Origin of the sequence: Bradyrhizobium sp. 179 (assembly GCF_023073535.1) — a bacterium.
Taxonomy (GTDB): Bacteria; Pseudomonadota; Alphaproteobacteria; order Rhizobiales; family Xanthobacteraceae; genus Bradyrhizobium.
Window position 1 is genome coordinate 56549 of sequence record NZ_JADPJR010000072.1, and the last position, 56551, is coordinate 113099.

The window sequence follows — 56551 nt, forward strand, 5'->3', positions numbered from 1 at the left end:
AGGCGCCGAACAGGCCGAGCAGGCCGTCGTCATTGGCGGAGAACGCGGCGACGAGATCGCGCACCAGCGACATCACGCTGGCGCGCCGGGTGCGTTGGTCCTCCTCGACCGGGGCGTCGCCACGGATGATGTGGCCGGCAAGGCGCGTCGCCGTCTTCTCCGAGATCACCACGCAGGGCTCGCGCAGGACCTCAGTGAGGAAAGCGATCAGCACCTGCCCGCGCACGTTCAGCGCTTCCAGCTTGAAATTGACGCCTGTGGTCTCGAGCTTGAGCGGCGGGTCGGAGAAGCCGAGATCGAAGCTCTCGTAGCGGCCGGGCACGGTCGTGCCCGAGGACAGCACCACGCCGCGACGGCGGTCGAGCAGGTTGATGAGATCATCGAGCCGGTTGGCTCCGCCGGTAAATTGCTCCGCCACGCGCGTGATCGCAAGACCTGCACGGGTCACGTAGTCACTTCTGGCCGGGAGGGCAAAGACTGTCCTGTTCATGTGGTCCTCTTACGAAACTTGCCGAGGGAACGCCACACAGGACAAACGATCAGGCCGCCGCACTGCGTGGGCGACCTCAGACGATTTGGGAAAGGAAAATCGCACCGGCCACCTCGTTAGGAGGTGCGCCACCAGAGACGGGCTGCGCGGACGGCGATGCTCATGGGCGGATACTCACCATGGCGCGGGGGCGGCGTCAAGGGCGGTCACGTGGTGGCCGCCTGATGGTCAGCGCTGTGGGATACGGGGCGCTCCGACTTCGACCTCCGCCGTCATCCTGCCGAAGGGCCGGGATCGATAGCCACATGAATTGGTTTGACGAAGACTAGTGGTTACAAGCTCGCGCCATAACTCCTCCTGGGGTTATGCGTCCCGGCCTTCGCCGCGACATCGAAAATGTGGCGCGACTGATGGCGCTCCACCTATCCCAGATGCTTTCGGAAAAACTCCGTCGCCCTGCCCCAGGCGAGCTCGGCGGCTTCGCGGTCGTGCACGGCCTGGCGCTGCTCGTTGACGAAGGCGTGCTCGGCGTCATAGCGGAACAGCTCCAGCGACTTGCCGGCGGCCTTCATGGCCTTCTCGAATCCATTGACCAGCTCCGGCGTGCACCAATCGTCCTTCTTGGCGAAGTGGGCCTGGAGCGGGATCTTGACATCGGCGGGCTTGGCCGCCTGCTCCGGCGGGATGCCGTAGAACACGACGCCGGCCGCGAGCTCCGGGATCTTGGTCGCGCCGATGATGGTGACGGCGCCGCCGAGGCAGAAGCCTGTTAGCCCGACCTTGGCGCCGTTGCGCGACAGATATTGCGCGGCGCCGCGCACCGTCTGCGTGGTGGCATCCATGAAGTCGAGCGAGTTCATCTCGTTGTTGGCGCTCTCGGTGTCGTGATAGGGCACCACCTTGCCCTTGTAGAGATCAGGTGCCAGCGCATCGAAGCCGGCGAGCGCGAAGCGGTCGCACAGGCCCTTGATCTGGTCCGACAGGCCCCACCATTCCTGGATCACGACCACGCCCGGCGCGTTGCCGCGCGCGGCATTGGCGAGATAGCCCGAGGCGTCCTTGCCGTCCGGGCGCTTGAAGGTGATGGTGGTTCCCATGGTGTCCTCCGACGCGTTTTCTGAGGGAGCAATTGGCGGTATTTTGGCTGCTGAGAGCGCGCGGCGCAATCCACACTCACGTCATTCCGGGGCGCGCGTAGCGCGAGCCCTTGACCATCCAAAAAAAGCCCCCTCGCGGGGGGCTTCTTCACTCGTCTCGTCTCGTCTCGCGCCGCTCAGTGCGAGTCGGCCCAGACCTTCTTCTTGGTGAAGTACATCAGGATCGCGAAGATGATCAGGAACACGAACACCTGGAAACCGAGGCGCTTGCGCGCTTCCATGTGCGGCTCGGCGGTCCACATCAGGAACGTGGTGACGTCCTTGGCATATTGCGCGACCGTGGTCGGCGAGCCGTCATCAAAGGTCACCTGGCCGTCGCTGAGCGGCTTCGGCATCTTGATGGCGTGGCCCGGGAAGTACTTGTTGTAGTACGAGCCCTCCGGGATGGTGACGCCCTCGGGGGCCTTGTCCTCGAAGCCCTGGAGCACGGCCGCGACGTAGTCCGGACCCTGCTCCTGGTACTGGGTGAAGAAGTCGACGATGAACCAGGGGAAGCCGCGCTTGTAAGAACGCGCCTTGGTGATCAGGGACAGGTCCGGGGGCGCCGCACCGCCATTCGCGGCACGCGCCGCCTGCTCGTTCGGGAATGGCGAGGGGAAATAGTCCGCCGGCCGGCCCGCACGCTCGAACATGTCACCAGCATCGTTCGGGCCGTCCTTGACCTTGTACTCGGAGGCAAACGCCGAGGCCTGCGCCACCGAATAGCCGGGCCCGCCGGGCTCGGCGAGGTTGCGGAAGGCGACGTAGGACAGGCCGTGGCAGCTGGCGCAGACCTCCTTATAGACCTTCAGGCCGCGCTGGAGCGCGCCGCGGTCAAACTTACCGAAGGGGCCCGAGAACGACCATTTGATTGACGGCGGCTGGTCGCCACCCTCGGACGCCTTCGCGCTGTCGATCGAGCCCGCGAACAATGAACCGGCGAGCGCCAGCATTATCGCGGTCGACACCATCGGGGTCGACCTGCTCCCGGTTTTGGCCAACACCGCATCCGAGATCGAATTCGGTACCGGTCGCGGCTTTTCGATGCGCGCGAGCAGCGGCAGCACGATCAGGAAGTAGGCGAAGTAGCAGACCGTCAGGACCCGGCCGGCAACGACGTAAATGCCCTCCGGCGGCTGCGCGCCGAGATAGCCGAGCAGGATACAGACCGCGACGAAGATCCAGAAGAACTGCTTGGCCAGCGGACGGTACTTCGATGACTTCGTCCTGGCGCTATCGAGCCAGGGCAGGAAGCACAGGATGATGATCGCCCCGAACATCGCGATGACCCCCGCGAGCTTGTTCGGTATCGAGCGCAGGATCGCGTAGAACGGCAGGTAATACCATTCCGGCACGATGTGCGGCGGCGTCACGCCCGGGTTCGCCGGGATGTAGTTGTCGGCGTCGCCGAGATAGTTCGGCATGTAGAAGATGAACCAGGCGTAGAGCAGCATGAAGCAGGTGACGCCGAACATGTCCTTGATGGTCGCGTGCGGCGTGAACGGCACCGTGTCCTTTTCCGTCTTCGGCTCGACGCCGTCGGGGTTGTTCTGTCCGGCGACGTGCAGCGCCCAGACGTGGAGCACGACGACGCCCGCGATCAGGAACGGCAGCAGATAGTGCAGCGAGAAGAAGCGGTTCAGCGTCGGGTTGCCGACCGAATAGCCGCCCCATAACAGCGTCACGATGCTCTCGCCGACATAGGGAATGGCGGAGAACAGATTGGTAATGACGGTGGCGCCCCAGAAGCTCATCTGGCCCCAAGGCAGCACGTAGCCCATGAAGCCCGTGGCCATCATCAGCAGGTAGATGATGACGCCGAGGATCCACAGCACCTCGCGCGGCTCCTTGTACGACCCGTAGTAAAGGCCGCGGAACATGTGGACGTAGACGGCGACAAAGAACATCGAGGCGCCGACCGCGTGCATGTTGCGCAACAGCCAGCCGTAATTGACGTCACGGACGATCAGCTCGACCGACTTGAAGGCGAGATCGGCATGCGGCGTGTAGTGCATCGCCAGGATCACACCGGTGAGGATTTGCATCCCCAGCATGAAGGAGAGGATGGCGCCGAAGGTCCACCAATAGTTCAGGTTGCGCGGGGTGGGATAGGCGACGAAGGAGGAATGGATGAGACCAAAGATCGGCAGACGCCGCTCGATCCATTGCAGGGCCGGATTGCTCGGCTGGTAGTCGGATGGTCCGCTCATGATGCGATCCTGAGGAAATAGTACGACGAGACGGCACGAAGCTTCGGACGTCGGTCCGAGGCTCAGCCGATCTGGATTTTGGTGTCGGAAACGAACTGGTACGGCGGCACCGGCAGGTTCGCGGGCGCGGGCCCCTGGCGGATGCGGCCGGACGAATCGTACTGCGACCCATGGCAGGGGCAGAAGAAGCCGTCGTAGTTGCCTTCATGAGCGATCGGGATACAGCCGAGATGGGTGCAGATGCCGATAACGACCAGCCACTGCTCATGGCCGGACTTAACCCGGGCCTCGTCGCTCTGCGGATCGGGCAGGCTCGCCACGTTGACGGCGCGCGCTTCGTCGATCTGCTTTTTGGTACGGTGGCTGATGTAGATCGGTTTGCCGCGCCAGAACACCTTGATGTCCTGGCCTTCGGCGATCGGGCTGAGATCGACCTCGATCGGCGCACCGGCGGCGATGGTCGAGGCATCCGGATTCATTTGCGAGATGAAGGGCCAGAGCGCGGCCGCGCCCCCTACTGCTGCGGCGGCCCCCGTTGCAACGAATAAGAAATCACGGCGTGTCGGATGGTCCGCCGAAGACGCTGTCGTCACGATTCCAACCCTTTCTTCTTATGCGGCCGGTCGAACCGCTCCGGGGGGCGCCCATGAGGTCCCCGGAAAGGCTGCCGGCGCCCGCGGCCCCCCGCGGCGGCAGAACTTTGCTCGCACCTAAACAGGTGAAACAGCAGTCCAGAATCGTTCTATTGGCACCCTTGCCGGGCGAGCGCAAGCCCGCTATCGGCGCGGGAGCGTGCAATGCACGAATTCCCGGGCGAGCGATGTTTTATTGAGACATTTCCGGCCGCAACCAGCCCCGCACAGCCCATGCAGATAGCTCTTTTCCAGCCCGACATTCCCCAGAACACCGGCACGATCCTCAGGCTCTGCGCCTGTCTGGACGTGGCCGCCCATATCATCGAGCCGGCTGGGTTCCCCGTTTCGGATCGCACGTTCCGCCGGGCGGGAATGGACTACCTCGACCATGTCAGGATCGTCAGGCACGATTCCTGGGCGAGGTTCGAGGAATGGCGGGCGGCACAAGGCTGCCGCCTGCTGCTGTTCACCACCAAAGGTGCCACCGACTACCGCGATTTTCGTTACCAGACGTCGGACATCCTGCTATTCGGGCGCGAGAGCGCCGGCGTCACCGACGCGGTGCTCGAGGCCGCGGATGCGCGGCTGGTGATTCCGATCAAGGCCGGCCTGCGGTCGCTCAATGTGGCCATGAGTGCGGCGATGGCCGCCGGCGAGGCGCTGCGCCAGCTCCGGACCCCTGAAGGCCGAAACGATTGAGGAGAGAGACTTGAATTACGCGGTCAAGGAAATCTTCCTGACCCTGCAAGGCGAAGGCGCCCATGCCGGGCGCGCCTCCGTGTTCTGCCGCTTTGCCGGCTGCAACCTCTGGAGCGGCCGCGAGGCGGACCGCAACGAGGCGACCTGCAAATTTTGCGACACGGATTTCGTCGGCACCGACGGCACGCTCGGCGGCCGCTATGGCTCGGCCGCGGAACTCGCCGACACCATCGCCGCGCAATGGATCGCATCGGCCGACAACCGCTACGTGGTGCTGACCGGCGGCGAGCCGCTGCTCCAGGTGGATGCCGCGCTGGTCGACGCGCTGCACGCCCGCGGCTTCGAGATCGGCGTCGAGACCAACGGCACGATTGCAGCCCCCGAGGGGCTCGACTGGATCTGCGTCAGCCCCAAGGGCGGCAGCGAGCTCGTTTTGCGGCGCGGTCATGAGCTGAAGCTGGTCTATCCGCAGGTGCTCGCCCCGCCCGAGACCTTCGAGGGCCTCGCCTTCGAGCGCTTCTCGCTCCAGCCGATGGACGGACCCGAGGTCGCCGAGAACACCGCGCGCGCGATCGACTATTGCCTGCGCCATCCGCAATGGCGGCTCAGCGTGCAGACGCATAAGTCGCTCGGCATCAGATAGGTTTGGTAGACGGACAGATGCAAAGCTCACCCGCGTCAGCGACCACCGCGACAATTGCAACGAGAGCTGCAGCTGTTGGGGTCCGAAAAGGGCTGACGAAATGACCGCGATAATGGATCTGGCCCTGATCGAAGACCGCAAGGCCCGCGCTCGCGCCTGGTTCGAAGCCTTGCGCGACGACATCTGCGCGAAGTTCGAACAGCTGGAAGACGAGGTCCCGCCAAGCCTCTATCCCGGCGAAGCCGGCCGCTTCAAGCGCACCCCCTGGCAGCGCACCGATCATTCCGGCGCGGCCGGAGGTGGCGGCGTGATGTCGATGATGCATGGCCGTCTGTTCGAGAAGGTCGGCGTGCATTGCTCGACGGTGCATGGCGAATTCGCCCCTGAATTTCGTGCTCAAATTCCCGGCGCCGCGGAGGATCCAAAATTCTGGGCCTCCGGCATCTCGCTGATCGCGCATCTGCGCAATCCGCACGTGCCCGCCGTGCACATGAACACGCGCTTCGTCGTCACCACCAAAGCCTGGTTTGGCGGCGGTGCGGATCTGACGCCGGTGCTGGAGCGCCGGCGCACGCAGGACGATGCCGACAGCATCGCCTTTCACGCCGCGATGAGACAGGCCTGCAACCAGCACAGCAGCGTCGCCGATTACGACAAGTACAAGAAGTGGTGCGACGAATATTTCTACCTGCCCCACCGGAAGGAGGCTCGCGGCATCGGCGGCATCTTCTACGACTGGCACGACAGCGGCGACTGGGACGCCGACCTCGCCTTCACCCAGGAAGTCGGCCGCGCCTTCCTGAAGATATATCCCGAACTGATCCGGCGCAATTTCGCGACAGCCTGGACCGCTGCGGATCGCGAGGAGCAATTGATCCGGCGCGGTCGCTATGTCGAGTTCAACCTGCTCTACGACCGCGGCACCATTTTCGGGCTCAAGACCGGCGGCAACGTGGATTCGATCCTGTCGTCGCTGCCGCCGGAAGTGAAGTGGCCATGAACCTTGCAATGCCGCCGCTCCCTCGCGCCATGCTGATCGACATGGACGACACCATCCTGTCGGCCTATGGCCGGCCTGAGATCGCCTGGAATACGATCACGGCCGAGTTCGCCGAAGAACTCGCGCCGCTGCCGCCGCCGCTGGTGGCGACCGCGGTGCTGGCGTTCGCGCGAAACTTCTGGGCCAACGCGGAAGCCGCATGGCGGCTGAAGCTTGCCGAGGCCCGCCACCTCACTGTCAAGGGCGGCTTTGCCGCGCTCGCGGCCGCCGGCCATCGCGCCCTGCCCGACGACCTCGCCATTCGCCTCGCCGACCGTTTCACCGCCTATCGCGAGGAGGAGATGTTCGTCTTTCCCGGTGCGCATGAGGCGATCGACCGGTTGAAGGCGCTCGGCATCAAGCTCGCGCTGGTGACCAACGGCGCTGCCGACACCCAGCGCGCAAAGGTCGAGCGCTTCGAACTCGCGCACCGCTTCCACCACATCCAGATCGAGGGCGAGCACGGCTTCGGCAAGCCCGAGGAGCGCGCCTATCTGCATGCGATGGAGGCGCTCGGCGTCACCGCAAAGGACACCTGGATGATCGGCGACAATCTGGAATGGGAAGTCGTGACGCCGCAGCGCCTCGGCATCTATTCGATCTGGATCGACGTGCATGGCGACGGCCTGCCCGAAGGCTCGATCGTCAAGCCCGACCGCATCATCCGTTCGCTGACCGAGCTCCTGCCGGAGTAAACCAAAGGCGGCGAAAACAAAAATATCGAAAAACAACCCCATGCACAGTAGAGCGCTGCTGCGAATTCAAGGACTTACGGCAAACGCAAATTCTGTTTTCGATTTTTACGAAATCGCGTTGACGCGCCGGGCAAAACAGGGGCATGATGGCATCGTCGCGGTCTTTGCGATGAAAGGCCCCCTTGCCAGCGCCCCCGGCTGTCCCTGCACGGGCACGCGCGGTCTCATCCGCCGTTTTCCGGATGTCATGACAAATTGCTAGCCTCGCGTCCGGGTCGATAAACTCGAAAGGACAATCCATGGAATTGAAAGCCGGCGATGTCGTGATGCTGAAATCCGGCGGCCAGCCACTAACGGTTGCGGAGGTGAAGGAGAACGACGTGCTCTGCCTCTGGATGGGCATGGAAGGCGATCTGTTCCGCGAGACGCTGCCGCTGGCCACGCTCGTGCAGGTGGAAGAGGAAGAGAACGACGAAGACGACGAGGATGAAGACGAGGATGAAGACGAGGACGACGAGGAATAAGCACACCGAAGAGCGCACGCTGGTCAGATGCGAGTGCTTGCGCGTGCTCGATGTTTAGATTTTCTATCGCTCGACCCATCGAAAGTCGGCGACGCCGAGTCTCACCTTAGGAAATCCATTGAAGTGGCGCGTGGTCAAAGCGCCAAATCCTTGGAGTTGCGCGCCGCCACAAGCCTTGCAGAACTCTGGCGGAGGCAAGGAAGGATTGATGAGGCGCGCACGCTGCTAGAACCGATCTGCGATTGGTTTGACGAAGGAACCGACACGGCCGACCTCAAGCGTGCGCGCGATTGTCGGTGTGCACTGCATTGATCCCACAGCTCGCAGCGCGTTGCCTTGGTCGAGTGCATCGGCTCTATGCTCGCCGGATCGCGATTGCGCCTCCGCCTGGCCCAGCAAATGCATCGCCCTGGATTCGCAACAAGGATGCCCGTGCCGCTCGCGTCAAATCTCCGACATCTGTAGGGATCAAACGGAAAGCGACAGCCAACAGGACCTTTTTCCGCCTACCCACTATGAGCGGACATGATCGCTGGTCCGCCAGGTTGGCTCGGACCAAGGGCCGCCCTCGCCAAATCCAATTTGTCCATTCCCGGATTCGGGAGCATGCCCGAGACGTATCAGCATCGATGTTCTGGTGTTAGATTTCCTGCCCTACCGAATAGGAGGACGACATGCCCGATAGCGTCTACAAGGTCATTGAACTCGTGGGTACCAGCACCGACTCCTGGGAGAAGGCGGCCGCCAATGCGGTCGAGCAAGCTGCAAAATCTCTCCGAGATCTTCGCATTGCAGAAGTCGTCAAGCTCGATATGCAACTGGATGACAAAGGAAAAGTCGAGGCCTATCGCGCCAAGCTCAACGTATCATTCAAGTTCGAGGGCTCCTGAGCCTCAGCACCTCGCCCCCCACTCGCGGGGCGAGGATGGCTCATTGAAAAAGGCGCGTCTCCCAGTCCGCCCAGCCGGAGCCTGTGGAAAGTCACCACCGGCGAGGTCTTGGTGAACATCGAGTCTAATGGGCCTTCAGGCATAAAGTAGCGGCAAACATGACCAGTTCCGTGGCAGGTGCCGCCCCTGCTCTCGCCATCGACCTGGTGTCACCCTTGGGCAACGATCGCGCCCTAAACATGCGCGTGCCGCCCGTCAGCAATATTCGACTGCGCGTGCTTTTCGAGGAGCAGCAACGACATGAAGCAACACACCTCCGAAGCATTTTCCACGATAGCGATCGGCTGGACACCGCTGATGCTTATGGGCATCGCGATGCCGCCCCGGGATCCCGACGATGAGGATGAGGAGGACGAAGACGACGATGAGGAAGATGACGCTGACGAACCGGCAGTCGTGCGCGAGCCGGACGATGACTAGACTAGCCTGCATCTGGCAGTCGGCGCTATAGTATCTCCCATGGGCTGGGATGCGAAAGACATAGCGCTGCTCAAAAGGCTCTGGTCCGCAGGACAGAGCGCGGCGCAGATTGCGCGCCGTCTCGGGTGCAGCCGTAACGCGGTCTGCGGCATGCTGACCCGTCTCAGCCTGAAGCGCGGCCGCAAGCCGCCCACGGCACGGCCCAAGATAAGGCCGCCCCCGAAGCTGAGGCCGGCATCGTCGGCAGCCTGCGCCCGTCCAGTCGCACAGAAGGTGTCGTCGAGTACAGCAAAGAGGCCGCAGCCCAAGGAACTCAGCAAGCAGCAGCTTTACGCCATTCTGGCTGAGGCGGTCAGAAACACCGGCTAAGAACTCACATGAAGGTCGTTGCGCTCCCGTCAGTGCCTGGCGCAGTTCGACGGGTTCGGCTGTCGTGTACCTTCCCAAGGCTCATGTGCTTCGGGTCAGAAATCTCGGTTTGAGATCACAACAGTAAGGTCGTATCTGGCTCCGGTAGTAGGCCTGCGCTGAGCTATCGACCTATTCAGCTGTGGACGCAGAAGCGGTCACGGCACAGCGGGGTATTCGGACAAGCCCGCTTTCCGAAGCCCCTCTCGCCAACGCACAGTCTACCGGCACGATTGTTTCAGGCCTGGTACGAACCAGGATCGTGCTTGGCGTTTCTCGGCTCACGGCGGAGAAGGGCCGGAAAACGGCATACGCATCGCACGCGCCGCCTGCCTCCTCGGAGCGGCCACGGCTAGGTTTTTACAGTCGATGTGAGCCATGGTTCGGTTGGTGATTGAGCTGCGACACGATGTTCTAAGGTAGGAACGCCCCCGTGGCGGCCGAGTTAAGACGGCAAAAGCACCTATCAAGGAGGCAAAGTCATGGCCCGCGCAACAGCTCATCCGGATCATCACTGCATCTCAAGCGAGGACATTGAAGGAACCAAGGTCTATGGAGCAGATGGGACGAATATCGGTGAGATTGATCACCTCATCATCGACAAGGTGTCAGGCCGAGTGGCTTATGCTGTCATGAGCTTCGGCGGATTTGTTGGCTTGGGTCACAGCCACTACCCCATTCCCTGGGGTGCTCTGACCTATGACACGTCGCTTGACGGTTTTCGAACCAACATCACCGAGCAACAGCTGAGGGACGCGCCTGAGTTCAGCGATGATTCCTGGCAGGATCGAGACTGGGAAACACGAACCCACCAGTATTATGGGACACCCACCTACTGGGAAGGACGAGCTGGCCTGTAACGCCAGGCGGCGCATCAGAAACATTCCAATCGTGAGTGCCGGCTGAATTGATCGGCGGGCCCTCACGGATGACGGCGGATTTGATCCCGCCGACGCAAGCTGGTGCGAGGCGGTGCTGTCCGCAAAGGAACTCAATCGAGGCCCCTCTTGCGGTGAGGCTTATCGATGAGGTTACGAGAGATCATCCAACAAAGTTCAGGCCGCTTCCAGTGTTCATTGGCGGCCCTGCGCCCAAAGAAGGACAGCCGCAGCATCGGCGAGCGGGCGTAATCGTCGAGGATGCTGCTCACTGGCTCAGTCGAGGCGAAACCACCGATAGCCATAGCCATCAAGCTCGATAAGAGTGGCGTCGGCGGTAAGGTTGGAATCGTAAATTCGGTTACCGAATATATCGGTCAGCTTCCGTCCCTTCGGAATATCCCTGATCTCCGTGCTGCAGCTCGTCTGTGATAAATTGTGCAGCACCAGCACGAATTTGCCTTGCCAAACGAAATGCTGGATCAAGACAGCGGGACAGTTGCTTTCGGGTACGGTGCATTCACCCCAGCCGATCTCCGGGCACGACTGGCGCATTTCGACCAGACGCCGCAACCAATTGAACAGCGAGTCCGGGTCGCGTTGCTGGGCAATCGCATTCACGTTGGCTGGTGCGTATTGGCCCCCGCGGATCACATGATGAAGCAAACGATCTCCCGGCCGCGTCGAGAATCCGGCGTTTTCGTCGTCTGTCCATTGCATGCACGTACGGACAGGCCATCGCTCAGGAAGCGTCAGATCGTCGCCCATTCCCAGTTCGTCGCCGTAGTAAATGACCGGTGTACCAGGAAGACTGAACAGCAGGCTGAATGCCAGCTCGATGCGGCGGCGATCGTTTCCGAACATGCAGGCGAGCCGCCGCCGAATTCCCCGTCCGTAAAGCTGCATTTTGCGGGTTGGAGCGAATGCAGCATAAACTTCGTCGCGCTCTTCAGAAGTTAAACGGCCGAGGTCCAGCTCATCATGATTGCGTAGAAATTGAGCCCAGTGTGCGAATTGCGGCAATCGGGGCAGCTGGCTCATGCAGCGCCGCAGCGGTTCGGCACTTTCCCGTGCAAGTGCAAGGAACAAGTGCTGGTTCAACAGGAACGCAAATAGCATGTGGATCCGCGATCCATCGCCAAAATAATGCTGAAGCTCCGTGGGAGCTACATTTGCTTCCGCCAGCAACACCGCATCACCTTTGCGCCAGGACAGGAAATTGCGGAGCTCGGCGAAAAACTCATACCGACGCTTCGCCGGACGATCTGGACGTATTTCCTCCACGACGAACGGTGCAGCGTCTATTCGGAATCCCGAAACACCGAGTTCAAGCCAGAAGCCGAAGATCCTGAAGATTTCTTCGCGGACGGCAGCGCAGGCTATGTTGAGGTCAGGTTGATGTTGGTAAAACCGGTGATAATACCACGAGCGCGCGCAGAGGTCGTAAGTCCAGACGCTGAGTTGAAACCCGGGAAATACGACGCCTTCTGTGCTATTTTCGGGTTCGCTGGTTGACCAGACGTAATATTCCCGAAACGGCGACGACGGGTCGGCGCGAGCCTGCTGAAACCATGGGTGTCTGTCCGAAGTGTGATTGATGGGAAGATCGACTATCAGCCGCAATCCGCGCAGTCGGGCCTGATGACTGAATTCGACGAAATCGCCCAACGTTCCGAGTGCCGGCGCGATGTTGTAGTAATCCGTGACATCGTAGCCGTGGTCTAGTCCGGGACTGGGATAAAATGGAAGCAACCACAGGCAATTTGCGCCGAGCTGAGCGATATGATCGAGCTGCTCGGTTAGTCCCTTGAAATCGCCGATCCCGTCTCCGTTGCCGTCCTTGTAGGTGGCTACGTTGAGGCTGTAGATCACGGCGTTTTTGTACCAGAGGTCGAGCAAGCGCCGACTTCCTTTGCTGGTGAGCGAGCGAACGGCTTGCAGGTAACCACCAGTGTGGACAGTCGTTCCGGGAATTAGTGGCAATGGGACGCAATGGATGGCCGAGCGGGGCGACTTTCGCTTTGGGCTCGGGAGCCGACTTTTGTGAGTACACGCCCGGAGGAAGTTCGATCCCCGGTCCATCCACCAATGCCCGGTGAGCGGCGTCGTCTAGGCGGCGAGTTGCCTCGCCGCCGCCGAGATCATCACCAGCCCGCCCGTGATCACCGCAACGTCGAGGATCGCGGTGTGGATGTGCATCGGCATCCGCTCGACGAAGGCTTTTGCGAGGAACGCACCGGGAATCGCAATCGCACCGATCAGCAGCGCAAAAGCGAGCACCTGCGCGGTCACCGCGCCGGCAAGGCCGAACACCGAGATCTTGATCAGGCCGGTGCCGAGCGAGATCATCGCGTCGGTCGCGATCACCGCGGCGCCTTCGAGGCCTGCGGCCATCAGCAGCGAGAGCAGGATCACGCCGGAGCCCGAGGTGCCGCCGACCAGCACGCCGTAGCCGATCGAACCGGCCGCAAGGCCGGTATCGCCGATCCTGACCTCGCGGCGGCGGAGCACGCGGCGCAGTGGTACGCTCAGGATCAGCATGGTGCCGATCACGAGCGCCGCGCCCGCATTGGTCAGACGCGTGTAACCGTAGGCGCCGAGCGCGGTCGTCAGCGCCGCGCAGGCGAGCACGATCAGAGTGCGGCGGCGGTCGGCATAGCGCAGGTAAGCTACCGCGCGGCTGAGATTGGTGAAGATCGCGGAGATCGCGATGATCGGCACCACTGGCTCGGCGCCGACCAGCGGCACCAGCACCAGCGGCATCAAAGCGCCGGTACCGTAGCCGGCAAGACCACCGATGATCGAAGCCAACAACGCCATCGTTGCTACCAGCAGGAGCTGATAAGTCGAGATGTCGGCGAAGCCTGAAACGATGCTCACGTTCTCTCGTCGCGGCGGACGCGGGCGGCAGCTTGATCGGCGATGGCAGCAAGCGCGGCTTGCTCTAGTGGAAAATCCGCCGCAAGCCAAGCGTCCTCGGCGAGCGTCAAGACATGTCCGAGCGCAGGTCCTTCCGCCATGCCGCGCGCGATGAAATCGGCCGCCTTCAATGGAAATTTCGGCGCAGTCCAGCGCTGCGGCAGCTCGGCGAGCGCACGCCAGCGCGACGACGCGACGTCGCCGGCCCGGGCCCAGGCCAGCAACACGCGATCGTGATAGCGCTCTGCGCCGAGCCGGTAGAGCAGCCGCCGCGCCTTCGGCTCGTCCTTGGCAGCCAAGCGCCACCAGCGGTGCCCCATCGAATCCAGCGCCTTGGTCTCGGTATTGGAGAGCCGCAGGCGCGCGGCGACCCGCTTGGCATCTTCGGTGACGGCGACCGTCAGCGCGGCCAGGCGCCGCGTGCTGCTTGCGGTGAGACCGAGCTCGCGCTCGATTGCGATCATCGCCGACAGCGGCCCCGTATAGACCACGCCTCCGGTCAGCGCCTGCAGCAATCCACCCTCCGCCATGGCCAGCACGGCCGCGGATGCACCGCCGGCGACCAGCAGCTTCAGCATCTCCATGCGCACCCGCTCGGCCGAGAGGTTCGCAAGGCCCGCGCGTCCCCGGATACAGGCGAGATAGCCGTCGCGGTCTGGCTCGCCGGCGCCAAAGGCCGCGTGGATGCGGAAGAAACGCAGGATGCGCAAATAATCCTCGGCGATGCGCTGGCCGGGATCGCCGATGAAGCGCACGCGGCGCGCTCTGGCATCCGCGATCCCGCCGACATAGTCGTGCACGATCCCGCTCGCATCGACGGACAGGCCGTTCATGGTGAAGTCGCGCCGCTCGGCATCCTTCACCCAGTCGCGGCCGAACGCGACCTTGGCCTTGCGGCCGAACGTTTCGGTGTCCTCGCGCAGCGTCGTCACTTCATAGGGATGCCCGTCGATGACGAGCGTGACGGTGCCGTGGTCGATCCCGGTCGGCACGCTCTTGATGCCGGCGGCCTTGGCACGCCGCATCACTTCGTCCGGCAACGCGGTGGTCGCGATGTCGATGTCACCGGGTGAGAGACCGAGCAGCGCGTTGCGCACCGCGCCGCCGACCACCCGCGCCTCCTCGCCATTCGCGCCGAGCAATTGCAGGACGCGCGCGGTCCCGCCTGCGGTCAGCCAGGGCGCATTGGCGAGTAACGGCTCCGCGCTCATCGTCCAGCCCTTATTTTTCCGTGCCCGGCACGAATTTGCCGTTCTCGATATGCGCGGGAACGTAGGTCGAGTCCGGTCCGGCGCCGGAGAAATGTGCAAGGCCGACCAGCCCCGCGATCACCAGCGCGATCGCCACCAGGGCAAGGCGCGCGACGATGGTGACCGGCCAGGACGATCGCGCGAACAGGCCGGATCGGCTGGCGGCCAGGAACAGCGCATAGACGGCAAAGGGAATAAGGAAGATTCCGATCTCGGTCAGAACCGTCCGGATCATGACGAATAGATCCGCTCATACAGCACACGCAGCATTCCCGCCGTCGCACCCCAGATGTAGCGTTCCGCGAACGGCATCGCGTAATAGGAACGCTCCATGCCGCGGAATTCCTTGCTGTGCACCTGATGGTTCACCGGGTTCATCAGGAAGGATAGCGGCACTTCGAATGCGTCATCAACCTCTGAATGGTTGATCGTGAGCTCGAAGCCCGGCCGCACCCTGGCCACTGTCGGCAGGATGCGGAAGCCGAACGCGGTCCCGTAGAGGTCGAGATAGCCGATCGGCTCGACGAAGTCGCGCGACAGCCCAATCTCCTCCTCGGCCTCGCGCAGCGCCGCATCGAGCGGCGAGGAGTCGGTCGCGTCGATCTTGCCGCCAGGAAAAGCGATCTGGCCGGCATGGTCGTTCAGATGCGCCGAGCGCTGCGTCAGCAGGATGGTCGGCTCGGGATGGTCGACTACTGCGATCAGGACCGCCGCCGGCCGTACCGGCTGCTCGCGCGCGATGATCTCGAGCATCCTGTCGGTGCCGGGATCGCCCGAGGCGGGAATGATGTTCGGATCATAGAGACCAGGCGGGACGTCGAAATCAAGCTTGGCCCTGGAGCGGGCGAAGAAATCCGCCGCACTGAGCGCGACCGGATCGTTCTTCAGGATAGGTTTGTTCAAAGCGCGGCCCTCACCTGCTCAGCGTCGGCCATGGCGAAGAATTCGCCGGCCGACTCGACGCCGAACATCGGCTGGCCATCGACCATCCGCTCCTCGCCCATGTCAACCAGATCGTAATAGAGCGCGCGGGTGACCTTGGCCCAGAGATCGGCGCGGACATGCAAGTATGGCGTCAGCCCGCCGTCCGCGGCCTGCTCGAAACGCAGGCGGTGCGCGGCATCGCAGGTCACCCAGTCGTCGACATTGGTGCGGAAGCGCAGCACGCGATGGCCACCCTCGCGCTCCTTCAGCATCTCGACCGCCATGAACGGCGCGTCGTCGACGCGAATGCCGACCTTCTCCACCGGCGTGACCAGAAAATGCTTGTCGCCCTCGCGCTTCAGAATCGTCGAGAACAGGCGGACCAGCGCGTGACGCCCGATTGGCGTCCCCATGTAGAACCAAGTACCATCGGAGCCGATTCGGATATCGAGATCGCCGCAAAACGGCGGATTCCACAGATGCACCGGAGGCAGCCCCTTCGTGGCACCTTCGGCACTGGCAGCATTTTTGGCGGCGGCAGTCAGCCCCTCAAGGCCGCGATCGGCACTCTGCCCTTGGTTCGCCATGGTTTGCCCTGACTTTGTCCTTGGCACGATTGGTGCAGGTCTACGTTGTATTCGGGTGTGCGGTTCCACTGCGGATTAAATCCGATGTGCGAGGTCGCCACTTCGTGATGCCGTACATAACCCGAAGCCGATAAGGTGGGGATAGGTTAATTCAACGAATACATGGCCTTCCTGCAAGTCTAGCATAGGCCCATGATCCGGCGTGATGACCTGACGCGATGTGCCGACGTGACGACGCAGGCAAGCCGCGTGGCAGGCTGAAGGAGAGCGAGCGAATGGCGGAAAGTGTCGAGAAACTCGAAGACGGAATCGTCCGTTCGGCCGAGCAGGTATCTAGCCAAATTCGCGCGGCGAAGGAGGCGATCGCCTCGGTCATCTTCGGCCAGGATCGCGTGATCGAGAACACGCTGGTTACGATCCTCTCCGGCGGTCATGCGCTGCTGATCGGCGTGCCCGGTCTCGCCAAGACCAAGCTGGTCGAGACGCTCGGCGTCACGCTGGGCCTCGACGCCAAGCGCATCCAGTTCACGCCCGATTTGATGCCCTCGGACATTCTCGGCGCCGAGGTATTAGACGAGAGCACCGCGGGCAAGCGGGCCTTCCGCTTTATTGCCGGTCCGGTGTTCGCGCAGCTGCTGATGGCCGACGAGATCAACCGCGCCAGCCCGCGCACGCAGTCGGCGCTGCTGCAGGCGATGCAGGAGCAGCACATCACGGTTGCGGGTGCGCGCCATGACCTGCCGAAGCCGTTCCACGTGCTCGCCACGCAAAACCCGCTGGAGCAGGAAGGCACCTATCCGCTGCCCGAGGCGCAGCTCGACCGCTTCCTGATGGAGATCGACGTCGACTATCCCGATCGGGATGCCGAGCGCCGCATCCTGTTCGAGACCACCGGCGCCGAGGAGACGCTGGCCAGGGGCTCGATGAGCGCCGATGCGCTGATCGTCGCGCAGCGGCTGATCCGGCGCCTGCCGGTCGGCGATTCCGTCGTGGAGGCGATCCTGTCGCTGGTGCGTTCGGCCCGTCCGGGCGCGGAGAGCGGCGAGGCCGGCAAGTTCATCGCCTGGGGCCCCGGCCCGCGCGCCAGCCAATCGCTGATGCTGGCCGTGCGCGCGCGTGCGCTGATCGACGGCCGTCTCGCGCCTTCGATCGACGACGTGCTCGACCTCGCCGAGCCCGTGCTGAAGCACCGCATGGCGCTGACCTTCCAGGCGCGCGCCGAAGGCCGCACGATTCCGGACGTGATCCGGCAATTGAAGACACGGATTGGTTGATGGCGGCAGAGAACGGGCACACAGCGAAGGAGATCATCGCGATCCGACGTGCCGATGGCGAAAGCCGCACGCTCGCCGCTTCGCTGCCGCGCCTGGTGCTGGAGGCCCGCCGTATCGCCGCCAACGTCATCCACGGCCTGCACGGCCGCCGGCGTGCCGGCTCCGGCGAAAGCTTCTGGCAATACCGCCGCTTCGTCTCGGGCGAGCCGTCGCAGAACGTCGACTGGCGCCGCTCGGCGCGTGATGACCATCTTTACGTCCGCGAGCAGGAATGGGAGGCCGCACACACGGTTTGGATCTGGCCCGACCGCTCGCCCTCGATGGCCTTCGCGTCGAAAATCGCGCGCGAGTCCAAGCTCGAGCGCACGCTGATCGTCGCCTTCGCCCTGGCCGAGCTGCTCGTCTCCGGCGGCGAACGCGTCGGTGTTCCCGGACTGATGGCGCCGACGGCGAGCCGCAGCGTGATCGACAAGATGGCGCAAGCGATGCTGCATGACGACGCCGAACGCCTCAGCCTGCCGCCGTCCTTCGTGCCGTCGGCGCTCGCCGAGACGATCGTGCTGTCGGATTTCTGGTCGCCGATCTCCGAGATCAGGACGACGCTCACAGGGTTGTCCGGCTCCGGCGCGCATGGCACCCTAGTGCAGATCGTCGATCCCGCCGAAGAGTCGTTTCCGTACTCCGGCCGCGTCGAGTTCGTCGAGCCGGAGGGCTTCGGCGTGATCACCGCCGGCCGCGCCGAGAGCTGGGCACAGGATTACACCGCGCGGCTCGCGCTGCACCGCGACCAGATCCGCGCCGAGACCAACAAGCTCGACTGGCTGTTCACGACGCACGCGACCGAGCGCTCGGCCGCCGAGCTGCTGTTGTTCCTGCATGCCGGCATGCAGGTGAGCAAGTCGGGCGCCCGCACCACGGCGATCAAGGCGGGGCCGGCCGCATGATGGGATTGCCGCTCGCCTTCACCGAACCGCTGCTCCTGATCGGCCTCGTCAGCCTGCCCGTGCTGTGGTGGCTGCTGCGGGTGATGCCGCCGCGGCCCCGGCGGATCGAGTTTCCGCCGACGCGGCTGTTGTTCGACATCGCGCCGCGCGAAGAGACGCCCTCGCGGACGCCATGGTGGCTGACCGCGTTGCGGCTTCTAGCTGCGGCGCTCGTCATTTTCGCCGCCGCCGGCCCGATCTGGAATCCGCAAACAGGCGCCGCCGGCAGCAAGGCGCCGCTGATGATCATGTTCGACGATGGCTGGAGCGCGGCGTCGCACTGGGACATCAGGATCAGGGCCGCCGATGAGCTGATCGCCAACGCCGACAACGATCGCCGCGCCATCGCGCTGGTGCCGCTGTCGGAGCCGAACCGCGACATCACCCTGATGCCGGCGGGTGCGGCGCGCGTCGCGCTGCGCCAGCTCGCCCCGAAGCCTTATTCGATCGATCGCGTCGAGACCCTGGCCGCAATCGACCGTTTCCTGAAAACGACCGGCGACTGCGAGATCGCGTGGTTGTCTGACGGCGTCGACACCGGCCGCGGCGAAGAATTCGTGGCTGGCCTCGGCAAGACTGTCGGCGATCGCAGCCTGACCGTGTTCGAAGGCGGCACCTCTGCGCCGCTGGCGCTGGTCGCGGCCGAGAACGCCGCTGCCAGGATGACGGTGAAGGTGCTGCGCACCGACAGCGGCATCGCCGTCGGCACGGTGCGCGCGCTGGACCAGAAGGCCTCGCCGATCGGAGAAGCCCGTTATTCGTTCGGCCCGCAGGACAAGGAAACCGACGCAGCGTTCGATCTGCCGGTCGAGCTGCGCAACGACATCACGCGGCTCGAAATATCCGGCGAGCGCTCCGCCGGCGCGGTGCAGCTGCTCGACAAGCGCTGGCGCCGCCGCGCCATCGGCATCGTCTCGGGCTCAACCAGCGAAACCGCGCAGCCGCTGCTGGCGCCGACCTTCTACCTCACCCGCGCGCTGGCGCCGTTCGCAGACGTGCGGCTCGCCGACAAGGGCTCGCCGCAGCAGGGCATCACCCAATTCCTCGACCAGAAGCTGCCGATGATCATCCTCGCCGATGTCGGCACCATCGCGCCCGAGCTGCGGGAGCGCCTCAACGCCTGGATCGACCAGGGCGGCGTGCTGGTGCGGTTCGCGGGACCCCGCCTGGCGCAGGCCGAAGACGATCTCGTGCCGGTCAAGCTGCGCAAGGGTGGCCGCACGCTCGGCGGCAGCCTGACCTGGGAGAAGCCGCAGCATCTCGCCTCCTTCGCCGCCGACGGGCCGTTTGCCGGCGTCGTGGTCCCCAAGGACGTCACCGTGAGCCGCCAGGTGCTGGCCGAGCCCGACGCGGTGCTCGCCACCAAGAGCTGGGCTTCGCTGGAGGATGGCACGCCGCTGGTGACCGGCGAGCATCGCGGCAAGGGCCTCGTCAGCCTGTTCCACGTCAGCGCCGACATGCGCTGGTCGGATCTGCCAATGTCAGGCACTTTCGTCGAAATGCTGCGGCGTGTCGTCGACATGTCCGGCTACACCACCAAGCCCGGCGCCGGGGTCGCAGCCGAGACCACCGCCGAGACGGTGGCGCCGCTGCACATCCTCGACGGCTTCGGCGCCTTCGGCCCGCCGCCGGCCACCGCAAAACCGCTGCCCGCGGATTATCGCGACCGCGCCACACCCGATCATCCGCCGGGCTTCTATGGTCCGGCCGAAGGACCGCTTGCCGTGAACACGCTTGCCGCCGCCGACCGTATCGCAGCCCTGAACACCGCGAGCCTGCGCGCCCGGCACGCCACCTACACCAACGCCGAGCCGCGCGATTTGCGCGGCTGGCTGCTGTCGACGGCGCTTGCGCTGTTTCTGATCGACGCGGTCATCGTCGCTCTGCTCGGCGGCGGCATCGCCGCGCTGCTGCGCCGCCGCGCCGCGCCAGCGATGATCGTGCTCGGTATCGTGCTTGCAGGCCTCGCGTCGCTCTCGCCGGCGCCCTCGCGCGCCGACGGCGTCACGGACGATTTCGCGATGAAGGCGGTGTCGCAGACCCGCCTCGCCTATGTCGTGACAGGCAATGCCGACGTCGATTCCATCGTCAAGGCGGGGATGAACGGGCTGACGCTGTTCCTGGCGCAGCGCACTGCGCTCGAGGCCGGCGATCCCGTCGGCGTCAATCCCGCGCGCGACGAACTCGCCTTCTTTCCGCTGATCTACTGGCCGATCGTGCCCGGTGCGCCCAAGCCGCCGCAGGATGCCATCAACAAGATCGACGCCTACATGAAGCAGGGCGGCACCGTGCTGTTCGACACCCGCGATGCGATCGAAGCACCGCCCGGCGCGAACGGTGCCGCGCAGACCCCGGCCATGCAGACGCTGCGCGAGATCCTGTCCTCGCTCGACGTGCCCGAGCTCGAGCCGGTGCCGCGCGAGCACGTGCTAACCAAGACGTTCTACCTGCTGCGCGACTTTCCCGGCCGCTTCGTCACCGGCCAGACCTGGGTCGAGACCCTGCCGCGCGACGAGGACGAGGACAGCGCGCAGCGCCCGGCGCGCGGCGGCGACGGCGTCTCGCCGATCATCATCACCTCGAACGACCTTGCCGGCGCCTGGGCGGTGCGGCCCGACGGCCAGGCCATGCTGCCGGTGACCGGCGGCGACACCCGCCAGCGCGAATTCGCCTACCGCGCCGGCGCCAACATCGTGATGTACACCCTGACCGGCAACTACAAGGCCGACCAGGTGCACGCACCGGCGCTGATCGAACGGCTGGGGCAATAGGATCGATATGAATTACGGCATCGCGTTCACGCCACTTGTTCCCGCGATCGTGCTGTGGCTCGCCCTGGCCGCGATCGTCGTCGTCGCGCTGGTGCTGCTGCTGGCGCGCGCGCGCGGGGCGGCCGTGCGCGTCGCCGCGTTGGCGCTGTTCCTGCTGGCGCTCGCCAATCCCTCCTTCACCCGGGAGGATCGCGATCCCCTCACCTCGGTCGCCGCGGTTGTCGTTGACAAGAGTCCGAGCCAGAATTTCGGCGACCGCAATCGCGAGGCCGCGCAGGCGCAGGAGGCGCTGGTCGACAGCCTGAAGAAGATCAAGGGCCTCGAAGTCCGCGTCGTCGATGCAGGACAGGCGGACGGCGAGACCGACGGCACCAAACTGTTCGGCGCCCTCGCCTCGGCCCTGTCGGACGTGCCGGTCGACCGTGTCGCCGGCGCGTTCCTGATCACCGACGGCCGCGTCCATGACATTCCGGCGAACGCAACCGCGCTCGGCTTCCAGGCGCCGGTGCACGCGCTGGTCACCGGGCAGAAGGACGAGCGCGACCGCCGCATCGCGATCACGGCGGCGCCGCGCTTCGGCATCGTTGGGCAGACCCAGACCATCAGCTACCGCCTCGACGACCAGGGCGTCACCGGCGAGCGCGCCAAGGTCACGGTCCGCAGAGACGGCGAGGTCATCAACGAGCGCACGCTATCGAGCGGCCAGGCCGCAAGCGTCGACGTTGACATCAAGCATGCCGGCCCGAACATCGTCGAGATCGAGGCTTCGCCCCTCGAACGCGAATTGACGCCGGTGAACAACCGCGCCGTCGTCGCCATCGACGGCGTGCGCGACAAGCTGCGCGTGCTCTTGGTCTCGGGCGAGCCGCATTCCGGCGAGCGCACCTGGCGCAATCTGCTCAAGTCCGACGCCAGCGTCGATCTCGTGCATTTCACCATCCTGCGTCCACCGGAGAAGCAGGACGGCACGCCGATCAACGAATTGTCGCTGATCGCGTTTCCGACCCGCGAGCTGTTCCAGCAGAAGATCAACGAATTCCAGTTGATCATCTTCGACCGCTACGCTCGCCAGGGCGTGCTGCCGATCGCCTATTTCGACAACATCGCACGTTATGTCCGCTCGGGCGGCGCGGTGCTGGTCTCGGCCGGCCCCGACTACGCCTCCAACACCAGCATCTGGCGCACGCCGCTGGATTCGGTGCTGCCGGCCGAACCGGTCGGCGTGACGGAAAAGCCGTTCTATGCGCATCTGTCCGACATCGGCAAACGCCATCCGGTCACACGCGGGCTCGAGGGCTCCGCCAGCGAGCCGCCACACTGGAGCCGATTCTTCCGCACCGTCGACACCCGCAACGCCGTCAACCCGCCGGTCATGACCGGCGTCGATGGCAAGCCGCTGTTGTTCCTGTCGCGTTTCGGCGAGGGCCGCGTCGCGCTGCTGCTGTCCGATCACATCTGGCTGTGGGCGCGCGGCTATGAGGGCGGCGGCCCGCATCTCGACCTGCTCAGGCGGATGTCGCACTGGCTGATGAAGCAGCCGGATCTCGACGAAGAAGCGCTGCGCCTTCAGGTGCAGGGCAAGGATCTCGTCGTGGTGCGCCAGACCATGTCAGACAGCGTCCAGCCGGTGAACGTGACCTCGCCCTCGGGCGTGTCGCACGACCTGACGCTCAGCCCTGGCGATCCCGGCGAGTGGCGCGCCAGCCTGCCGGCGAACGAGCTCGGCCTGTGGCAGGCCACCGACGGCACGCTGAAGGCGCTGATCAATGTCGGCCCGACCAATCCGAAGGAGTTTTCGGAAGTCACCTCCACCACCGAAACCCTGAAGCCGCTCACCCAGGCGACCGGCGGCAACGCCGTGCGCGTGGTCGACGGCACCAGCGTCGAGCTGCCGCGCATCCTGCCGGTGCGCTCTGCGAGCGTCTTCCACGGCGACAATTGGATGGGAGTGCGGATGCGCGACGCCAGCGTCGTCAAAGGCGTCGGCGTGCTGCCGATCTTCGCCGGGCTGATCGGCCTGCTGTTGCTGCTCGGCGCCTTCGCCGCGACCTGGGTCCGCGAAGGGCGGTAAACTCACGAAGCTCGTTGAAATTCGGTTGGCTGTCCATCAAACACCTCTCCCCACGGGAGATGTCGAATTGCGTAGCAATTCGGGTGAGAGGCGGCAGCTCACCGTAGGACTGTAAACCCTCACCCGGATCGCATCTCTCGATGCGATCCGACTTCTCCCCACGGGAAAGGTGCTTCGAGTTCTGGGCACGCACCATTTAACCAGACATCCACTCTAGTTGCCGGAACGACACATCGGGTCGCGGCCCTGCGTGCGCCGATCCGGCCGCCGTTGACATCCACTGTCCGATCGGGCGATGTTACATTGTAACGCCGCGATGGCAGGGGATTGGCCGCGCGGTGTGGGGCGTTTTCGGATGAAATGGTTTCGGTCGAATGTGAGGCATGCTGCCCGGCTCGCGTTGTTCGCGATGCTGGTGCAGTTCGCGCTGACGTTCGGCCACAGCCACTGGTTCGCGCAGGCCGCCCTCGCCCAATCCTCGCTGCAGCAGACCGACGGCGTCAAGGACAGCGTCAAGGGCGTTGCTGCGATCGACCGCGCCGCAGTCCAGGCGCGATCGCCGGTCGGTCCCGACCGCGAGCATCCGGGCGAGGACAATTGCGCGATCTGCGCTGTCGTCGCGATGGCGTGCACAATTGTGTTCGCGACGCCGCCCGTGCTGCTGCTGCCGCAAGCGATCGAACTGCTCCACCGCACCACCGGCGCCGAATTCGTCCATCTGAAATCGGCCGGCACGGCATTCCAGCCCCGCGCCCCTCCCGCGTCCTGACCTCCAACGCTTGATCACGCCCAGCCTCGCTACTGTCGGCGAATGCCTGGGGGGAAGTTGAAGTCGAATTCCGTCGCGCTGCGACGGCAGGCCGCCTCCGATCAGCAGACGATACAATCATGCGGACGGCGCCTGAGTGGAATCAGGACCATGTCATTTCAATTGCGACGCGCGCAGCGTCTTGGCGGAGCAAGCCTGCTCCTGCTCAGTGCCGCCGCCACACCTGCCTTGGCCCAGTCGGCCGAGGACAAGTCGTCGACCGAGATTCCCGCGGTCACCGTGACGGCGCCGAGCCCGATCGTGCGCAGAGCGGTGGTGCCCTCCCGCACCGCAGGCCGCGGCACGCGGACCGCGCGGGTGCGCAGCCGCCAACAAACGGTGGAAGCGGCGCCCGCGGCATCCGCGCCCGCCGCGCCGCAGCAGGGCGTGCTGCCTGTTGTGACCAACCAGTTCGCTACCGTCACCGTGGTGCCGAACGAGGAGATCCGCCGCGAGGGCGGCGGCCAGCTCGGCGATCTCCTGTTCTCCAAGCCCGGCATCACCGGCTCGAGCTTCGCACCCGGCGCCTCGAGCCGGCCGATCATCAGAGGTCTCGACGTCAACCGGGTCGGCATCGTCGAGAACGGCACCAATGCCGGCGGCGCCTCCGATCTCGGTGAGGACCATTTCGTCCCGATCGATCCGCTCGCCACCAACCAGATCGAAGTGGTGCGCGGGCCGGCGGCGCTGCGCTACGGCTCGACCTCGATCGGCGGCGTCGTCAGCGCCACCAACAACCGGATTCCGGACGCGATGCCTGCTTGCGCGCCCTCATTCCAAACCTATGGCATGCCGACCAAGGCCCCGCTCGCGAGCGCCGCGACCGCTCCTTGCGTCACCGCCGAGACGCGCACCGCCTTCAGCTCGGTCGATCGCGGCGTCGAAAGCGGCGTGCTGCTCGACACCGGCGGCGGCAATTTTGCATTCCATGCCGACGCCTATGGCCGCACGACCTCCGACTATTATATCCCGAGCTATCCCTATCTGACCGACCAGTCGCGCCCGGTGAACGGCCGACAGCCGAACTCGGCGACTCGCTCGGACGGCGCCTCGATCGGCGGCTCCTACTTCTTCCAGGGCGGCTATATCGGCGCATCGATCACGCAGAACGACTCGCTCTACCACATCCCCGGCATCGACGGCGCCGACCACAACACGCGGATCGACGCACATCAGACCAAGATCAACGTCAAAGGCGAGTACCACCCCGACGCGGCCGCGATCGACGCGGTCCGCTTCTGGGCCGGCGCGACGGACTACCGGCACAACGAGATCGGCCTTGCCGATCCCGTCGACCCCAACAGCGACGGCGTGCGCCAGACCTTCACCAACAAGGAGCAGGAGATCCGCACCGAGGTGCAGCTGATGCCGTTCAATGCCCGCTTCGCCGAGGTGACGACGGCGCTGGGCTTCCAGGTCGGACATCAGGAATTGAGTGCGCCGAGCCCCGACAATCCCGGCACGCTGTTCAACGGCCTGTGGGACCCGAACAACAGCACGCGCGTTGCTGGTTACGCCTTCAACGAGTTCAAGTTCACCGAGGCGACGCGGGCACAGATCGCCGGTCGCATCGAGCATGTCGAGCTGCACGGCACGACGCCTGATTTCCCCGCCGATTACCTGCCCGACGGCACGCCGCAGACGGCGATCGCGCGCAATCCGTCCTTCACGCCGAAGAGCGGCAGCATCGGTCTGCTGCAGGACCTGCCGGGTGGCATGGTCGGCAGCGTCACCGCGCAATATGTCGAGCGCGCGCCGAAGGCGGCCGAGCTGTTTTCACGCGGCGGCCATGACGCGACCGCGACGTTCGACATCGGTAATCCGAACCTCACCATCGAGACCGCAAAATCGATCGAGGTCGGCCTGCGCAGGGCAACGGGGCCGTTCCGGTTCGAGGCAACGGTCTACTACACGCATTTCGACAATTTCATCTATCGCCGCCTCACCGGCGTGTCCTGCGATGACGACTTTGCGTCCTGCGGGGGACCAGATGGCGAGCTGAACCAGGCGGTCTATTCGCAACGCAATGCGAATTTCCGCGGCGGCGAATTCCAGTCGCAGCTCGACGTCGGCGCCTTCCAGGGCGGCATCTGGGGCATCGAGAACCAGCTCGACTTCGTCCGCGCCACCTTCAGCGACGGCACCAACGTGCCGCGGATTCCGCCGCTCAGAATGGGCGGCGGCGTATTCTGGCGCGACGACAACTGGCTGATGCGCGTCAACCTGCTGCACGCCTTCGCGCAGAACAACGTCGCGGTGATCGCGGAGACGCCGACAGCGGGCTACAATTTGCTGAAAGCCGAGGTCAGCTACAAGACCAAGCTCGACCGCAACTGGTTCGGCGCGCGCGAAATGATGGCGGGCATCGTCGGCAACAATCTCCTCAACGAGAACATCCGCAACTCGGTGTCCTACACCAAGGACGAGGTGCTGATGCCCGGCATTGGCGTGCGGGCATTTGCGAACTTCAAGTTCTAAGCTCATACAGTCGGGGCCCACAGCGGCCCCGGCTGGCCTCGCCCGGCTGGTTCACGCCGTCGCAATGACCGAGTATCGGCACCGCCGCGCTTCCAATTCACAGCGTCGTAGCACCTACCTCCGCGCCTTGCTCCAGTCCGGCGCAACCCGCCCCGATACGCCTTCGAAGGCGCCGTCGACGAGCTCGAACACCAGAATGCGGGCGGGGTCAACCGGACCCGGCATGGTGACGCGGCCCTTTGCGACCGGCTTGAAGCCGACGCGGCTGTAATAGGGTTCATCGCCGACCAGGAGCACGATGGCGTGGCCTTTTTCCTTGGCGTCCTTCAGCGCGCGCTCCATCAGGAGACGGCCGATGCCGCGGTCGCGGAACGGCGGCTCGACGGTGAGCGGCCCCAGCAGCAGCGCCGGCGTGTCGCCGATCAGAATCGGCAACTGCCTGACCGAGCCGACCAGCAGCGTCCCGATGCGCGCGGTGAAAGACAATTCGAGCAGATGGTCGACATGCTCGCGGATGCGGTAGGCGCTGAGCACGAAGCGGCCGGGGCCGAAGGTGCGTTCGTGCAGCCGTTCGATCGCCTGAGCGTCGCCGGCGGCCTCGGGAAGGATGGTGAGTGAGAGATCGCTCATGTCAGCGCGCGGGATAGCACCTGGACGCAGCGCGGTCCATCGGGCAGCAAAGATGCTCAGTTCCTTTTTCAGCGCCGACGGGAGGCGTTCTGACTCGCCAGTTTGCACCGTTGAACCACAACCCTCACGCACTGGCACGGGCCGCCCTCATCGCCACGTCGCAATCAGCGGCTTACCGTCCAGCACTTCCGCGATCCGCAGCCGTGTGCCGGGCGTGGTCCCCTCGGGCAGCGCCGTGATCGCGAAGAACCCGCATTCGACGATCTCGCGGTTCGGTCCGGGCAGGCGGTCCTGGCTGAACTGCCTGACGACGTAGACGGCGACGTGGTCGCGGCGGGAGACGTGGCTGTTGAGGAAGATGCCGTGCAGCACGGCGTCCCCGGTGAGATCAATGTCGCCCTCCTCCTTGAGTTCGCGCCGCAGCGCCTGCGCCATGGTCTCGCCGAAGTCGACGCCGCCGCCGGGCAGGTACCAACCGGTGACGTAGCTGTGCCTGACCAGAAACACCCGGTTCTCGGCGTCCAGCACCACGGCGCGGACGCCGAGCGTCATCCCGCGAACCAGCAGGAAATAGGCATGGAAGAGGTGCCGCAGCAGCGGCTCGCATTGTCGTCGAATGCTGTTCAGACGTTCTCGCATCAGGCCTTCTTGACGCCCCATTTCGAGCCGCGCTTGCGCGCTGGCTGCGACCTTGCCATTACAGCGCAGCAATAGCGAGGCAATCGCGCGCCATGGCCCCCTTCACGCTCGCCCATCTGTCCGACCCGCATCTGCCGCCACTGCCGAAGCCGCGGCTGATCGAGCTCGCGGGCAAGCGCGCGCTCGGCTACATCAACTGGACGCGCAACCGGCACAAATATCAGCGCCGCGAGGTGCTCGACGCGCTGGTCGCCGATATGAAGGCCCAGGCGCCCGACCACATCGCGGTGACGGGCGATCTCGTCAACCTCGCGCTGGAAGCCGAGTTCGCGCCGGCCCTGGCTTGGCTCGAAAGCGTCGGTCCGCCCGACCGCGTCACCGCGATTCCCGGCAATCACGACGCCTATGTCAGCGCGACGCGCCATCGCTTCGGCGAGACGTTCCTGCACTACATCGCCGCGGATACGCCCGATACCGTTGCCTTCCCCGCCGTGCGCCGGCGCGGGCCGCTCGCGCTGATCAGCCTGTCCACGGCGGTACCGACCCTGCCGCTGATGGCGACGGGCACGCTCGGGCGCGATCAGCTCGCGGCCCTCGCAGAGGTGCTCGAGCGGCTCGCGGCGGAAGACGTCTTCCGCGTGCTGCTGGTGCACCATCCGCTGAGATCCGTCGCGCGCCAGAAGCGGATGACGGACGCGGCCGAGCTGCTGGCCCTGTTGAAACGGCACGGCGTCGAGCTGATCCTGCACGGGCACGACCACATTCATTCGACGATGTGGTTCGAGGGCCCGAACGGCAATATTCCCGCACTCGGCGTGCCTTCGGCGTCGGCGCTCGCGCACGGACGTTACCCGGCGGCGGCGTATAACCTGTTCACGATCGAAAAGGACAATGCCGGCTGGCGCTGCGAGCAGACGGTGCGGAGCCTGGGCGCTGGATTTCAGATCGGGCAGATCAAGCATGCGCGGTTGATTTAGTTCGCCGTCATTGCGAGCGAAGCGAAGCAAATCCAGAGCCCCTCCGCGGAAAGATTCCTGGATTGCATCGCTTCGCTCGCAATGACGGCGGAGAGAAATTCACCGGCCCCGCTTGGTAGCCCGGATGGAGCGTAGCGTAATCCGGGGCAGTGCATCTGTCGCGACAGGTATCCCGGATTGCGCTTCGCTCGATCCGGGCTACGAGAATTGTCCTCACCAGCTCCGCAAGGCCGCTACTACGGCAAGGCCGAACAGCGCCGCGGCGCCGAGAATGAAGCCGAACAGGAACGGCCACACGCGCGAGCGGCGCGGCGGCTCGGCGGCGGGCTTCGGCTCGGGCGGCACCACCATCGCGCGCTCGCGCTCGATCATGCGGCGCGCGACATAATCGGTGACGGCCTCGACGATAACCGCAGTGTCGTGCGATTCGGCGAGCACGATGCGGCCGAAGCGGGTGTCCTGAACGAAGCGGTACATCCGCTTGTCACGCCCCATCAAGATGTGGGCGACGACGTCGATCCAGAGCCTGGGCGTATCGCCCTGGCTGATGCCGCGGTCGAAGAGGTCGATCTGCTCCGGCACCTGCGCGAACAGAGGATCGAGCGCGTCGTTGAGGATCTCCAGCCGGGCCACCTCGGCATCCCTGAGGTCGACGACCACGCCGGTCCGGTCGGCGGCCTCGATCCGGGCGCGCAACAGTGCATCGCGCAGCCGCACCGGGCGCGGCTGGCTGGGATGAATCCCGCTGGTTTCGGGCTCTGACATTGTCGGCCTCGTCCTCAAACACGGGAGTTAACCTATCAGCAACCACAGCGCCCGCAAAGGGTCCACAATTCCAGATACTTACGGCGGCCACAGACGTTTCACCTGTGCCGAAAACAGACGATCCCACCCAGGCTAAGGCCTAGGTGGGACCATCCGTCCTTGGACGTCTTCTTAGTTCGATCGGCAGCCGGGATCCTTAGGCCGAGACCCGCGACGGCTCTTCCACGATGGAGAAGCGGACGCCGGCCTTGTAGCGGCTCTCTTCCGACACCTCGCGCCAGCAGTCCTCGGCTTCCTTGCGGGTCTTGAACGGACCTTTGACCTGGGCCGAGCCTTCCACGAGCTTGTGGAAGTTCATCGAACCGAACTCGCCGCCGATCACCCAGAAATTGCTGCCTTTGGTCATGTCAGTCTCCTGTCGAAGTGCGTGATGCGTTAGCCGAACTGGTTCATCGTGTTGTGGGCGCCGCCCGCCTTCAGGGCAGCTTCGCCGGCGAAATATTCCTTATGGTCGTCGCCGATATCGGAGCCGGCCATGTTCTGATGCTTGACGCAGGCGATGCCCTGACGGATCTCGGCGCGCTGGACGTTCTTGACGTAGCCGAGCATGCCCTGCTCGCCGAAATATTCCCGCGCCAGATTGTCGGTCGACAGCGCCGCGGTGTGATAGGTCGGCAGCGTGATCAGATGGTGGAAGATGCCGGCACGCTTGGCCGAATCCGCCTGGAAGGTGCGGATGCGCTCGTCGGCTTCCTTCGCCAGCGGCGTGTCATCATATTCCGCCTTCATCAGCTCGGCACGGTTGTACTGGCTGATGTCCTTGCCGGCTTCCTTCATCGCATCGTAGACCTGCCAACGGAAGTTGAGGGTCCAGTTGAAGGACGGCGAGTTGTTGTAGGCCAGCTTCGCGTTGGGAACCACCTTGCGGATGCGGTCGACCATCTTGGCGATCTGCTCGATATGCGGCTTCTCGGTCTCGATCCAGAGCAGGTCGGCGCCGTTCTGAAGCGAGGTGATACAGTCCAGCACGCAGCGGTCTTCGCCGGTGCCCGGGCGGAACTGATAGAGGTTGGAGGGCAGCCGCTTCGGACGCATCATCTTGCCGTTACGGTTGATGATGACGTCGCCGTTCCTGGCGTTCTCCGCCGTCACTTCCTCGCAATCCAGGAAGCTGTTGTACTGGTCGCCGATGTCGCCGGGCCTGTGGCTGACGGCGATCTGCTGCGTCAGGCCGGCCCCGAGCGAGTCGGTGCGGGTCACGACGACGCCGTCTTCGACGCCGAGCTCGAGGAAGGCGTGGCGGCAGGCGCGGATCTTCGCGAGGAAAACGTCATGCGGCACGGTAACCTTGCCGTCCTGGTGGCCGCACTGCTTCTCGTCGGAGACCTGGTTCTCGATCTGGAGCGCGCAGGCGCCCGCTTCGATCATCTTCTTGGCGAGCAGATAGGTCGCCTCCGCATTGCCGAAGCCGGCGTCGATGTCGGCGATGACGGGCACGACATGCGTCTGGAAGTTGTCGATCTTCTCGATCAGCTCCTTCTCCCTGACCTTGTCGCCTTCCTTGCGGGCCTTGTCGAGCGCGCGGAAGATGTCGTTGAGCTCGCGCGAGTCGGCCTGGCGCAGGAAAGTGTAGAGCTCCTCGATCAGGGCGGGCACCGAGGTCTTCTCGTGCATCGACTGGTCGGGCAGCGGGCCGAATTCGGAGCGCAGCGCGGCGATCATCCAGCCCGACAAATACAGGTAGGTGCGATCGGTCTTGCCAAAGTGCTTCTTGACCGAGATCAGCTTCTGCTGGGCGATGAAGCCGTGCCAGCAGCCCAGCGACTGGGTGTACTTGGTGGGGTCGCCGTCATAGGCGGCCATGTCGGCCCGCATCAGCGCGGCGGTGTAGCGGGCGATATCGAGGCCGGTCTTGAAACGGTTCTGCAGGCGCATGCGTGCGACGGCCTCGGCCTTCACCCCGTTCCAGGTCGGCTGGGTCTCAAGGAGCGCCTGAGCCGCCTCGATTTCGCTCTGATACGAAGCCGGGCGCAGGAGGGTGCTGATGCCGCGGGGCTGATAGTTCATGTGCCTGATCCTTTCGCTATCGACGGGCGAGCCATCGACATTCTTGACAATGCATTGCGAAATGCGTGTCAGGAGCTAAACGCGAAAACAGAAACTTCGTACAGATGGCTTGTTTCTTATTGGTGATGTCATGTAACATAAGAACATGTACTAGATGTTACTTTGTAAATTTTGTAAATTATAGGTCAGCAAGACTGTCCTTGATGCCTACGGAGTCCTGAGAAATGCCTGTCGATTCCGCGAAGAAACTGTTCTCCGGGAAGAAACTGTTCGTCGGCCCGCGTTTCCGGAGGATCCGGCAGCAATTGGGGCTGTCGCAGACCCAGATCGCCGAGGGGCTCTCGATCTCGCCGAGCTATGTCAACCTGATCGAGCGCAACCAGCGTCCGGTGACCGCGCAGATCCTGCTGCGGCTGGCCGAGACTTATGACCTCGACCTGCGCGACCTCGCCACCGCCGATGAGGACCGCTTCTTCGCCGAGCTCAACGAAATCTTCTCCGATCCCTTGTTCCGCCAGATCGACGTGCCCAAGCAGGAGCTGCGCGACCTCGCCGAGCTTTGCCCCGGCGTGACTCATGCGCTGCAACGGCTCTATGCCGCCTATACCGAGGCGCGCCAGGGCGAGACGCTGGCGGCCGCGCAAATGGCCGACCGCGACGTCGGCACGCGTTATGAGGCCAATCCGGTCGAGCGCGTGCGCGAACTGATCGAGGCCAATCGCAACTATTTCCCGGAGCTGGAGCAGGCCGCGGAAAACCTTCGCGATGAGCTGAACGTGCCGGCCGAAGGGCTCTATGCGGCGCTGGCCGCGCGCTTGCGCGAAAAGCATTCGATCCAGACCCGTATCATGCCCGTCGACGTGATGCGCGAGACGCTGCGGCGGTTCGATCGCCACCGCCGCCAGCTCCTGATCTCCGAGCTGGTCGACCCGCCCGGCCGTGCGTTCCAGCTCGCCTTCCAGCTCGGCTTAGGTGAATGCGCGCAGCATTTCGAGACCATCATCGGCCGATCCGGCCCGCTCGACGACGCGCCGCGGCGGCTGTTCCGCATCACGCTTGGCAATTATTTTGCAGCCGCTGTCATGATGCCCTACCCGGCGTTCCTGGCCGCGGCCGAGGCGCTCAATTACGATATCCACGTGCTGGCGCAGCGCTTCAATTCCGGTTTCGAGCAGGTCTGCCACCGGCTCACCACTCTGCAGCGGCCCAATGCGCGCGGCATTCCGTTCTTTCTCTTGCGCGTCGACAATGCCGGCAACGTCTCGAAGCGCTTCTCCTCCGGTACGTTCCCATTCTCCAAATTCGGCGGCACCTGCCCCTTGTGGAACGTGCACTCGACCTTCGACACGCCGGACCGCCTGCTGAAGCAGGTGATCGAGCTTCCCGACGGCACGCGCTATTTCTCGATCGCGCAAATGGTGCGCCGCCCCATCGCGCCGCACCCGCTGCCGCAGCCGCGCTTCGCCATCGGCCTCGGCTGCGAGATCCGTCACGCCGCGCGCCTGACCTACGCTGCGGGGATCGACCTGGAGAAGACCGAGGGCACGCCGATCGGCGTCAACTGCCGTCTCTGTGAGCGCGAAAACTGCGCCCAGCGTGCCGAGCCGCCGATCACGCGCACGCTGATCCTGGATGAGACGACGCGGCGGGTGTCGAGTTTCGCCTTCTCGAATGCACGGGAATTGTGAGACACACCGCTGTCATGCTCCGGCTTGACCGGGCGATGACAGTTGAGGGTGGGGCGAGAGTGCCCCGTCCAAGTTCCACCGTCCTAGTCCCTACCGCCCCCTACGCCAGCGTATGCACGATCACCGGCCCGGCCGCAGCGCTCGCATGTCCCGCCAGCAGCGGAGCCAGATCCTTCTCGATCCAGGCGATCGCACGCCGGTTCGCCTCCTCCGCCTGTTCGAACTTGTCGAAGATCGAGATCGCGGTCACCGTGTCGTCGCCGGCATAGACGACGTAATAGGCGCGGAAACCGTCGACGTCGCTGATGATCGGGACGGCGCCGTCCTTGATGCGGCGCGCCAGCTCTTCAGCGCTCCCGCTTTTCGCCTTGGCCTGACGGATGGCGGCATACATGACATCCTCCTTCCGGCTACTGATGTAAGGGCCTGGTGCCCGGAGCGGATGTTACGCCGAAGCGCGCCGCCGATCCACGCTTGGTTAACCCCGCCCTAATCCGTCGCCGCGATCTGCAACCAGGGATTAAGCACGCCTCAACATCGGTGCCTTAGTCTTGCCCCACTCACGTTTCGCGAACGACGGTGGCTTATCATGCCGGGCGAGGTGAGATCAGGGGGTTCATCATGCGCATTGCGTTGCTGCTGACCGCAACCATCGTCGGCGCGCTCTTCGTCAATCCATCCATTGCCGGATCGCTCGATGCGTCGACCGACGCAGCGCAGCCGCTGCCGCCCGGCTTCCAGAGCTACCGCGGCTACATGTTCGACTTGTCCGAGAATCGCGACCGCAAGGATGTCGACAAGCTCACCAGCAATCTGAAGAGCCAGATCGACGTCGTCGAAGGCGTCGGCCTGTCGCCGCGCGTGCTGCGCTTCTTCCACACCGTTCCGATCGTCGCGAGCGAGCTGGCCTGCCTCGACGAAGGTGCCGCGACCGCCTGCTATGGCAGGGTCACGCCGGACATCCAGCGCAGCGCTCCCCGGACGCTGACGGTCTGGGATCCCGACAAGCAGCGCTGGACCAATCCGAATGCGGTCGATCTCGCGGTCGATTCGGGGCTCGGCGTGATCATGCTGCGGCCCGACATGATGCGTTACGAGAAGGAGGCCGTGCTGCTGCACGAGCTCCTGCATGCCTACCACGCGCGGCTGTTGCCGGACGGCTACGCCAACAAGGGCGTGATCGCCTATTACGCCCTGGCCAAGTCCAAGGACCTGCTGCCCAGGGAATCCTATGCGATGAAGAATCCCGTGGAGTTCTTTGCGGTGACTGCGAGCATCTTCCTGGCCGGCAAGAGCGAATTCCACGATCCGAAGTCTCGCGAGGCGCTCAAGGAAAAGTTGCCGGACTATTACAAATACCTGGTCGGCGTGTTCGGCTTCGACCCCGACCCTGCAGCCCCAAGCGGTCCGGTCGCCTCGCTGAAGTGAGGCTGACGTCGCGCGTCCTGCGCCAGATGACATCAGAGCCGCGCGAAATGCGCGGCTTTTTTGTTTTGTAAACCGGAAGCTGCGGATGGCGGCTCAGCGGGAATTGCCAAGGTGGGGGCCGATCTGCATAGTCCCGCCCGCATCGATATTGTTTTCGAAGGGGATAGAACAACATGGCGGACGCCGACCTGGATGTCGTGATCCGGCAACTGGCCAGACAGCTGCATACGGGCCTGATGACCCGCGCCAAGGAGCGGCGGGATCGCTTCAACGGCCTTGCCGCCAAGGCCAAGGGCAAGGAGACCAGCGACCGCTTCAAGATGATGGCCAAGGCCACCCTGGAGCAGGCCACCGCCGCCGCCAAGCGCCTCCAGATGTCCGCAGACAACGTCGCCGACAGCTACGCCCGCGCCATGCGCCTCGCCGCCAGCACGCCGGTCGCGGCAAAGGTGGAGAAGACGGCGAAGGAGAAGCCGGTGAAGAAGGCTGCGAAGGCGAAGAAGGCCAAAACCAAGAAGGCGAAGTAATCAGCTCACCTTCTCGGCGCGGCGAGCCGGGTCGGCTCGGCGCTGGCGAGCTCGGCGAGCTTGGCACGTGCCGCCTCATGGGTGCGGCCGTCCTTGCCGGGCGGCAGCGCCAGCGCTGCCTCGAAATCGGCCCGTGCGTCGTCGGTCTGGCCGCGGGCGAGGAATGCAAAGCCGCGGTCGAGGCGGGCCTGCGCGTCCGAGGGGTCGAGGCGGACCGCCGTGTTGTAGCTCAGGATGGCGCGGTCGAGATCGCCTTTGGCAGCGAGCGCGAGACCGCGCTGGTGATAGGGCGCGGCGAGCTTGGGGTCATGCGCGATCGCCTCGTCATAATCCGCAATCGCAAGCTCCAGATCGCCGTTCTGCCGGCGCGCCAGCGCTCGGTCTCGATAGAGTGAGGCGCGGTTGGGATTGAGTTGGATGGCCTCATCGAAATCGGCGATCGCCCGCGTGAAGTCGCCATGGCGCAGCGCGATCCGTCCGCGCCCCTCATAGGCGAACGCGATCAGCGAGCCGCGCAGCGGCGAGAAGCCGATCACGGCTGAGCAGATGTCGGGATCGTCCTCGTCGCCGCAATTGACGACCATGTGCGTGGACAGCCCAATAAGCACGCAAAGGACGATCAGCAATGGTACGGCAGCTCTGGTCATCTTCGACGGTGCCCGGCAGAGGGCCGGTCACGCATCCCCTTTCGAAGAAGTGGTCTCGCCGGGATGTTAACACCGGCGCCGGGGATCCTGTGTGCGCCAGGTCACAAAGCAGAGCCAATTTCCAGCCGGTGCCGCATCAGCCCCAAGGACCGCGCGAAGAGGAGCGGCCCCACGGGCTTCGCGGCGGATAGTTCTCGTTGGCGCCGAGCGACGGCGCTGACCGAGCGCCGAGTTCGGCCGCGAGCTGTTGAAGCGCCGCGATGCGGTTCTGGGTCGAGGGATGGGTGGCGAACAGATTGTCGACGCCGTGGCCCGACAGCGGATTGATGATGAACATGTGCGCGGTCGCGGGATTCCGCTCCGCCTCGAAGTTCGGCACCTGATGCGCGGCGCCCTCGATCTTCACCAACGCGGACGCCAACCACATCGGCTGTCCCACGATGCGCGCACCGAGATTGTCGGCGGCATATTCGCGGGTGCGGCTGATCGCCATCTGCACCAGCATGGCGCCGAGCGGGGCAAGGATCATCATCAGGATCGAGCCGACGATGCCCAGACCGTTGTTGTTGTCGCGATTGCCGCCGAAAAACATGCCGAACTGCGCCAGCATGGAGATCGCGCCGGCAATCGTCGCGGTGATCGTCATCAGAAGCGTGTCGTGATGTTTGATATGCGCCAGCTCGTGCGCGATCACGCCGGCGAGCTCCTCGCGGCTGAGCTGGCTCACCAGGCCGGTGGTGACGGCTACCGCGGCGTTCTCCGGGTTGCGGCCGGTCGCGAACGCGTTAGGCTGCGGCTCGTCCATCAGGAACACGCGCGGCATCGGCAGGCCGGCGCGGCCGGCAAGCTCGGCGACGAGGCCGACCAGCTCCGGCGCGCTGGCACGGTCGACCTCATGGGCGCCGTACATCGAGAGCACCATGCGGTCGGAGTTCCAGTAGGTGAAGAGATTGGTCGCGGCGGCAATGACAAGCGCGATCATGGCGCCCGAGGCACCGCCGATCAGATAGCCCACGCCCATGAACAGGGCAGTGAGGCCTGCGAGCAGCATTGCGGTACGAAGATAGTTCATGGCCGTCTCCTGGCGCGGCCGCGGGCGCTGGAGACGCCAGCAGGCCGGCAGGCATGAGGTAGGGATGACCCCGCCCCGGGCGCAAGGTTTTCAAGGTGCGTCGCGGAGCCGCGGCACTGGTTTGAGCGCGAACGTCCCATTAAACTTCATCAAGAATTCAAGCGCCTCTCCCTCCGGAAACCTCATGCTCCTGACCCGATATGCGATCGCGACCATTGCTCTCGCCGCCTACTCCTCTTGCGCCTTCGCCCAGTTCGCCCCGCCACCCGCCAAGCCCGCAGTGCCGAAGGCTCCCTCTCCGCGCGCGGCGTCGTGCCACAATGGCGCGAGCTTCGATCGCTTCCTGGCCGACGTGAAGCAACAGGCGATGGCTGCCGGCGTGTCGCAGCGCACGATCGCGGAGGCTTCGCCGTATCTCATCTACGACCAGGGCATCGTCAACCGTGACCGCGGCCAGCGGGTGTTTGGCCAGCTGTTCACCGAATTTGCCGGCCGCATGGCCGCGCCCTATCGCATGCAGAACGGCCAGCAGCACATCAAGCAATACGCGGCCGCATTCGCGCGCGCCGAGAAGGAATATGGCGTGCCGCCGGCCGTCATCGCCGCGTTCTGGGGGCTGGAAAGCGATTTCGGCGCCAACATGGGCAACCTGCCGACGCTGAAATCGCTGGTGTCGCTCGCCTATGATTGCCGCCGCTCGGAGATGTTCGTCAACGAGACCATCGCCGCGCTGAAGATCATCGACCGCGGCGATCTGCATCCCGACGAGATGATCGGCTCCTGGGCCGGTGAGCTCGGGCAGACGCAGTTCCTGCCCGTGCATTACGTCAACTACGCCGTCGACTATGACGGCGACGGGCGGCGCGACCTGTTGCGCTCGGGAGCCGACGTGATCGGCTCGACCGCGAATTACATCGCCAACGGATTAAAGTGGCGGCGCGGCGAGCCGTGGCTGGAAGAGATCAAGGTGCCGCCAAACCTGCCGTGGGACAAGACCGATCTCAACGTGCGGGAGCCGCGCTCGATATGGGCGCAGCTGGGGGTCACGTACCCTGACGGACGCCCGCTGCCGAACGACAATCTCGCCGCCTCCGTGCTGCTGCCAATGGGACGCTTTGGGCCGGCGTTCATGGCGTATCCGAATTTTGCCGCCTACACCGAGTGGAATAACTCGCTGATCTACTCGACCACGGCAGGCTATCTCGCCTCGCGCATCGCTGGCGCCCCGCCGATGCGCAAGCCAACGGCGCCGGTGGCGCAGCTGCCGTTCAACGAGCTCAAGGAATTGCAGCAGCTCCTGGTGCGTGCCGGCTTCAATGTCGGCAAGATCGATGGCGTGCTGGGCCAGCAGAGCCGCGCGGCCGTCAAGGCGATGCAGATCAAGCACGGCCTGCCGGCCGATTCCTGGCCGACCACGGAGCTCTTGGCCCGCATGCGCGGCGGCACGGCACAGGCGCAGCCGGCGGGCATCGTGAGATAAGCGAGCCTAACTCGCGTCATGCCCCGCCACCGGGTCTCGGCTTCGACGAGCCCGGGTGGCGCGACATGACAGCGAGAGGTGTGGCGGCTACGGCACCACGAGCCATCGAAGGAGAATTTTCGCATCGCACAAGCCAATTCCGCGATTGTATTTTTCCATGACGTTCCCATGTGAGTCGCTCAGGTTTTCTCCTGATTGCCCTCCCATCGAAGCGAGCATCACATGTCCTTCTACGACGCCGTCGTCCCCGCCTATTTGCAAATCCTGAACAGCCTCACCGGCCTGCTCGCCAAGGCGGAGGCACATTGCGCCGCCAAAAAGATCGACCCCAGCGTCCTGCTCGGATCACGCCTGTTTCCGGACATGCTGCCGCTGTCGAAGCAGATCCAGCTCGTCAGCGATTTCGCGGCCAAGGGCTGCGCCCGGCTGACCCATAGCGAGGTGCCGTCGACGCCTGACACCGAGGCTAGCTTCGCAGAGCTAAAGCAGCGGCTGGCCAAGACCATCGACTACGTGAAGTCGTTCAAGCCCGAGCAGTTCGAAGGTGCCGACGTCAAGGACGTCACCTTCCCGGCCGGTCCGGACCAATCCATCACCATGAAGGGCCAGCAATTCCTGAGCTCGTTCTCGCTGCCGAACTTCTATTTCCACGCCGCGACCGCCCATGGCATTTTGCGCCACAACGGCGTCGAAATCGGCAAGCGCGATTTCCTCGGCGCGAACTAATTCGAAAATGCAAGCGGCTGCGGCAGGAGATCGAATCTGCCGCCGCGGCCGAATTTGCATATGATTCATGCTGCGCAGAGCTCGCCGCGCAGCTCGCCTGCACTTTCCGTATGGCTCCTCCCTTGCACCTGTTATCGCGATGCACAAGTGTTCGTGACCTCTCATCGCCTGGAAGCATTCCCATGAGCCGTCCGACCAAATTGTTCGAGACCTACAAGCTCGGCCCGATCACGCTGGCCAATCGCCTGGTGATGGCGCCGTTGACGCGCAACCGTGCTGCGCCCGGCACGTTCGTACCTGGTCCGCTCGCGGCCGATTATTACGGCCAGCGCGCTTCCGCGGGGCTCCTGATCACCGAAGCGAGCCAGGTCTCGCAGCAGGGCCAGGGTTACCAGGACACGCCCGGCATCTATTCCAAAGACCAGGTGGCCGGCTGGCGCAAGGTCACCGACCGCGTCCATGAGCGCGGCGGCAAGATCTTCATCCAACTCTGGCATGTCGGCCGCATCTCGCATGTCGACCTCCAGGCGAATGGCGCAGCCCCCGTGGCGCCGAGCGCAATCCGCGCCAAGAGCAAGACCTTCGTCAACGGCGGCTTCGCCGACGTCTCCGAGCCGCGCGCGCTCGATCTGTCCGAAATTCCCGGGATCATCGACGACTTCAAGCGCGCCGCGAAGAATGCGCTCGAAGCCGGCTTCGACGGCGTCGAGATCCACGGCGCCAACGGCTATCTGCTCGATCAGTTCGCCAAGGACGGCGCCAACAAGCGAACCGACGCCTATGGTGGCTCCATTGAGAACCGCGCGCGGTTGATGCTTGAGGTCTCCAGAGCCGTCGCGGCTGAAGCCGGCAGCGATCGCACCGGCATTCGCATCTCACCAGTGACGCCTGCCAACGACATCTCCGACAGCAATCCGCAAGCTCTGTTCGATCACATCGTCGACGGTCTCAGCGCGCTCAAGCTGGTCTATCTCCACGTCGTCGAAGGCGCCACCGGCGGACCGCGGGACTTCGCACCGTTCGACTATGCGTCGTTGCGCAAGCGCTTTTCGGGCGCCTATATCGCCAATAACGGCTACGGCTTCGATCTCGCGAACAAGGTGCTGGACGCGAATGCCGCCGATCTCATCGCTTTCGGCAAGCCGTTCATCTCCAACCCCGACCTGGTCGAACGGCTGAAGCAAGGCGCGGCCCTGAACGACTGGGACAAGACCACGTTCTACGGCGGCGGCGCGAAAGGATACACGGACTATCCGACGCTCGCGGCTGAGCTGGCGGAGTAAGGCTGCGCCGTAGCCCCATTCGCCGTCATTGCGAGGAGCCCGCGACAAAATTGCGAAGCAATTTTGCGCTGGCGACGAAGCATCCAGACTGCCTTCGCGGGAAGACTCTGGACTGCTTCGCTCCGCTCGAGCCCAACTCACCAAAAAGAAAAAGGCCGGGATTGCTCCCGGCCTTCGTTGTTATGAGACGCTGCTTACTTCGCTTCCGCGCGCTTGGGCGGAGTGGCCGGCCACGACTTGATCAGGGTGTCGTAGTCGACCGTCTCGCCCTTCGGCTTCTCGTTGGCGAGCTTGCGCTGCGGAGCAATCGTGCCGTCCTTCTGGGCCTTGGCGAACCAGTATTCGGCCGATTCCTTCTTGTGCAGCTTGGGACCGCAGGCGCCCTGCACGCCGGACTTTTCGAGGCGTTCCATCACGGAGTCCTGGGCGGCCGCAAGGGCATCCATCGCCTGCTGCGGCGTCTTCGCACCGGACGACGCATCGCCGATGTTCTGCCACCAGAGCTGCGCGAGCTTCGGATAGTCGGGCACGTTGTTGCCGGTCGGGGTCCACTGCACGCGGGCGGGCGAGCGGTAGAACTCGATCAGGCCGCCGAGCTTCGGCGCACGTTCCGTAAAGGACTTATCCCAGATGTCGGACTCACGGATGAAGGTGAGACCGACATGGCTCTTCTTCAGGCTCACCGACTTGGAGACGATGAACTGGAGATAGAGCCAGGCTGCCTTGCGGCGGTCCGGCGGAGTCGACTTCAGCAGCGTCGCGGAGCCGGCGTCCTGGTAGCCGAGCTTCATGCCTTCCTTCCAGTAGGAGCCGTGCGGCGAGGGAGCCATGCGCCACTTCGGCGTACCGTCCGCATTCACGACCGGCAGACCCGGCTTCACCATGTCGGCGGTGAAGGCGGTGTACCAGAAGATCTGCTGGGCGATGTTGCCCTGCGCCGGCACCGGGCCAGCTTCGGAGAACGTCATGCCCTGCGCCTGCGGCGGCGCGTACTTCTTCAGCCACTCGAGATACTTGGTGATCGAGTAGACCGCGGCTGGACCGTTGGTGTCGCCACCACGTTCCACCGACGAGCCGACCGGACGGCAGCCTTCCATGCGGATGCCCCACTCGTCGACCGGCAGGCCGTTCGGAATGCCCTTGTCACCGTTGCCGGCCATCGACAGCCAGGCGTCGGTGAAGCGCCATCCGAGCGAGGGGTCCTTCTTGCCATAGTCCATATGGCCGTAAACCTTGACGCCGTTGATCTCCTTGATGTCGTTGGTGAAGAACTCGGCGATGTCCTCATAGGCGGACCAGTTCACGGGCACGCCGAGCTCGTAGCCATACTTGGCCTTGAACTTGGCCTTGTAGTCGGGATTGGTGAACCAGTCGTAGCGGAACCAGTAGAGGTTGGCGAACTGCTGGTCGGGAAGCTGATAGAGCTTGCCGTCCGGCCCGGTGGTGAACGATTTGCCGATGAAGTCGTTGACGTCGAGCATGGGATCGGTGACGTCCTTGCCCTCGCCGGCCATGTAGTCCGACAGCACGATGGTCTGGCCGTAACGGAAATGCGTGCCGATCAGGTCGCTATCGTTGATCCAGCCGTCATAGACGTTCTTGCCGGACTGCATCTGGGTCTGGAGCTTCTCGACGACGTCACCCTCCTGGATGAGGTCGTGCTTGAGCTTGATGCCGGTGATCTCGGAGAACGCCTTGGCCAGCGTCTGCGCTTCATATTCGTGGGTCGTGATGGTCTCGGAGACAACGTTGATCTCCATGTTCTTGAAGGGCTCGGCGGCCTTGGCAAACCACTCCAGCTCCTTCTTCTGGTCTTCCTTCGACAGCGTCGAGGGCTGGAATTCCGCGATCCACTTCTGGATTACGGCGTCGTCGGCGGCGCGAACCGGCGCCGAGACGGCGAACGACACCGCAACGATCGCGGCGACGCTGGACATCGTCGTAAAGCTATTCCTGGTCAATGGACCTTTCCTTCTCCTGAACTGTCGCATGTTATTCCTCCGTTGCAGCGACAAACTTTTATACAGGCCCGGGTTGGTCCCGGATCTGGCCGTCCCTTCGCCAGCTTCAGACCGTGCGAAAAATAAGCGCGGCCATGACCAGCGAAATTCCACTTGCGAGCCACAGGCTCGAAATCTCAAAACCTTCCTCGCCCACCGGCAGCGTGGCGATCGCATCGGTGCCGACGAGGCCGATCCACACGAGGTGAATGACGGCGGCCGCGATCAGCGAGATGAACAGGCGGTCGCCTCGCGTGGTCGGAATGCTGAGCACGCCGACGCGCTCGGCCTCGGGATAGACCGCGGCAAGCCACGTCATCACCGCCAGCGTGCAGGCGAGCGCTGCGAAGAAGATCGCGGTCGGCAGCGTCCAGGCCATCCATGCAATGGATTCCATATGAGCCTCCTTAGACCCGGCCAAGCGCGAAACCGCGCGCGATATAGTTGCGGACGAACCAGATCACGAGCGCGCCCGGAATGATGGTGAGCACGCCGGCGGCGGCCAGCAGGCCCCAATCCATGCCGGCGGCCGACACCGTGCGCGTCATGATCGCGGCGATGGGCTTGGTCTGCACCGAGGTCAGCGTGCGCGCGAGCAAGAGCTCGACCCATGAGAACATGAAGCAGAAGAAGGCGGCGACGCCGATGCCGCTCGCAATCAGCGGCACCAGGATCTTGATGAAAAAGCGTGGGAAGGAATAGCCGTCGAGGAAGGCGGTCTCGTCGATCTCGCGCGGCACGCCGGAGACGAAGCCTTCCAGGATCCACACCGCCAGCGGAACGTTGAAGATGCAGTGCGCGAGCGCGACCGCCCAGGGCGTATCGAACAGGCCGATCGCCGAATAGAGGTTGAAGAACGGCAGCGCATAAACCGCGGCCGGCGCCATGCGGTTCGACAACAGCCAGAAGAACAGGTGCTTGTCGCCGAGGAAGCGGTAGCGCGAGAAGGCGTAGGCCGCCGGCAGCGCCACCGCGATCGAGATGACGGTGTTGAGGACAACGTATTCCAGCGAGTTGATGTAGCCCGAGTACCAGCTCTCGTCGGTGAAGATGCGCTTGTAGTGCTGGAGCGTCGGGGTATGCGGCCACAGCGTCATCGTCGAGACGATCTCGCTGTTGGTCTTGAAGCTCATGTTGACGAGCCAGTAGATCGGCAGCAGCAGAAAGATCAGGAACAGCCCCATGATGAGGCGGCGGCCGGGGATCGAATGCATCAGGCCACTCCTTCCTTTGGCTTGAGCGCGGGCACGGGCTTGAGCCGGACCGAGGGCTTGGACTCAATCGCCGGCTCGCTCTCTGCCTGGACTTTGCGTTCGACGCCGGCATTGGTCATGACGGTGTAGAAGATCCAGCAGACGATCAGGATGATCAGATTGTAGACCAGCGACAGCGCGGCGGCCTTGCCGAGGTCAAACTGGCCGAGCGCGATCTTGACCAGCTCGATCGACACGAAGGTCGTCGAGTTGCCGGGCCCGCCGCCGGTGACGACGAAGGGCTCGGTATAGATCATGAAGCTGTCCATGAAGCGCAGCAGCACCGCGATCAAGAGCACGCGGTTCATCTTCGGCAGCTGGATCGCCTTGAAAACGGCCCAGCGCGAGGCGCCGTCGATCTGGGCGGCCTGGTAATAGGCTTCGGGAATCGACTTCAGACCGGCGTAACAGAGCAGCGCAACGAGGCTGGTCCAGTGCCAGACATCCATCACGATGACCGTGACCCAGGCGTCGATGTCGTTGGAGACGTAGTTGTAGTCGAAGCCCGCGGCGTTGAGAGCATAACCGAGCAGGCCGATGTCGGGGCGGCCGAAGATCTGCCAGATCGTGCCGACCACGTTCCACGGAATCAGCAGCGGCAGCGCGAGGATGACGAGGCAGGCCGCAACCGTCCAGCCCTCGCGCGGCATCGACAGCGCGACGAGGATGCCAAGCGGCACCTCGATGGCGAGGATCACCAGCGAGAAAAACAGATTGCGGCCGAGCGAAGCGAGAAAGCGGCCGCCGAGATCGGTCGAGGGATCGAGCAGCTCCTTGAACCAGCCGACGCCGTTCCAGAAGAACTGGTTGTTGCCGAAGGTGTCCTGCATCGAATAGTTCACCACCGTCATCAGCGGCAGCACCGCCGAGAAGGCGACGACCAGGAACACCGGCAGCACCAGGAACCACGCTTTTTGGTTGACGATCTTGTCCATCAGGCGCCTCCCTCCACCAGAAGGCTGTCGGCATAGACGTGGACATGCGACGGATCGAATTTCAGCCCCGCGTTGCCGTCCGGGCTGGTGAATCCGCCGGGGGCGCGCGCGGCGAGCTTTGCATCGCCGAGCCGCGCCCGCGCGAAACGGATGCGGCCGAGATCGTCGATGCGCTCGATCTTCGCGGTGAGCAGACCGGGCGCGGGCGCGACGACCTCGACGAATTCGGGACGGACGCCGATCTCGATCTTGGCGCCCGAAGGCAAATTGTCGTAGCTGCGGTTGAGCGCGATGACGTGCCCGCCGATCCGCGCCTCGCGTCCCCTCACCTCCGCCGGCAGGATGTTCATGCCGGGCGAGCCGATGAAGTAGCCGACGAACGTATGGGCAGGCTTGTCGAACAGTTCGGCCGGCGTGCCACTCTGCACCACGCGGCCGTCATGCATGACGACGACGGTGTCGGCGAAGGTCAGCGCCTCGGTCTGGTCATGGGTGACGTAGATCATCGTGAGGTCGAGCTCGCGATGCAGCGCCTTCAGCTTGGAGCGGAGCTGCCATTTCAGCTCGGGATCGATCACGGTCAGCGGCTCGTCGAACAGCACCGCGGCGACGTCGGAGCGGACCAGACCGCGGCCGAGCGAGATCTTCTGCTTGGCGTCGGCCGTGAGCCGCGTCGCCTTGCGGTTCAGATAGGGCTCGAGATCGAGCAGGCGGCCGATCTCGGCCACGCGCTTGTCGATCTCGGCCTTCGGCACGCCGCGGTTCTTCAGCGGAAACGCCAGGTTCTGCCCCACCGTCATGGTGTCGTAGATCACCGGAAACTGGAACACCTGGGCGATGTTGCGCTTCTGGGTTGACAATGGTGTGATGTCCACACCGTCGAACATGATCTTTCCGCGCGAGGGCGTGATAATGCCGGAGATGACGTTGAGCAGCGTGGTCTTGCCGCAGCCGGACGGCCCGAGCAGCGCATAGGCGCCGCCCTGCCGCCAGGTCATGGTCACAGGCTTCAGCGCAAAGCTTTCCGACGGCGCATCATTGCCGCCATAGGAGTGCGCGAGATTGACGAGGTCAATGCGGGCCATGGCGCATCTCCCTCAGGAGCTTTTTCTGTTTGATGCGTTTTCTTCACGCGAACCGCTACGCAATTCGCTTGAAAACGCTATGCCAGGTGCAGCGACCAGACGATCGGCCGCATCGAACACGAAGACATCATTGGGATCGAGCACGGCGTCGAGGGTCTGGCCCGGCTCGAACTCGTGCACGCCGTGCAGGACCGCCACCCAGTTCGAACCCTCGCGGGTCAGATGCACGAAACTCTCCGAACCGGTGATCTCGGTCACCGTCACCGTGGCGTGGAAGGCGTGGCGGCCGGCCTCGCCATTGGCAAGCCCGAGTTGATGCGCGCGGAAGCCGACGCGATAGGCGCCGTCCGCAAGACCGGCATAGAGTCCCGAGGCGGGCGAGGCCGTGCCGCCGGCATATTGCACGGAGCCATTTCTCTTCTCGATACCGACGAGATTGAGCGGCGGATCCGAAAGCACCTGCGCGACGCGCAGCGTCTGCGGGCGGCGGTAGACGTTGGATGTCTCGCCCATCTGGAGCGCCTGACCCTCCCACATGCACACGGTGTTGCCACCTAACAGCAGCGCCTCGGTCGGCTCGGTGGTGGCGTAGACGAAGATCGCGCCGGAGGCCTCGAAGATGCGCGGCAGCTCGGCGCGCAGCTCCTCGCGGAGTTTGTAGTCGAGATTGGCGAGCGGCTCGTCGAGCAGCACGAGATCGGCGCCCTTGACCAGCGCGCGCGCAATCGCGGTACGCTGCTGCTGGCCGCCCGAGAGTTGGAGCGGAGTTCGCTTCAGGAACGGCTCGAGGCGGAGCAGCTTTGCAGCCTCCGCGACACGCGCCTTGATCTCATCGCGCGGCTTGCCCTGCACGCGCAGGGGCGAGGCGATGTTCTCATAGACCGTGAGCGAGGGGTAATTGATGAATTGCTGATAGACCATCGCGACCGAACGTTGGCGCACGTCGGCGCCGGTGACGTCCTTGCCGCCCACCAGCACCCTGCCCGTCGTCGGCTTGTCGAGGCCGGCGAGCAGCCGCATGATCGAGGTTTTGCCCGACAACGTCGGGCCGAGCAGTACGTTGAGGGTACCGCTCTCGAACGTCAGCGAGACGTCGCGGATGTGCGGGACGCCCTCGACCGTCCGGGTCACGTGATCGAGCGTCACTGTCATGAGCGTCCTCCTGCTTCCAACAGGGGAGTTTGCGGCACGGCGTGGGCCCTGATCCAGTCATCAAGCGCGGCGATCTCGTCGGCAGATAGTCGCAGGCCGAGCTTGGACCGGCGCCAGACGACGTCCTCGGCGGTGACCGCCCATTCATTCGCCATGAGATAGCGGACCTCGCGCTCGGTCAACGTCGCACCAAAGGACCGGCCGAGATCGGCGGCCGATTTCGCATCGCCCAGCAGCTTGATGGCACGGGTGCCATAGGCGCGGGCGAGGCGCCGCGCATGCTCGTGGCTGAGAAAGGGATAGCCGCGCTGGAGCTCGGCGATCAGGCCGTCGATGTCGGATACGTTCATATCGCCGCCGGGCAGCGGCCATTTGCCGGTCCAGCCCTCGCGCGCTTTCGCGCTGCGAAGATAGGGCGCCAGCCGTTCCAGCGCCTCTTCGGCGAGTCGGCGATAGGTCGTGATCTTGCCGCCATAGATCGACAGCAGCGGCACGCCGCCGGGCGTATCGAGCTCGAACACGTAGTCGCGGGTCGCGGCCTTGGCCTCGCTGGCGCCGTCGTCATAGAGCGGGCGTACGCCGGAATAGGTCCAGACCACGTCGTCGGACGTCACCGGCTTGGCCAGATATTCGCTCGCCGCCGTGCAGAGATATTGAATCTCCTCGGCTGTCGCCTTCACCTTGGCGGGATCGCCATCATAGTCGCGGTCGGTCGTGCCGATCAGCGTGAAATCGTCCTGGTACGGAATCACGAAGATGATGCGGCCGTCGGCGTTCTGGAACATGTAGGCGCGGTCGTGGTCGTAGAGCTTCTTCACCACGATGTGCGAGCCCTGCACCAGGCGCACCTTGGCCTTCGCATTGAGGCCGGCGCCGCGGCCGAGCACGTCCTCGACCCAGGGACCGCCGGCATTGACCAGCGCGCGCGCCTGGATCGACGAGCGCTCGCCGGTCAGCGTGTTGACCATGGCGACGGTCCAGACGCCGTCGGACTGGCGAATCTCGGTGGCGCGGGTGCGGGTGCGGATCTCGGCGCCCTTGTCGGCGGCGTCGCGCGCGTTGAGCACGACGAGACGGGCGTCGTCGACGAAACAGTCGGAATATTCGAACGCGCGGCTGTAACGGTTCGGGATCAGCGGGCGACCGACCTCGTCACGCCGGAGATCCACCGAGCGGGTCGCGGGCAGCAGGTGGCGGCCGCCAATGTGGTCATAGAGGAAAAGGCCGAGGCGCAGCAGCCAGGCCGGGCGCAGGCCGGCGTGATGCGGCAGGACGAATCTCAGCGGACGGATGATGTGGGGCGCGATGCCCCAGAGGATCTCGCGCTCGATCAGGGCCTCTCGGACCAGGCGAAATTCGTAATATTCGAGATAGCGCAGCCCGCCATGCACCAGCTTGGTCGACCAGGACGACGTCCCGCTCGCCAAATCGTTCATTTCGCACAGGAAAACCGTGTTGCCGCGGCCCACCGCGTCGCGCGCGATGCCGCAGCCATTCACACCGCCTCCGATGATGGCGAGGTCGAAAATACGCTCCAACAGACGCATCCCCCGGCGACCGCCCGTTCATCGAGGCGGCAACTTTCGTTTTTGATTAGATCACACCCTGAAACGAAAGCAAGATGAAAGAGAAGCGAGGGGAAGCGAAAGAGGAACTCTTCAACGGAGCGGGGAATCGGCAGGAGAACGGACAGATTAGGGGCACGACGCCCTTATTGCTGCGACCGCACTTGTTCACGGCTTAACGGTCGCTACGCGCAATGTGGGAGATTTCGAACCTACGGGCGTGACGCTGCTGAACCCCTGGGACGCACCTAAATCTTAGCGCAACCGCACCACCGGCACCGCTTCAGGCGCGGCATCCTGCGCATCGGCCTGCGTCTCATCAATCTCCCTCGCCTCCTTCGGCATGGCTTCGACCACCTCGATGCCCTTGCTGTGGCAGATGGTGGCGAGACGCTCGGGCAGCTCCTGGTCGGTGACGAAGGTCTGTATCTGGCTGATGTGGGCGATCCGCACCGGCGCGCTGCGGCGGAGCTTTGTGGAATCGGCGACCAGCATAACGCTGCGCGCATTGGCGATAATCGCCTGCGCCACCTGCACCTCGCGATAGTCGAAGTCGAGCAGCGCGCCCTCTTCATCGATCGCGGACGCCCCGATGATGGCGTAATCGACCTTGAACTGGCCGATCAGCTGCGTCGCGGTCGAGCCGACCACCGCGCCGTCGGCGCGCCGCACGGTGCCGCCGGCGACCACCACCTCGATGCGGGGATGGCGGTAGAGCAGCATGGCGACGTTGAGATTGTTGGTGATGACGAGCAGATCCTCGTGCGAGGTCAGCGCGCTCGCGACCTCCTCCGTCGTGGTGCCGATGTTGATGAAGAGCGAGCAGCCGTTCGGGATCAGCGAGGCGGCAGCAGCGCCGATCGCCTTCTTCTCATCGGCAGCGACGAAGCGGCGCGCCTCGTAGGCGAGATTTTCAACCCCCGAGGCGATGATGGCGCCGCCATGGATGCGGGTCAGCGATCTCCGCTCGCAGAGATCGTTGAGATCCTTGCGGATCGTCTGCGCCGACACCTCGAACCGGCGCGCGAGCTCCTCGACCATGACGCGGCCTGAGGCCCGCGCGAGGTTGAGGATTTCGGCTTGGCGATGGGTCAGTCCGGTCACGGCAAGAGCCTCAAATCAGAACGATGCATGGTGCGGCGGTTCGCGCGTTCGGTCAATGCGGGAGACGATCACGGTTAACGGACTGCCTCACCACGCCATGGCGGCGGCCAGGCGCGCGAGCAGCTCCGGATCGTCGTAGGCGCGCGCGGACGCGACCGCGCCCGCGGCAACAAGGTCTGCATGGCTGAGGGTGGTGCGCATGCCGATGGTCGGGATGCCGGCCGCTGCGGCCGATTGCACGCCGGAGCGTGAATCCTCGAACGCGATCGACGCCTCTGCGCTGGCGCCGACGAAACGCAGCCCTTCCTGATAGGGCAGCGGGTGCGGCTTGCCGTGCGGCAGCTCGTCGCCGATCACGATTGCCTTGAACCGCTCAGTGATGCCGAGGCCGGAGAGCAGCAGCTCGGCGTTGAGGCGCGGCGCGTTGGTCACGGCCACCATGGGAATGCCGGCGGCATCCGCACGGTCGAGCAGCGCCATCAGCCCCGGTATCGGCGCGATCTGCCCGGCCACCAGATCACGAAAGATCGCCTCCTTCTCGCCGAGGATTGCGAGGCGCCGTTCCGACGATTCGTCTGGCAGAAATCGCTCTCCGATCGACACATTGGAAAAGCCCTGAAGCTCGCGCTTGAAGCGCTCATCATCCACCACATGGCCGCGCGGGGCGAACACGCGGTGAAAGGCTTCGCGATGAAGCGGATCCGTATCGGCCAGCGTCCCGTCAATGTCGAACAGTAACGCCCTGCCCATCGCTTGCCTTTTGGCCTCGATCATTTCCGTACTTCCCAAGTGCGTGGCGCATCAATGCGAAAGACGTATCAATACGGCCTCGATTGCGCAATGACGCGTCCACATCACGACAATGCGGCACTCGACAAAGTCGCGCGCGGCTGCAACACTCGTGGCAAGATCAAAAAGGAGGAAACGATGACGATCAACCGACGCGATCTGGCTCTCTCGACTCTCGCCGTCTCGGCGCTTGCTCTCGCGGCACCTGCATTGGCCGCTTCAGCGGACGAAGAGGCCGTGGCGAAGAAGGTGGAGGCCTTCCGCCTCGCCCAGATCGCAGCCGATCCCAAGGCGCTCGGCGCACTCTGCGCGGAGGAGCTCAGCTACAGCCATTCCAGCGGCAAGGTCGAGGACAAGGCGACCTTCATCGCCAATGCGACCGACGGCAAGTCGAAATTCCTCTCGATCGAATACAAGGACCCGACCATCAAGGTCGTCGGTCCCGCCGCGATCGTGCGCTTCCACTGGCTCGGCGAACAGGAGATGGCGGCCGATGGCAAGAAAGTATCGACCAACCTCCACATCCTGATGAACTGGCAGAAGCAGGGCGACGAATGGAAGCTGCTGTCGCGGGCGGCGACGAAGTTGTGATGACGTTCAACCCTCTCCCTTGCGGGAGCTCGCGGCGAAGCGGCGAGACGGGAGAGGTCTCTATCCACGAAACCAACCTCCCACTTCTGCGTTTGCGAAGCCGACCCTGATCCGGCGCTTCGCGCCACCTTCTCCCGCAAGGAGAAAAGGAGGAGCAGCGGTGTGGGCGGTAAAAATTTCCGACCACGCTTCGCGCGTCAAAATTACCAAGCGGCACGCGCTTACGCCGCCTCCTTCACCTCGCCGTTCACAAGCTTGCGCGCGGCGCGCTCGGCTTCGCGGGCGTTACGGAAGAGTTGACCTTCGAGGCGGTTGAAGCGGTCGGATGAGGCGAAGAAACAGTAGCCTCCCTGAGAACGAACGACGATACCTGCGGTCTGCGAATTGACTTCGATGATGTAGCTGTCCGGCATGGCCCGTGGATTCCTCAGTGCGGGCAAATAACGGCATTCCTGCCCAAAGGTTCCGCGGGCATTTGAGGCCGTTTCCACCCCGAATCGACACGCAATTGAGTACGCCGGGACCTCATCCGTTTTATGACTGGTTCTTGGCGAAGACGCGACGCGATGACTTAGTCGCGCCGCGTTTGCGGCGCTTGCCACGTGTTCGTGAGATGAGGCAGAGCGTCGCGCGCGATTACGTCGCGATTGTCGTGTCGGTCGCGCGAACCGCCTGCGGACGGCCGTGCTCGTCGATCGAGACATAGGTAAAATTGCCGTCGGTGACGAGGAACAGATGCTCCTCGCCGCGCCGCAGCGCCCAGGCTTCCAGATGCACGGTGAGCGAGGTGCGGCCCACCCGTACGAGATTGGCGTAGACGGATACGAGATCACCGACATAGACCGCTTTGCGAAAATTCATCGCTTCGATCGCGACGGTCACTGTGCGCGACTTCGCGACTTTCGAGGCGAACACGCCGCCGCCCACATCCATCTGGCTGAGCAGCCAGCCGCCGAAGATGTCGCCATTCGCGTTGGTGTCGGCGGGCATCGCCAGAGTACGGATGCAGAGATCCCCGCGCGGCCCGGTGGTGGCGTGTTCACTCATATCTCTCTCACGAGAAACTGTTCCAGCCCGGATCGGGCGCAAAGCGCTCGCCGAATCGCTCGGCCAGCGCGCGCAAGCTGGATACGACATTTTCCACACCGCGCGTGCGCGCATAGTTCAACGGACCGCCACGAAACGGTGCATAGCCGGTGCCGAAGATCGTGGCGCCGTCGACCGCGTCGGCGTCGTCGACGACGCCTTCGCGCAGCGCAGCGACGCAGACGTTGGACATCGGCAGCACCAGGCGGTCGATCATCTGGTCGGTGACGCGCGGGCCGGTCTCGGGAAGCTGTGCCTTCTCCGCCTTGCCGTCCTTCCAGACATAAAAGCCCTTGCCGGTCTTGCGGCCGAGCTCGCTCTTGGCCACCTTCTCGCGCAGCCAGGCCGGCGTCGGCGGCAGCAGATCGCCGAACCTGGTGCGCAGCATGTCGCCGACATCGAGACAGATGTCGAGCCCGACCTGGTCGGCCAGCTCGATCGGTCCCATCGGCATGCCGAACTGCTCGGCCGCGGCGTCGATCAGGCGCTGGTCGATCTTCTCGTCCAGCATCACCATGGCTTCCAGCATGTAGGGCGTCAGTGCGCGATTGACGAGGAAGCCGGGCGAGCTCTTCACGGGCAGCGGCAGGCGGTCAATCGCCCCGACGAAGGCGAGCGCCTCTTTCAGCACTTGCGGGTCGTTGCCGTCATGGCTGACGACCTCGACCAGTTGCAGCCGCGACACCGGATTGAAGAAATGCAGGCCGACCAGCCGATCCGGCCGCGCCAGCGTCGTTCGCAAGTCCTGTAGCGGAATGCTCGACGTGTTGGTCGCAAGAATCGCGCCGGGCTTCATTCGCGGCTCGAGGCCGGCATAGACCTTCTGCTTCAGCTCGAGCTTCTCCGGCACGGCCTCGATGATGAGATCGGCGTTGCGTACGCCTTCTCCGTCCATGTCGGGAATGAGGCGATCGAGTGCGTCGCGCACGTCGGTCGGCTTGCGAATGATCTTGCCGTAGAGTTCGGCCGCGCGCTTCACCGCGCCGGCGATCGGCTCCGGCTTCATGTCGGCGAGCGAGACGCGCATCCCCTGTCCCGCGCACCAGGCCGCGATGTCACCGCCCATGGCGCCGGCGCCGATGACATGGACATGCTTGACGGCATTGCCGCTGCCCGCCGCCTTCTTCATCTGCTCGCGCAGGAAGAAGACCCGGATCAGGTTCTGCGCGGTCGGCGTCACCATCAGCTTGGCGAACGAGGCCTGTTCGGCTTTCAGCATCGCGGCCTTGCTGCCGCCATGGGTCTCCCAGAGATCGATCAGCGCATAGGGCGCCGGATAGTTCTCACGAGATGCCGCCTTCGCCGCCTCCGAGCGCATGCGTTTGGCGAGCAGCCCGCGCACGAGGCCGACATTCGCCGCGCGAACCAGCAAGCCCGGCCGCGCCCGCTTCAGACGTCCGAACAGCGCATCCTTCACGGCATTGTGGACGTGGCGCTCCTGCGTGACGGTGTCGACGAGGCCGAGCGATCTGGCGCGGCGCGCATCGATGGTGCGGCCGGTCAGCATCAGGGCCATCGACTGGGTCGGATTGACCAGCGCGGTGAAGCGCGCGGTGCCGCCGAGGCCTGGATGAAGGCCGAGCATCACCTCCGGGAAGCCGAAGCGCGCACCCTCGATGGCGATGCGCGCCTGGCAGGCGAGCGCGACCTCGAGCCCGCCGCCGAGGCAGAAGCCGTGGATGACCGCCACCGTCGGCAACCTCAAGGCTTCCAGGTGATCGACTACGGCATGCGCGGACCGGATGCGTGTCTCCACCGTCTCGGGATCGGACGCGCCGCGAAATTCGTTGACGTCGGCACCGGCAATGAAGCCGGACGGCTTTGCCGAGCGGATCACGAGGCCGGCGGGACGCTCGGTCTCGATCGCCGCAAGCACGGCATCGAACTCCTCCATCACATCCGAGGACAGCGTGTTGGCGCTTGTCTCGGCGCGGTCGAACAGCAGCCAGGCGACACCATCGGCATCGCGCGTCAGCTTGAAATGCTTGTAGGGGCTGTCTGTCCCAGGCTTTGGCCCGAGCTCCAGCACGCGATCGCCAAGCGCGGTCATGATCTTGGAATCCATGGTCACAGCGCCTCGATCAGCATGGCGCCGCCGAGCCCGCCGCCGATGCATTCGGTGGCAACGCCGCGCCGCGTGCCAAGCCGCTTCATGGCGTTGACGAGATGCAGCACGATCCGGTTGCCGGAGGCGCCGACGGGATGGCCGAGCGAGATCGCGCCACCGTCGACGTTGAGTCTTTCGCGGGCGATCTCGCCGGCTGCGCCGTCGAGCCCCAAAATCTCGCGACAGAATTTATCGTCGTTCCAGGCGGCGAGACAGCCGAGCACCTGCGTGGCGAAAGCCTCGTTCAATTCCCAGGTCTCGACGTCGTTGATGCTGATGTCGTTGCGCTGGAGCAGCGGCGTCGCCGACATCACCGGGCCGAGTCCCATGATGCTAGGATCGAGCGCGGCCCAATTGCTGTCGACGATGACGGCTTTCGGAGTCAGCTTGTGCTTGGCGACCGCGGCGTCGGAGGCCAGGATCACCCAGGAGGCGCCATCGGTGATCTGCGAGGAATTGCCGGCGGTGACCTGTCCCCAGGGGCGCTCGAACACCGGCCGGAGCTTTGCAAGCGTCTCGGCCGTCGAGTCCGGGCGTACGCCGTCGTCATGGTCGAAGAACTTGCCATCCCTGGAGAACGCGGTCTCAACCTCGCCCTTCAGAAAACCTTCGGCCTGCGCATGCGCAAGGCGGCGATGGCTCTCGGCCGCGTAGGCATCGGACTGCGCGCGCGTGATGCCAAAGAGATGACCGACGACCTCGGCGGTCTGGCCCATGTTCAAGTCGGTGACGGGATCGGTCAGTCCGCGCTCGAGGCCGATGATCGGCTTGAGATAGCTTGGGCGCAGCCTGAAGGCTGCGGCGAGCTTCGCGGCAACGCCCTTGGCGGTGGCGAGCCCGGCGAACCAGCGCACTCCGGAATTCGGCCAGACCAGCGGCGCGTGGCTCAGCGCCTCGGTTCCGCCGGCCAGGATTATGTCGGCATGGCCTTCGCGGATGTAGCGATAGGCGGTGTCGATCGATTGCATCCCGGAGCCGCAATTGATCTGTACCGTGAAGGCAACCATGTCCTCGCCCATGCCGAGCCGCAGCGCGGCGACACGGGCCGGGTTCATCTCGTCCGCGATCACGTTGACGCAGCCGAGGATGACCTGGTCGAAGTCAGTCGGGGCGAACGGCTGGCGCGCCAGCAGCGGCCGGCCGCATTGCACCGCGAGATCCACCGGCGTGAACGGGCCGGGGCCCGAGCGCGCCTTCAGAAACGGCGTCCGGCTGCCGTCGATGATGAAAACCGGTCGTGCCATCAGCTCGCCGCCCTCTGTTCACCGAGTTCCTGGAAGAACTGATGCACATCGCCGGATTTCTTGTAAATCGGTGACAGCGCCTCCGGCGCAAAATCATCGACCTCGATCACTTCGTTGACGGCTTCGCGGGCGGCGGCGTGCCGCTCGCCCTCGGCTTGCGTGATCACACCCTTGGCGACCGCGTCCTTCCAGTCGCGGACCTGCGCGGCGCGCATGCGCCTGGCGATCGCATCGGTTTCTGCAACCAGCTTGAACGCGCGCTCGAGCCGGGCAAAGCCGCCGTCGTCGTCGACATGGGCGAGATCGGGCGTGAGACGCTCGCGCGCCGCCGACGGCTCCAGGACGAGGCTTGCGCATTGATGGACGACGCGGTCCGACGGGCCGAGCACGCGTGCGCCGAACGGCTGGATCACGAGCTTGAGGAAGGCTGCGACGAAGCGGTTCGGCAGATTGGCCAGAATTTCCGCGAGCCGGTTCTCGATGGTCCGGAAGCCCGTCGCCATGCACCATTCCAGCGCGGCGAAATCCTCCTTCTGACGGCCCTCGTCCTGCCAGCGCTTCAGCGCGGCCGAGAGCAGATACAGCTCGGACAGAATGTCGCCGAACCGCGCCGACAGCATCTCCTTGCGCTTGAGCGCGCCGCCGAGCGTCAGCAGCGCCAGATCGGCGCAGAGCGCGAAGGCGGCAGAGTAGCGCGAGAGCTGGCGATAGAATGACGTGGCATCGCCCGCGTCAGGCGCCGGTGCGAAGGCGCCGAACGTCCAGCTTCGGCCAAAGGCGCGAAGCAGTGTGCGGAAGCTGTGGCCGACGTGCTTCCAGAACGCCTTGTCGAACGCGGCGAGGCCGCGCTCGCGGTCGGTATCGGCGAGCGCATTCATCTCGCCGAGCAGATAGGGATGCGCGCGGATAGCGCCTTGCC

At 64.5% G+C, this 56551-nt stretch carries 55 protein-coding genes and 1 pseudogene (2 of these 56 cut by a window edge); 24 read left to right on the forward strand and 32 right to left on the reverse strand.

Going from position 1 to position 56551, the window contains the following annotated elements:
- From IVB12_RS17965 to petA, 4 genes are all read right to left on the reverse strand, one after another.
- On the reverse strand, nt 1-490 hold the 5' portion of the coding sequence (locus IVB12_RS17965) for an anthranilate synthase component I (RefSeq protein ID WP_247300899.1). It extends 1676 nt beyond the left edge of the window; only the first 490 of its 2166 coding nucleotides appear in the window; it begins with the start codon at nt 488-490; its stop codon lies off the left edge, out of view.
- 422 nt (nt 491-912) lie between these two features.
- Entirely contained in the window at nt 913-1587 is a 675-nt protein-coding gene (locus IVB12_RS17970; RefSeq protein WP_247300900.1) for a dienelactone hydrolase family protein, read from the reverse strand.
- Between the two features lie 176 nt (nt 1588-1763).
- Entirely contained in the window at nt 1764-3836 is a 2073-nt protein-coding gene (gene fbcH / locus IVB12_RS17975; RefSeq protein WP_247300901.1) for a cytochrome b/c1, read from the reverse strand.
- A 62-nt stretch (nt 3837-3898) separates the two neighbouring features.
- Nucleotides 3899-4429, reverse strand: coding sequence for a ubiquinol-cytochrome c reductase iron-sulfur subunit (gene petA, locus IVB12_RS17980; protein ID WP_011085272.1), 531 nt, complete (start codon nt 4427-4429; stop codon nt 3899-3901).
- A 273-nt stretch (nt 4430-4702) separates the two neighbouring features.
- On the opposite strand from petA, the gene IVB12_RS17985 reads away from it, so the two are divergent.
- The 9 genes from IVB12_RS17985 to IVB12_RS18025 all read left to right on the forward strand — a co-directional run bounded on the left by IVB12_RS17985 (nt 4703) and on the right by IVB12_RS18025 (nt 10709).
- A complete protein-coding gene (locus tag IVB12_RS17985) occupies nt 4703-5170 on the forward strand; it encodes a tRNA (cytidine(34)-2'-O)-methyltransferase (protein WP_247300977.1) in 468 nt (155 codons plus the stop codon).
- 10 nt (nt 5171-5180) lie between these two features.
- A complete protein-coding gene (queE, locus tag IVB12_RS17990; protein WP_247300902.1) occupies nt 5181-5813 on the forward strand; it encodes a 7-carboxy-7-deazaguanine synthase in 633 nt (210 codons plus the stop codon).
- Nucleotides 5814-5925: 112 nt separating this feature from the next.
- Nucleotides 5926-6813, forward strand: a complete 888-nt coding sequence (gene hemF / locus IVB12_RS17995) for an oxygen-dependent coproporphyrinogen oxidase (protein WP_247300978.1) — start codon at nt 5926-5928, stop codon at nt 6811-6813.
- An 8-nt stretch (nt 6814-6821) separates the two neighbouring features.
- Nucleotides 6822-7547, forward strand: coding sequence for an HAD family hydrolase (locus tag IVB12_RS18000; protein ID WP_247300903.1), 726 nt, complete (start codon nt 6822-6824; stop codon nt 7545-7547).
- A 299-nt stretch (nt 7548-7846) separates the two neighbouring features.
- On the forward strand, nt 7847-8071 hold the full coding sequence (locus IVB12_RS18005) for a DUF2158 domain-containing protein (protein WP_247300904.1): 225 nt from the start codon (nt 7847-7849) through the stop codon (nt 8069-8071).
- 674 nt (nt 8072-8745) lie between these two features.
- On the forward strand, nt 8746-8961 hold the full coding sequence (locus IVB12_RS18010; RefSeq protein ID WP_027529685.1) for a dodecin family protein: 216 nt from the start codon (nt 8746-8748) through the stop codon (nt 8959-8961).
- Nucleotides 8962-9261: 300 nt separating this feature from the next.
- Nucleotides 9262-9441, forward strand: a complete 180-nt coding sequence (locus IVB12_RS18015; protein ID WP_247300905.1) for a hypothetical protein — start codon at nt 9262-9264, stop codon at nt 9439-9441.
- Between the two features lie 39 nt (nt 9442-9480).
- Nucleotides 9481-9810: a GcrA family cell cycle regulator gene (locus IVB12_RS18020; RefSeq protein ID WP_247300906.1), complete on the forward strand. Its 330-nt coding sequence runs from the start codon at nt 9481-9483 to the stop codon at nt 9808-9810.
- Nucleotides 9811-10331: 521 nt separating this feature from the next.
- A complete protein-coding gene (locus IVB12_RS18025) occupies nt 10332-10709 on the forward strand; it encodes a PRC-barrel domain-containing protein (protein WP_247300907.1) in 378 nt (125 codons plus the stop codon).
- Between the two features lie 294 nt (nt 10710-11003).
- On the opposite strand, the gene IVB12_RS18030 is transcribed toward IVB12_RS18025, so the two are convergent.
- From IVB12_RS18030 to IVB12_RS18055, 6 genes are all read right to left on the reverse strand, one after another.
- Nucleotides 11004-12626 (reverse strand): alpha-amylase family protein, encoded by a 1623-nt coding sequence (locus IVB12_RS18030; protein WP_247300908.1) that lies wholly within the window; start codon nt 12624-12626, stop codon nt 11004-11006.
- 210 nt (nt 12627-12836) lie between these two features.
- Complete coding sequence (locus IVB12_RS18035; protein ID WP_247300909.1) at nt 12837-13607, reverse strand: sulfite exporter TauE/SafE family protein; 771 nt, start codon at nt 13605-13607, stop codon at nt 12837-12839.
- A complete protein-coding gene (locus tag IVB12_RS18040; protein WP_247300910.1) occupies nt 13604-14857 on the reverse strand; it encodes a CCA tRNA nucleotidyltransferase in 1254 nt (417 codons plus the stop codon). Before IVB12_RS18040 ends, IVB12_RS18035 begins: the two co-directional genes overlap by 4 nt.
- Nucleotides 14858-14867: 10 nt before the next feature.
- Nucleotides 14868-15131, reverse strand: a complete 264-nt coding sequence (locus tag IVB12_RS18045; RefSeq protein ID WP_247300911.1) for a DUF6111 family protein — start codon at nt 15129-15131, stop codon at nt 14868-14870.
- A complete protein-coding gene (locus IVB12_RS18050; protein WP_247300912.1) occupies nt 15128-15799 on the reverse strand; it encodes a CoA pyrophosphatase in 672 nt (223 codons plus the stop codon). Before IVB12_RS18050 ends, IVB12_RS18045 begins: the two co-directional genes overlap by 4 nt.
- Nucleotides 15796-16407 carry a DUF1285 domain-containing protein gene (locus IVB12_RS18055; protein ID WP_247300913.1) on the reverse strand — a complete coding sequence of 204 codons (612 nt, stop codon included), beginning with the start codon at nt 16405-16407 and terminating at the stop codon, nt 15796-15798. The genes IVB12_RS18050 and IVB12_RS18055 overlap by 4 nt, the downstream gene beginning before the upstream one ends.
- 275 nt (nt 16408-16682) lie before the next feature.
- Between IVB12_RS18055 and IVB12_RS18060 the strand changes: the two genes are divergently transcribed.
- The 6 genes from IVB12_RS18060 (at nt 16683) to IVB12_RS18085 (ending at nt 26792) form a co-directional block, all read left to right on the forward strand.
- Nucleotides 16683-17681, forward strand: coding sequence for a MoxR family ATPase (locus IVB12_RS18060; protein WP_247300914.1), 999 nt, complete (start codon nt 16683-16685; stop codon nt 17679-17681).
- Complete coding sequence (locus tag IVB12_RS18065; protein WP_247300915.1) at nt 17681-18625, forward strand: DUF58 domain-containing protein; 945 nt, start codon at nt 17681-17683, stop codon at nt 18623-18625. Before IVB12_RS18060 ends, IVB12_RS18065 begins: the two co-directional genes overlap by 1 nt.
- A complete protein-coding gene (locus IVB12_RS18070; protein ID WP_247300916.1) occupies nt 18622-21435 on the forward strand; it encodes a DUF4159 domain-containing protein in 2814 nt (937 codons plus the stop codon). Before IVB12_RS18065 ends, IVB12_RS18070 begins: the two co-directional genes overlap by 4 nt.
- Nucleotides 21436-21442: 7 nt before the next feature.
- Nucleotides 21443-23506 carry a hypothetical protein gene (locus tag IVB12_RS18075; protein WP_247300917.1) on the forward strand — a complete coding sequence of 688 codons (2064 nt, stop codon included), beginning with the start codon at nt 21443-21445 and terminating at the stop codon, nt 23504-23506.
- Nucleotides 23507-23861: 355 nt separating this feature from the next.
- Nucleotides 23862-24275 carry a DUF2946 family protein gene (locus IVB12_RS18080; protein ID WP_247300918.1) on the forward strand — a complete coding sequence of 138 codons (414 nt, stop codon included), beginning with the start codon at nt 23862-23864 and terminating at the stop codon, nt 24273-24275.
- A 150-nt stretch (nt 24276-24425) separates the two neighbouring features.
- Nucleotides 24426-26792 (forward strand): TonB-dependent receptor, encoded by a 2367-nt coding sequence (locus IVB12_RS18085; protein WP_247300919.1) that lies wholly within the window; start codon nt 24426-24428, stop codon nt 26790-26792.
- A 114-nt stretch (nt 26793-26906) separates the two neighbouring features.
- On the opposite strand, the gene IVB12_RS18090 is transcribed toward IVB12_RS18085, so the two are convergent.
- Together IVB12_RS18090 and IVB12_RS18095 are read right to left on the reverse strand one after the other, a co-directional pair.
- Entirely contained in the window at nt 26907-27422 is a 516-nt protein-coding gene (locus tag IVB12_RS18090; protein ID WP_247300920.1) for an N-acetyltransferase, read from the reverse strand.
- Nucleotides 27423-27569: 147 nt separating this feature from the next.
- On the reverse strand, nt 27570-28061 hold the full coding sequence (locus tag IVB12_RS18095; protein WP_247300921.1) for an NUDIX domain-containing protein: 492 nt from the start codon (nt 28059-28061) through the stop codon (nt 27570-27572).
- 92 nt (nt 28062-28153) lie between these two features.
- On the opposite strand from IVB12_RS18095, the gene IVB12_RS18100 reads away from it, so the two are divergent.
- Nucleotides 28154-29038, forward strand: a complete 885-nt coding sequence (locus IVB12_RS18100) for a metallophosphoesterase (RefSeq protein WP_247300922.1) — start codon at nt 28154-28156, stop codon at nt 29036-29038.
- Nucleotides 29039-29251: 213 nt separating this feature from the next.
- Here IVB12_RS18100 and IVB12_RS18105 read toward each other — a convergent pair whose 3' ends face one another.
- From IVB12_RS18105 to IVB12_RS18115, 3 genes are all read right to left on the reverse strand, one after another.
- Nucleotides 29252-29803: a hypothetical protein gene (locus IVB12_RS18105; protein WP_247300923.1), complete on the reverse strand. Its 552-nt coding sequence runs from the start codon at nt 29801-29803 to the stop codon at nt 29252-29254.
- Nucleotides 29804-29999: 196 nt separating this feature from the next.
- Complete coding sequence (locus IVB12_RS18110; RefSeq protein WP_247279592.1) at nt 30000-30209, reverse strand: hypothetical protein; 210 nt, start codon at nt 30207-30209, stop codon at nt 30000-30002.
- 29 nt (nt 30210-30238) lie between these two features.
- Complete coding sequence (locus IVB12_RS18115; protein WP_247300924.1) at nt 30239-31870, reverse strand: isocitrate lyase; 1632 nt, start codon at nt 31868-31870, stop codon at nt 30239-30241.
- Nucleotides 31871-32094: 224 nt separating this feature from the next.
- Between IVB12_RS18115 and IVB12_RS18120 the strand changes: the two genes are divergently transcribed.
- A complete protein-coding gene (locus tag IVB12_RS18120) occupies nt 32095-33558 on the forward strand; it encodes a short-chain fatty acyl-CoA regulator family protein (RefSeq protein WP_247300925.1) in 1464 nt (487 codons plus the stop codon).
- 100 nt (nt 33559-33658) lie between these two features.
- Here IVB12_RS18120 and IVB12_RS18125 read toward each other — a convergent pair whose 3' ends face one another.
- Complete coding sequence (locus IVB12_RS18125; protein WP_247279589.1) at nt 33659-33952, reverse strand: antibiotic biosynthesis monooxygenase; 294 nt, start codon at nt 33950-33952, stop codon at nt 33659-33661.
- A 227-nt stretch (nt 33953-34179) separates the two neighbouring features.
- On the opposite strand from IVB12_RS18125, the gene IVB12_RS18130 reads away from it, so the two are divergent.
- Both IVB12_RS18130 and IVB12_RS18135 read left to right on the forward strand, forming a co-directional pair.
- Entirely contained in the window at nt 34180-34986 is an 807-nt protein-coding gene (locus IVB12_RS18130; RefSeq protein ID WP_247300926.1) for a hypothetical protein, read from the forward strand.
- Between the two features lie 173 nt (nt 34987-35159).
- Nucleotides 35160-35513, forward strand: coding sequence for a hypothetical protein (locus tag IVB12_RS18135; RefSeq protein WP_247300927.1), 354 nt, complete (start codon nt 35160-35162; stop codon nt 35511-35513).
- 5 nt (nt 35514-35518) lie between these two features.
- On the opposite strand, the gene IVB12_RS18140 is transcribed toward IVB12_RS18135, so the two are convergent.
- Together IVB12_RS18140 and htpX are read right to left on the reverse strand one after the other, a co-directional pair.
- Nucleotides 35519-36160, reverse strand: a complete 642-nt coding sequence (locus tag IVB12_RS18140) for a tetratricopeptide repeat protein (protein WP_247300928.1) — start codon at nt 36158-36160, stop codon at nt 35519-35521.
- A gap of 136 nt (nt 36161-36296) precedes the next feature.
- Nucleotides 36297-37232, reverse strand: a complete 936-nt coding sequence (gene htpX, locus IVB12_RS18145) for a zinc metalloprotease HtpX (protein WP_247300929.1) — start codon at nt 37230-37232, stop codon at nt 36297-36299.
- Between the two features lie 184 nt (nt 37233-37416).
- Between htpX and IVB12_RS18150 the strand changes: the two genes are divergently transcribed.
- The 3 genes from IVB12_RS18150 to IVB12_RS18160 all read left to right on the forward strand — a co-directional run bounded on the left by IVB12_RS18150 (nt 37417) and on the right by IVB12_RS18160 (nt 40721).
- A complete protein-coding gene (locus tag IVB12_RS18150) occupies nt 37417-38712 on the forward strand; it encodes a lytic murein transglycosylase (protein WP_247300930.1) in 1296 nt (431 codons plus the stop codon).
- A 222-nt stretch (nt 38713-38934) separates the two neighbouring features.
- Nucleotides 38935-39438: a DUF1993 domain-containing protein gene (locus IVB12_RS18155; RefSeq protein WP_247300931.1), complete on the forward strand. Its 504-nt coding sequence runs from the start codon at nt 38935-38937 to the stop codon at nt 39436-39438.
- 182 nt (nt 39439-39620) lie between these two features.
- On the forward strand, nt 39621-40721 hold the full coding sequence (locus tag IVB12_RS18160) for an alkene reductase (RefSeq protein WP_247300932.1): 1101 nt from the start codon (nt 39621-39623) through the stop codon (nt 40719-40721).
- 194 nt (nt 40722-40915) lie between these two features.
- Here the strand turns inward: IVB12_RS18160 and IVB12_RS18165 are convergent, their stop codons facing one another.
- From IVB12_RS18165 to glpD, 7 genes are all read right to left on the reverse strand, one after another.
- Nucleotides 40916-42658 (reverse strand): ABC transporter substrate-binding protein, encoded by a 1743-nt coding sequence (locus IVB12_RS18165; RefSeq protein ID WP_247279676.1) that lies wholly within the window; start codon nt 42656-42658, stop codon nt 40916-40918.
- Nucleotides 42659-42788: 130 nt separating this feature from the next.
- Complete coding sequence (locus IVB12_RS18170) at nt 42789-43118, reverse strand: DUF2160 domain-containing protein (RefSeq protein ID WP_247300933.1); 330 nt, start codon at nt 43116-43118, stop codon at nt 42789-42791.
- Nucleotides 43119-43128: 10 nt separating this feature from the next.
- The gene (locus tag IVB12_RS18175; RefSeq protein ID WP_247279578.1) at nt 43129-43935 is read right to left on the reverse strand and encodes a carbohydrate ABC transporter permease; all 807 of its coding nucleotides are present in this window, start codon (nt 43933-43935) and stop codon (nt 43129-43131) included.
- Complete coding sequence (locus IVB12_RS18180; RefSeq protein ID WP_247300934.1) at nt 43935-44909, reverse strand: sugar ABC transporter permease; 975 nt, start codon at nt 44907-44909, stop codon at nt 43935-43937. Before IVB12_RS18180 ends, IVB12_RS18175 begins: the two co-directional genes overlap by 1 nt.
- On the reverse strand, nt 44909-45994 hold the full coding sequence (locus tag IVB12_RS18185) for an ABC transporter ATP-binding protein (RefSeq protein WP_247300935.1): 1086 nt from the start codon (nt 45992-45994) through the stop codon (nt 44909-44911). Before IVB12_RS18185 ends, IVB12_RS18180 begins: the two co-directional genes overlap by 1 nt.
- A 12-nt stretch (nt 45995-46006) precedes the next feature.
- On the reverse strand, nt 46007-47146 hold the full coding sequence (locus IVB12_RS18190; RefSeq protein ID WP_247300936.1) for an ABC transporter ATP-binding protein: 1140 nt from the start codon (nt 47144-47146) through the stop codon (nt 46007-46009).
- Entirely contained in the window at nt 47143-48693 is a 1551-nt protein-coding gene (gene glpD / locus IVB12_RS18195; RefSeq protein ID WP_247300937.1) for a glycerol-3-phosphate dehydrogenase, read from the reverse strand. The genes IVB12_RS18190 and glpD overlap by 4 nt, the downstream gene beginning before the upstream one ends.
- A gap of 157 nt (nt 48694-48850) precedes the next feature.
- Between glpD and IVB12_RS18200 the strand changes: the two are divergent.
- A pseudogene (locus tag IVB12_RS18200) lies at nt 48851-48970 on the forward strand (VapC toxin family PIN domain ribonuclease); the annotation flags it as partial.
- Here the strand turns inward: IVB12_RS18200 and IVB12_RS18205 are convergent.
- On the reverse strand, nt 48967-49815 hold the full coding sequence (locus IVB12_RS18205; RefSeq protein ID WP_247300938.1) for a DeoR/GlpR family DNA-binding transcription regulator: 849 nt from the start codon (nt 49813-49815) through the stop codon (nt 48967-48969). The pseudogene IVB12_RS18200 and the gene IVB12_RS18205 sit on opposite strands and share 4 nt — an antisense overlap.
- A gap of 87 nt (nt 49816-49902) precedes the next feature.
- Complete coding sequence (locus IVB12_RS18210; protein ID WP_247300939.1) at nt 49903-50589, reverse strand: HAD-IA family hydrolase; 687 nt, start codon at nt 50587-50589, stop codon at nt 49903-49905.
- A 153-nt stretch (nt 50590-50742) separates the two neighbouring features.
- Between IVB12_RS18210 and IVB12_RS18215 the strand changes: the two genes are divergently transcribed.
- Complete coding sequence (locus IVB12_RS18215) at nt 50743-51195, forward strand: nuclear transport factor 2 family protein (RefSeq protein ID WP_247300940.1); 453 nt, start codon at nt 50743-50745, stop codon at nt 51193-51195.
- 221 nt (nt 51196-51416) lie between these two features.
- Here the strand turns inward: IVB12_RS18215 and IVB12_RS18220 are convergent, their stop codons facing one another.
- The 5 genes from IVB12_RS18220 to IVB12_RS18240 all read right to left on the reverse strand — a co-directional run.
- The gene (locus IVB12_RS18220) at nt 51417-51608 is read right to left on the reverse strand and encodes a hypothetical protein (protein ID WP_247279568.1); all 192 of its coding nucleotides are present in this window, start codon (nt 51606-51608) and stop codon (nt 51417-51419) included.
- A gap of 223 nt (nt 51609-51831) precedes the next feature.
- Nucleotides 51832-52242, reverse strand: coding sequence for an acyl-CoA thioesterase (locus tag IVB12_RS18225; protein ID WP_247300941.1), 411 nt, complete (start codon nt 52240-52242; stop codon nt 51832-51834).
- Nucleotides 52243-52249: 7 nt separating this feature from the next.
- The gene (locus tag IVB12_RS18230; RefSeq protein ID WP_247300942.1) at nt 52250-54346 is read right to left on the reverse strand and encodes a 3-hydroxyacyl-CoA dehydrogenase NAD-binding domain-containing protein; all 2097 of its coding nucleotides are present in this window, start codon (nt 54344-54346) and stop codon (nt 52250-52252) included.
- Nucleotides 54347-54348: 2 nt separating this feature from the next.
- Nucleotides 54349-55632 carry an acetyl-CoA C-acetyltransferase gene (locus IVB12_RS18235; protein WP_247300943.1) on the reverse strand — a complete coding sequence of 428 codons (1284 nt, stop codon included), beginning with the start codon at nt 55630-55632 and terminating at the stop codon, nt 54349-54351.
- Nucleotides 55632-56551: the 3' portion of an acyl-CoA dehydrogenase gene (locus tag IVB12_RS18240; protein WP_247300944.1), read on the reverse strand. It continues 1348 nt past the right edge of the window; 920 of the gene's 2268 nt are visible here — the last part of the coding sequence; its start codon lies beyond the right edge, outside the window — the gene reads right to left on this strand; it ends in the stop codon at nt 55632-55634. Before IVB12_RS18240 ends, IVB12_RS18235 begins: the two co-directional genes overlap by 1 nt.

Bases quoted from the DNA above. Each gene is read 5' to 3' on its own strand.
- IVB12_RS17970 (WP_247300900.1), bottom strand. From the start codon at position 1,587: ATGGGAACCACCATCACCTTCAAGCGCCCGGACGGCAAGGACGCCTCG.
- fbcH (WP_247300901.1), bottom strand. From the start codon at position 3,836: ATGAGCGGACCATCCGACTACCAGCCGAGCAATCCGGCCCTGCAATGG.
- IVB12_RS17985 (WP_247300977.1), top strand. From the start codon at position 4,703: ATGCAGATAGCTCTTTTCCAGCCCGACATTCCCCAGAACACCGGCACG.
- hemF (WP_247300978.1), top strand. From the start codon at position 5,926: ATGGATCTGGCCCTGATCGAAGACCGCAAGGCCCGCGCTCGCGCCTGG.
- IVB12_RS18000 (WP_247300903.1), top strand. From the start codon at position 6,822: ATGCCGCCGCTCCCTCGCGCCATGCTGATCGACATGGACGACACCATC.
- IVB12_RS18005 (WP_247300904.1), top strand. From the start codon at position 7,847: ATGGAATTGAAAGCCGGCGATGTCGTGATGCTGAAATCCGGCGGCCAG.
- IVB12_RS18010 (WP_027529685.1), top strand. From the start codon at position 8,746: ATGCCCGATAGCGTCTACAAGGTCATTGAACTCGTGGGTACCAGCACC.
- IVB12_RS18015 (WP_247300905.1), top strand. From the start codon at position 9,262: ATGAAGCAACACACCTCCGAAGCATTTTCCACGATAGCGATCGGCTGG.
- IVB12_RS18020 (WP_247300906.1), top strand. From the start codon at position 9,481: ATGGGCTGGGATGCGAAAGACATAGCGCTGCTCAAAAGGCTCTGGTCC.
- IVB12_RS18025 (WP_247300907.1), top strand. From the start codon at position 10,332: ATGGCCCGCGCAACAGCTCATCCGGATCATCACTGCATCTCAAGCGAG.
- IVB12_RS18040 (WP_247300910.1), bottom strand. From the start codon at position 14,857: ATGAGCGCGGAGCCGTTACTCGCCAATGCGCCCTGGCTGACCGCAGGC.
- IVB12_RS18045 (WP_247300911.1), bottom strand. From the start codon at position 15,131: ATGATCCGGACGGTTCTGACCGAGATCGGAATCTTCCTTATTCCCTTT.
- IVB12_RS18055 (WP_247300913.1), bottom strand. From the start codon at position 16,407: ATGGCGAACCAAGGGCAGAGTGCCGATCGCGGCCTTGAGGGGCTGACT.
- IVB12_RS18060 (WP_247300914.1), top strand. From the start codon at position 16,683: ATGGCGGAAAGTGTCGAGAAACTCGAAGACGGAATCGTCCGTTCGGCC.
- IVB12_RS18065 (WP_247300915.1), top strand. From the start codon at position 17,681: ATGGCGGCAGAGAACGGGCACACAGCGAAGGAGATCATCGCGATCCGA.
- IVB12_RS18070 (WP_247300916.1), top strand. From the start codon at position 18,622: ATGATGGGATTGCCGCTCGCCTTCACCGAACCGCTGCTCCTGATCGGC.
- IVB12_RS18075 (WP_247300917.1), top strand. From the start codon at position 21,443: ATGAATTACGGCATCGCGTTCACGCCACTTGTTCCCGCGATCGTGCTG.
- IVB12_RS18080 (WP_247300918.1), top strand. From the start codon at position 23,862: ATGAAATGGTTTCGGTCGAATGTGAGGCATGCTGCCCGGCTCGCGTTG.
- IVB12_RS18085 (WP_247300919.1), top strand. From the start codon at position 24,426: ATGTCATTTCAATTGCGACGCGCGCAGCGTCTTGGCGGAGCAAGCCTG.
- IVB12_RS18090 (WP_247300920.1), bottom strand. From the start codon at position 27,422: ATGAGCGATCTCTCACTCACCATCCTTCCCGAGGCCGCCGGCGACGCT.
- IVB12_RS18095 (WP_247300921.1), bottom strand. From the start codon at position 28,061: ATGCGAGAACGTCTGAACAGCATTCGACGACAATGCGAGCCGCTGCTG.
- IVB12_RS18100 (WP_247300922.1), top strand. From the start codon at position 28,154: ATGGCCCCCTTCACGCTCGCCCATCTGTCCGACCCGCATCTGCCGCCA.
- IVB12_RS18105 (WP_247300923.1), bottom strand. From the start codon at position 29,803: ATGTCAGAGCCCGAAACCAGCGGGATTCATCCCAGCCAGCCGCGCCCG.
- IVB12_RS18110 (WP_247279592.1), bottom strand. From the start codon at position 30,209: ATGACCAAAGGCAGCAATTTCTGGGTGATCGGCGGCGAGTTCGGTTCG.
- IVB12_RS18115 (WP_247300924.1), bottom strand. From the start codon at position 31,870: ATGAACTATCAGCCCCGCGGCATCAGCACCCTCCTGCGCCCGGCTTCG.
- IVB12_RS18120 (WP_247300925.1), top strand. From the start codon at position 32,095: ATGCCTGTCGATTCCGCGAAGAAACTGTTCTCCGGGAAGAAACTGTTC.
- IVB12_RS18125 (WP_247279589.1), bottom strand. From the start codon at position 33,952: ATGTATGCCGCCATCCGTCAGGCCAAGGCGAAAAGCGGGAGCGCTGAA.
- IVB12_RS18130 (WP_247300926.1), top strand. From the start codon at position 34,180: ATGCGCATTGCGTTGCTGCTGACCGCAACCATCGTCGGCGCGCTCTTC.
- IVB12_RS18135 (WP_247300927.1), top strand. From the start codon at position 35,160: ATGGCGGACGCCGACCTGGATGTCGTGATCCGGCAACTGGCCAGACAG.
- IVB12_RS18140 (WP_247300928.1), bottom strand. From the start codon at position 36,160: ATGACCAGAGCTGCCGTACCATTGCTGATCGTCCTTTGCGTGCTTATT.
- htpX (WP_247300929.1), bottom strand. From the start codon at position 37,232: ATGAACTATCTTCGTACCGCAATGCTGCTCGCAGGCCTCACTGCCCTG.
- IVB12_RS18150 (WP_247300930.1), top strand. From the start codon at position 37,417: ATGCTCCTGACCCGATATGCGATCGCGACCATTGCTCTCGCCGCCTAC.
- IVB12_RS18155 (WP_247300931.1), top strand. From the start codon at position 38,935: ATGTCCTTCTACGACGCCGTCGTCCCCGCCTATTTGCAAATCCTGAAC.
- IVB12_RS18160 (WP_247300932.1), top strand. From the start codon at position 39,621: ATGAGCCGTCCGACCAAATTGTTCGAGACCTACAAGCTCGGCCCGATC.
- IVB12_RS18165 (WP_247279676.1), bottom strand. From the start codon at position 42,658: ATGTCCAGCGTCGCCGCGATCGTTGCGGTGTCGTTCGCCGTCTCGGCG.
- IVB12_RS18170 (WP_247300933.1), bottom strand. From the start codon at position 43,118: ATGGAATCCATTGCATGGATGGCCTGGACGCTGCCGACCGCGATCTTC.
- IVB12_RS18175 (WP_247279578.1), bottom strand. From the start codon at position 43,935: ATGCATTCGATCCCCGGCCGCCGCCTCATCATGGGGCTGTTCCTGATC.
- IVB12_RS18180 (WP_247300934.1), bottom strand. From the start codon at position 44,909: ATGGACAAGATCGTCAACCAAAAAGCGTGGTTCCTGGTGCTGCCGGTG.
- IVB12_RS18185 (WP_247300935.1), bottom strand. From the start codon at position 45,994: ATGGCCCGCATTGACCTCGTCAATCTCGCGCACTCCTATGGCGGCAAT.
- IVB12_RS18190 (WP_247300936.1), bottom strand. From the start codon at position 47,146: ATGACAGTGACGCTCGATCACGTGACCCGGACGGTCGAGGGCGTCCCG.
- glpD (WP_247300937.1), bottom strand. From the start codon at position 48,693: ATGCGTCTGTTGGAGCGTATTTTCGACCTCGCCATCATCGGAGGCGGT.
- IVB12_RS18210 (WP_247300939.1), bottom strand. From the start codon at position 50,589: ATGATCGAGGCCAAAAGGCAAGCGATGGGCAGGGCGTTACTGTTCGAC.
- IVB12_RS18215 (WP_247300940.1), top strand. From the start codon at position 50,743: ATGACGATCAACCGACGCGATCTGGCTCTCTCGACTCTCGCCGTCTCG.
- IVB12_RS18220 (WP_247279568.1), bottom strand. From the start codon at position 51,608: ATGCCGGACAGCTACATCATCGAAGTCAATTCGCAGACCGCAGGTATC.
- IVB12_RS18225 (WP_247300941.1), bottom strand. From the start codon at position 52,242: ATGAGTGAACACGCCACCACCGGGCCGCGCGGGGATCTCTGCATCCGT.
- IVB12_RS18230 (WP_247300942.1), bottom strand. From the start codon at position 54,346: ATGGATTCCAAGATCATGACCGCGCTTGGCGATCGCGTGCTGGAGCTC.
- IVB12_RS18235 (WP_247300943.1), bottom strand. From the start codon at position 55,632: ATGGCACGACCGGTTTTCATCATCGACGGCAGCCGGACGCCGTTTCTG.